The 46,354-nt window shown below is 39.5% G+C and carries 35 protein-coding genes and 1 riboswitch; of the genes, 15 read left to right on the top strand and 20 right to left on the bottom strand.

From position 1 onward, the window contains the following. Window positions 1–75 precede the first annotated feature (75 nt). Both RT138_RS18580 and RT138_RS18575 read right to left on the bottom strand, forming a co-directional pair. Window positions 76–2,238: an alpha-galactosidase gene (locus RT138_RS18580; protein WP_313191857.1), complete on the bottom strand. Its 2,163-nt coding sequence runs from the start codon at window positions 2,236–2,238 to the stop codon at window positions 76–78. A 63-nt stretch (window positions 2,239–2,301) separates the two neighbouring features. Then, complete coding sequence (locus tag RT138_RS18575) at window positions 2,302–4,083, bottom strand: DUF4091 domain-containing protein (protein WP_313191856.1); 1,782 nt, start codon at window positions 4,081–4,083, stop codon at window positions 2,302–2,304. 718 nt (window positions 4,084–4,801) lie between these two features. Here RT138_RS18575 and RT138_RS18570 point away from each other — a divergent pair. Further along, window positions 4,802–7,183 carry a TonB-dependent receptor gene (locus RT138_RS18570; RefSeq protein ID WP_313191855.1) on the top strand — a complete coding sequence of 794 codons (2,382 nt, stop codon included), beginning with the start codon at window positions 4,802–4,804 and terminating at the stop codon, window positions 7,181–7,183. 4 nt (window positions 7,184–7,187) lie between these two features. Then, window positions 7,188–7,889: a DUF4198 domain-containing protein gene (locus RT138_RS18565; protein WP_313191854.1), complete on the top strand. Its 702-nt coding sequence runs from the start codon at window positions 7,188–7,190 to the stop codon at window positions 7,887–7,889. 379 nt (window positions 7,890–8,268) lie between these two features. On the opposite strand, the gene RT138_RS18560 is transcribed toward RT138_RS18565, so the two are convergent. Continuing rightward, window positions 8,269–8,514, bottom strand: a complete 246-nt coding sequence (locus tag RT138_RS18560) for a hypothetical protein (protein WP_313191853.1) — start codon at window positions 8,512–8,514, stop codon at window positions 8,269–8,271. Between the two features lie 61 nt (window positions 8,515–8,575). On the opposite strand from RT138_RS18560, the gene RT138_RS18555 reads away from it, so the two are divergent. Beyond that, on the top strand, window positions 8,576–10,204 hold the full coding sequence (locus RT138_RS18555; protein ID WP_313191852.1) for a PepSY-associated TM helix domain-containing protein: 1,629 nt from the start codon (window positions 8,576–8,578) through the stop codon (window positions 10,202–10,204). Window positions 10,205–10,210: 6 nt separating this feature from the next. Here RT138_RS18555 and RT138_RS18550 read toward each other — a convergent pair whose 3' ends face one another. From RT138_RS18550 to RT138_RS18540, 3 genes are all read right to left on the bottom strand, one after another. After that, entirely contained in the window at window positions 10,211–11,008 is a 798-nt protein-coding gene (locus RT138_RS18550) for a sulfite exporter TauE/SafE family protein (protein ID WP_313191851.1), read from the bottom strand. A gap of 387 nt (window positions 11,009–11,395) precedes the next feature. After that, complete coding sequence (locus RT138_RS18545) at window positions 11,396–11,614, bottom strand: hypothetical protein (RefSeq protein WP_313191850.1); 219 nt, start codon at window positions 11,612–11,614, stop codon at window positions 11,396–11,398. A gap of 125 nt (window positions 11,615–11,739) precedes the next feature. After that, the gene (locus RT138_RS18540; protein WP_313191849.1) at window positions 11,740–12,999 is read right to left on the bottom strand and encodes an ammonium transporter; all 1,260 of its coding nucleotides are present in this window, start codon (window positions 12,997–12,999) and stop codon (window positions 11,740–11,742) included. Between the two features lie 427 nt (window positions 13,000–13,426). Between RT138_RS18540 and RT138_RS18535 the strand changes: the two genes are divergently transcribed. The 5 genes from RT138_RS18535 to RT138_RS18515 all read left to right on the top strand — a co-directional run bounded on the left by RT138_RS18535 (window position 13,427) and on the right by RT138_RS18515 (window position 18,023). After that, window positions 13,427–14,257, top strand: a complete 831-nt coding sequence (locus RT138_RS18535) for a helix-turn-helix transcriptional regulator (RefSeq protein WP_313191848.1) — start codon at window positions 13,427–13,429, stop codon at window positions 14,255–14,257. A 93-nt stretch (window positions 14,258–14,350) separates the two neighbouring features. Next, entirely contained in the window at window positions 14,351–15,235 is an 885-nt protein-coding gene (gene ygiD / locus RT138_RS18530) for a 4,5-DOPA dioxygenase extradiol (RefSeq protein ID WP_313191847.1), read from the top strand. A gap of 246 nt (window positions 15,236–15,481) precedes the next feature. Continuing rightward, a complete protein-coding gene (locus RT138_RS18525) occupies window positions 15,482–15,919 on the top strand; it encodes a nuclear transport factor 2 family protein (RefSeq protein WP_313191846.1) in 438 nt (145 codons plus the stop codon). Window positions 15,920–16,100: 181 nt separating this feature from the next. Further along, window positions 16,101–17,060, top strand: coding sequence for a glycoside hydrolase family 43 protein (locus RT138_RS18520; RefSeq protein ID WP_313191845.1), 960 nt, complete (start codon window positions 16,101–16,103; stop codon window positions 17,058–17,060). Window positions 17,061–17,150: 90 nt separating this feature from the next. Continuing rightward, a complete protein-coding gene (locus RT138_RS18515; protein WP_313191844.1) occupies window positions 17,151–18,023 on the top strand; it encodes a DUF72 domain-containing protein in 873 nt (290 codons plus the stop codon). Window positions 18,024–18,044: 21 nt separating this feature from the next. Here the strand turns inward: RT138_RS18515 and RT138_RS18510 are convergent, their stop codons facing one another. The 6 genes from RT138_RS18510 to RT138_RS18485 form a co-directional block, all read right to left on the bottom strand. Further along, complete coding sequence (locus RT138_RS18510; RefSeq protein ID WP_313191843.1) at window positions 18,045–19,706, bottom strand: PNGase F N-terminal domain-containing protein; 1,662 nt, start codon at window positions 19,704–19,706, stop codon at window positions 18,045–18,047. Between the two features lie 9 nt (window positions 19,707–19,715). Next, window positions 19,716–20,759, bottom strand: coding sequence for a ferredoxin--NADP reductase (locus tag RT138_RS18505; RefSeq protein WP_313191842.1), 1,044 nt, complete (start codon window positions 20,757–20,759; stop codon window positions 19,716–19,718). A 209-nt stretch (window positions 20,760–20,968) separates the two neighbouring features. Continuing rightward, window positions 20,969–24,052 carry a translation initiation factor IF-2 gene (gene infB, locus RT138_RS18500; protein WP_313191841.1) on the bottom strand — a complete coding sequence of 1,028 codons (3,084 nt, stop codon included), beginning with the start codon at window positions 24,050–24,052 and terminating at the stop codon, window positions 20,969–20,971. Between the two features lie 102 nt (window positions 24,053–24,154). Then, window positions 24,155–25,393, bottom strand: coding sequence for a transcription termination factor NusA (gene nusA, locus RT138_RS18495; protein WP_185213717.1), 1,239 nt, complete (start codon window positions 25,391–25,393; stop codon window positions 24,155–24,157). A 2-nt stretch (window positions 25,394–25,395) separates the two neighbouring features. Continuing rightward, window positions 25,396–25,860, bottom strand: coding sequence for a ribosome assembly cofactor RimP (gene rimP / locus RT138_RS18490; protein WP_313191840.1), 465 nt, complete (start codon window positions 25,858–25,860; stop codon window positions 25,396–25,398). Window positions 25,861–25,964: 104 nt separating this feature from the next. Continuing rightward, complete coding sequence (locus RT138_RS18485; RefSeq protein ID WP_313191839.1) at window positions 25,965–26,738, bottom strand: LexA family transcriptional regulator; 774 nt, start codon at window positions 26,736–26,738, stop codon at window positions 25,965–25,967. Between the two features lie 111 nt (window positions 26,739–26,849). Between RT138_RS18485 and RT138_RS18480 the strand changes: the two genes are divergently transcribed. Next, window positions 26,850–27,173: a hypothetical protein gene (locus RT138_RS18480; RefSeq protein WP_185218375.1), complete on the top strand. Its 324-nt coding sequence runs from the start codon at window positions 26,850–26,852 to the stop codon at window positions 27,171–27,173. 75 nt (window positions 27,174–27,248) lie between these two features. Here RT138_RS18480 and RT138_RS18475 read toward each other — a convergent pair whose 3' ends face one another. Further along, entirely contained in the window at window positions 27,249–30,371 is a 3,123-nt protein-coding gene (locus tag RT138_RS18475) for a peptidase MA family metallohydrolase (RefSeq protein ID WP_313191838.1), read from the bottom strand. 49 nt (window positions 30,372–30,420) lie between these two features. After that, window positions 30,421–32,754, bottom strand: coding sequence for a transglycosylase domain-containing protein (locus tag RT138_RS18470; protein ID WP_313191837.1), 2,334 nt, complete (start codon window positions 32,752–32,754; stop codon window positions 30,421–30,423). 227 nt (window positions 32,755–32,981) lie between these two features. Here RT138_RS18470 and rpoN point away from each other — a divergent pair, with 227 nt between their 5' ends. Both rpoN and RT138_RS18460 read left to right on the top strand, forming a co-directional pair. After that, window positions 32,982–34,445, top strand: a complete 1,464-nt coding sequence (rpoN, locus tag RT138_RS18465) for an RNA polymerase factor sigma-54 (RefSeq protein ID WP_185213712.1) — start codon at window positions 32,982–32,984, stop codon at window positions 34,443–34,445. A gap of 47 nt (window positions 34,446–34,492) precedes the next feature. Beyond that, window positions 34,493–34,587, top strand: a riboswitch (SAM-I-IV-variant riboswitch). 61 nt (window positions 34,588–34,648) lie between these two features. Then, on the top strand, window positions 34,649–34,912 hold the full coding sequence (locus RT138_RS18460; RefSeq protein ID WP_093097909.1) for a hypothetical protein: 264 nt from the start codon (window positions 34,649–34,651) through the stop codon (window positions 34,910–34,912). 128 nt (window positions 34,913–35,040) lie between these two features. Here RT138_RS18460 and RT138_RS18455 read toward each other — a convergent pair whose 3' ends face one another. Then, on the bottom strand, window positions 35,041–36,138 hold the full coding sequence (locus RT138_RS18455; protein ID WP_313191836.1) for a DUF2891 domain-containing protein: 1,098 nt from the start codon (window positions 36,136–36,138) through the stop codon (window positions 35,041–35,043). A 66-nt stretch (window positions 36,139–36,204) separates the two neighbouring features. Between RT138_RS18455 and RT138_RS18450 the strand changes: the two genes are divergently transcribed. The 3 genes from RT138_RS18450 to idi all read left to right on the top strand — a co-directional run bounded on the left by RT138_RS18450 (window position 36,205) and on the right by idi (window position 38,586). Continuing rightward, entirely contained in the window at window positions 36,205–36,882 is a 678-nt protein-coding gene (locus tag RT138_RS18450) for a DUF937 domain-containing protein (RefSeq protein ID WP_313191835.1), read from the top strand. A gap of 94 nt (window positions 36,883–36,976) precedes the next feature. Next, window positions 36,977–38,011, top strand: coding sequence for an aminotransferase class V-fold PLP-dependent enzyme (locus RT138_RS18445; RefSeq protein WP_313191834.1), 1,035 nt, complete (start codon window positions 36,977–36,979; stop codon window positions 38,009–38,011). A gap of 50 nt (window positions 38,012–38,061) precedes the next feature. Continuing rightward, complete coding sequence (gene idi / locus RT138_RS18440) at window positions 38,062–38,586, top strand: isopentenyl-diphosphate Delta-isomerase (protein ID WP_313191833.1); 525 nt, start codon at window positions 38,062–38,064, stop codon at window positions 38,584–38,586. 170 nt (window positions 38,587–38,756) lie between these two features. Here the strand turns inward: idi and RT138_RS18435 are convergent, their stop codons facing one another. From RT138_RS18435 to RT138_RS18415, 5 genes are all read right to left on the bottom strand, one after another. Further along, a complete protein-coding gene (locus tag RT138_RS18435; RefSeq protein ID WP_313191832.1) occupies window positions 38,757–39,332 on the bottom strand; it encodes a hypothetical protein in 576 nt (191 codons plus the stop codon). Window positions 39,333–39,335: 3 nt separating this feature from the next. Then, complete coding sequence (locus RT138_RS18430; protein ID WP_313191831.1) at window positions 39,336–40,016, bottom strand: hypothetical protein; 681 nt, start codon at window positions 40,014–40,016, stop codon at window positions 39,336–39,338. Between the two features lie 18 nt (window positions 40,017–40,034). Beyond that, complete coding sequence (locus RT138_RS18425; RefSeq protein ID WP_313191830.1) at window positions 40,035–40,832, bottom strand: DUF695 domain-containing protein; 798 nt, start codon at window positions 40,830–40,832, stop codon at window positions 40,035–40,037. Between the two features lie 122 nt (window positions 40,833–40,954). Further along, the gene (locus tag RT138_RS18420) at window positions 40,955–42,604 is read right to left on the bottom strand and encodes a helix-turn-helix domain-containing protein (RefSeq protein ID WP_313191829.1); all 1,650 of its coding nucleotides are present in this window, start codon (window positions 42,602–42,604) and stop codon (window positions 40,955–40,957) included. Between the two features lie 294 nt (window positions 42,605–42,898). Continuing rightward, window positions 42,899–45,499, bottom strand: coding sequence for a phosphatidylglycerol lysyltransferase domain-containing protein (locus RT138_RS18415; protein ID WP_313191828.1), 2,601 nt, complete (start codon window positions 45,497–45,499; stop codon window positions 42,899–42,901). A gap of 166 nt (window positions 45,500–45,665) precedes the next feature. Here RT138_RS18415 and RT138_RS18410 point away from each other — a divergent pair, with 166 nt between their 5' ends. Continuing rightward, the gene (locus RT138_RS18410) at window positions 45,666–46,061 is read left to right on the top strand and encodes a (deoxy)nucleoside triphosphate pyrophosphohydrolase (RefSeq protein ID WP_313191827.1); all 396 of its coding nucleotides are present in this window, start codon (window positions 45,666–45,668) and stop codon (window positions 46,059–46,061) included. Window positions 46,062–46,354 lie beyond the last annotated feature (293 nt).

Here is a 46,354-nt window from a genome sequence, read left to right as displayed (position 1 = left end):
CTCCTAGAAAAAACTTAATTTTGTTAATCCGTCCAACTTTTTGGGGTCATGTCAAATCGAATCACCCTTTTTCTTCTACTTAACGGTAAACCAAGTATAACCCTTTGCAGGAATCTTGACCGGTAAATTCACTTTATAATCTCTTGCTAACTGATACTTTTTCGGGTTCTCTCCTTCAAAGGCAATCTGTACATCCTTGTCCAAACCAGTATAGTAAAGTGGCAGGTCTATATGAATAACCATTTCGCGATCAGTTGGGTTATACAACATTCCCAATCCTTTCTCTTTTCCATTTGGATCAACATGCAATATCCCATCCCAATTTCTACCATCTGCGCGTCGCAAATGGATGATATCTGCATTCAAGATATCCCTATATTTTTTGTACCAATCAATGACCTCAATGACCGCAGCTTTCGTCCTTTCGGTGTCATATAGGCGGGGGCCTCTGTAACAGGCTTGAACCCCGGCTCCATAATATTGCATCATCAATTGTTTATAATCCTCCAAATGATCATTTAAGGGTTCTAAAACGGCATCAGCGCCGCCACCATGATAGGCTGTCAAGGGCACAAAACCCCAACCCATCGAAGGTGTTTTTTCCCAGGTTCCATCATAGATGTTTTGTCTGTTTAAAATCTTCTGTTGGTCGCGTGACAATGAAAAATTCACCTCCCGATAGCCCAGCGCTATTTTATTGGTCCCATCTAGAAAATACCAGTCCGGTGCATTGATATAAACACCCATCTGATTCAATTCGTGGAAGATCGATTTCTGGATCTCCATCTGTGCAAATTGGGAATCTTCCAAACCATGGTGACCTGGGTGATCATGGGACGCACAGACATCTCCTGGGTATGGGCCATCCATTTCTAGAATACTGAAACCTGTATTCCTGAAAAAGTCTTTAATGGCTTGCGCGTAATCTAACCCCCATTGACTGCCAAAACAGGGTGCATTCCCAAAAAATGCCCCACCTGGCTTTCCTGTTTTCGGATTGATCACATCCGTTTCAGCATCAATTGTCCTGGAACTGAACAAGGTATAACCTCCCAATTTTACGCCTTTTGATTTCGCATAATCCGCCAGTTCTCGCCATTCTTTATGGTTCTCTGGGGTATTTAACTCCATTTTCAGATGGCTGCCAAAACTCAGGATAACAGCCTCATAACCTGTTGCAGCACATTGATCGATAGCTGTGATCACCTCCTCCCTATTTTTACTGACTAAATGCATAAAGATTGGGTTAGCATTGGTCCAAGGTGTTAATCGACGGTACATTTGCCGTACAGCAAGCCCTCTACGCTCCTGATCGTGGCTATCATGCAACAATTCAAAAGTCTTGACCGAGGTAAACTTCTGTTTCGGTAAAACATCAATCTTTGATACATCCTTCGGATAGATCAAGGCTTTTGCCGGAGTGGTCAGGTCATAATTAACTTGAGAAGTATAGCTGCTATCCCGCTCCCAATCCAATGTCTGTTCAGATAGTCGATACTTCATGGCATTGTTAAAAGCATAATTGGTTTCAAAATAGATACCCGATTGCTTTTTCATATCCTCAGTACTTCCTACGACCGCTGATTCCTCTTCTACCAAGGAGAGGATTTCATTGACTAAGCGGTTTACCTGAATTTTCGTTTGACTCTCATTTCGCACCTCTACCCATTTTCGAAGGACTGGCATTCCATCATAGATTTCATAATGTACATCCACGGAAACCCCAGCTAATTCAGGATGCTGAAATTCTAAAACTAAACCTATCCCCTTTGCCTTTTCAGAATTTGAAGACCAAAAAGGACTATTGCTGTTCAAAGCATGTTCTAGTGGACTTTCCTTGGCAGACTTAAATACAAAAGCATCTGGATTCGCTTTTAAGGAAGGAAACCATTCTGTCAGGAAATAAGCCTTCTCTTTCTGTCCCTTCAAGCCACCAATCTCATAGTCCTTCCCATTAATATTGACGATTGCCTCTGGTTCTATCGCACGTATCAATTGCTGACCATTGCTCAGGTTGCTAAAATCATAACAAGCTAGGTTGGCAGCTTTCTTAAAGGCTCTTCTGATAAGTCCATTTTCAAGGACGATCTCATCCTTATTGTTAACAATTTTCGATTGAAAACCTGTTGATTGGATTAACCAATCTTTGTGTGCGGGTTGTGTTTTCTGCCCTTCTGCATTTTGTACAGTTGAAACTGCCAATAAGGCTATCAGGATTAGATTAGTGTTGATTCTCATAATTCAAAAAAGAGGCAGTAGCTAAAAGATACTACTGCCTGATGCATAATTAATTTTTATGGTCTAAAGACTTCTTGACAGATCGTTCAATAAGGTCTTAGCATTGTTCAATTCCTCATTCCATCCATCAAATCGCTGATTTGCCTCCATTTTATTGATTGCGGTCTGAAAGGTATCTATGGCTTTTTGATCCTTCTTGTCCTTCAGTGCTTGCAGCACAATTCTTGCTTTTTCATAATCTTGGATACCCTCCAACATCCTTTCGTATCGAATTGATGAACGTCCTTTTGGATAGACGATATAGGTATCACCAGCAGGCCAGGTCCTGAACCTTGAATCTGTCAATGGATTCTCCACCCATGAGTTGTATGCCCACCTTAACATACCATCAAAACCTGTTGCCAAGGCATACCAACCCAAGTAGGTCGATTCCGCAGGCTCTGAAAAGGTAAACTGATTCGGGAAACCATCCGAACAACAGATATAAAAAGTGCTGTTTAATCCTCTTTTTTGGCGGTCCATGATATCGGACTTAGAAAAAGGATGCCCAACTGAAATACTGATATCTTCCGAATTTGGAAATCTTTGATAGGTTTTTTGATTATCAGCATATGAAATACCAATTTCCGGTGCTACCTTCTCCAATAAAGCAAATGCAGCATCCATTTGTTCCCTTTCTCGTTCATCCATGGCGATATTGGTTTTATCCAACCAGCCTTTTGCTTCTAGATGTTTAACGAAATCCTTCAAAAATGGCGTCCAAAGTTCTTCAAAAATAGCTGTACCCGGCTTTGTAACCACATTGACCAACTCTCCTTTAGTGGCATCCTTATAATGGATTTCATTGTTCCAAGGAATAATGGAATAGCAGTTTATCATGTCATCAACACCCAGATCCATCATAAATTGCACCCAACGGTCAAATACGGTATAATCATAAGTCCATGTTCCATTGCTATTTTTGGTCCATGTGATCATATCAGCATAAGGATCATAGGTCTGAACATTCCATGGGTCTTTGTTCAATGTGGTGGTAATTACTTTTTGGCCAGCATCAGCAAGCATTTGCATTACAGGTTTCATCGCTTCAAAATGGGCATCACTCCACATTTCCAAACCCTCAACACGCGCTACGGCTGATGGATGCTGCCATTGGTCTAGGTGATAGCTCCATTCCGTTGCTTTCGGCAAGGTTTGATTGATCACATCCAGCTCCAAGGCCAATTTTTGTGCAGGTTGACCTTTGGCAGAAATAGTGACAATTGCATTGTATAAACCTGCCTGCGCATTTTCAGGAATCTTTACACTAACCCACACAGGTCTAGCTGTTTTCTTAGGAATATCGAAGGACTTTAAATTATCCAACATATCTGGTGCTAAGGATGAGGCGAAATCCTCAGGTTTCCGGTATCCACATCCACCTGCAAACTCATCCGTCATGACATAGCGGACAAACCGTGCATCCGTCGCTGTTTGGGGAATCACCGCCTTATTTTTAGATACTAAATCTGAAATATCTACCTGAACATCAGCAATATCGGAATTGGTCCATAAAAGGATCTGAGCAGATAGCTTCTCCCCTTTCCAGCCCTCAATTTTCACCCTATTTTGCTTGGCGATTTCTGGCGCTAAGGATTTGGCAAATCGCCTATCGATTGTTACAAAAGAACTGTGCAAACCGGGAGCTACCTTTGACCAATCTGAATTGACATCGGCAGTAGGATCTGCTAATTCGATAAATGTTTCTGAAAGCGCAGTTTTACTTTGGGCATTTGCATCTTCAACGGTCAAGAATGCTAGGCCTAAACTCAGTAGAACCACCCATTTAGGAGTGTTGATTTTCATTTATTAAAAGTTTAGTTGATTAGACTGCAGCAATTTTACCGCAAGAATATTGTATACAATATACAGGATTTTAATTAAACGAGACCTTTATTAAGCCAGTGTAAGCAAAATTTTATCAAACCAATCCAAACGAGACGACTATCAAATCTAAGCCTACTTAACTGAACTTCAATTAATTTATTAATTATATAAAAATTGTTGCAAACAAACATTTTCATTCTATATTTGTACTTGTTTTTAATCAGTCTAAATAAACTAACCTCTATCTGTTAGTTTCGTTTATATTTTAGCACTATAATTCTTCATGTTTGTGGGGGGGACGGTTTAAAGGACTGCATTTAAAACAAAATAGCGCCATGCTAAAGACGGCAATCTCTGCATGACGCCAAAAATCTAATATCAGCTGTAACTGCTATTAGTTGATTGACTCAATGAATCAATCACCTTTAACACACTGTAAGTATGAAAGGACCTGCAAGATAAAAAAAATCGGGCGCTCTCCCTATTTATTTATCCCAAGGTTCTTTCATAAACAGTTAATGGAATTTTTAACACTATACATTAACATTTATGATTTACAACCTTTTTTCTAATCACTCCCCTACGAGTAAAACTAGTTTTTTTACAAATCTTTTCTTTTCAGGGACTTGCAATGTACTTTTTCAGACCCTCATGTTTATTCTTTTTCCCTCTATTCTAAAATCGATCCAGTCCTATAATGAAAACTAACCTCTTAACCACTCTATTTATATTATTCTTTATAACGTCATCATACGCCCAAAATGGCGTTATCAAAGGGACCATTCTGACTCAGAAAGGAAATCCAGCCAAAAATGTGGTTGTCAAACTGAATGGTTCACAAGAGATGGAAGTCGATTCTCTAGGAAATTACCAGTTCATTCATCTACCGGCCAAGACCTATGAGGTTAGGGCAAAACATATTGGCTTTACCTCCCAGGTAAGCACCATTGTTTTAAAGGAAAATGAAACCCGCGTTTTGGATTTTACCCTTGAAGAAGGGACCAATACTTTGCAAGAAGTTGTGGTTTCCGCCAAGAAACCTATAGTGGACCATGAGCTATCTAACTCCCTTCGGGTACAAACCCCAATTTTGGAACTATCTCAAAATGTTCAGACCATAAATGCTGAAGTCCTGTCAAAACAACAAGCTTTCAATTTGGCAGACGGCCCTTTCAGAAATATATCTGGTGTGAGCCGACAAACCCATTGGAATGACATGTACGTCAATATCCATATGCGTGGATCACAGATACAGGCTTTCCGAAACGGGATGAATATTGTCAGTTCCTATTGGAGTCCATTATCTGAAGACATGGCAACCGTTGAAAAAATTGAATTCGTAAAAGGACCAGCCGGATTTATGATGTCCAGTGGCGACCCAGCAGGGATCTATAATGTGGTTACCAAAAAGCCTTCCGGTCAAAAAAATGCCGAGGTAACCTTTAGCCTAGGAAGTTTTGAAAATTACAGAACCACCCTAGATTTGGATGGCAAGGTCTCAAAAGATGGTAGGTTATTATATCGATTGAATATCGCTGGTTCTTCAAAAGCTTCATTCCGCCCGAATGAAGACAATAAAAGGCTCGTAATTGCACCAGTATTATCCTATAAAATCAATGATAAAACAACCGCAACATTCGAATACACCTATCAGAAAGCAATCATGACTGATGTTGGATCCGGTTATTTGATGTCACCGTTTGGCTATAAGACTCTGCCTAGGGAAACCTCATTCTTGCAAAAGGGAACAGAACCTATGGATATCGATGAACACTCCGCATACATCAATATCGAGCATAAATTAAATGCAAATTGGAAATTAACTGCTCAGGGTGCCTATTTTAATTACAACCAAATCGGCGCAAGCAGTTGGCCAAAAGATATTCTTCCTAATGGCAAGGTCATCAGGAAATCAGATATCTGGGATGCACAAAGTACCATGTTATTAGGCCAAGCATTCTTAAATGGGTCATTTAACACGGGACAAGTCAAACATCAAATATTGGCAGGTATTGATCTAGGTAGTAAATCCTATTTGGCAGACTGGAATCAAAGTATTGTTCTGGATAGTTTGAATGGTGGTGAGTTTGATCCTAAGAATCCTGTTTATGGATTCGACTTTGGACTTCAGAATTTTGACCGATCACATTCCTTGGCTCAACGCGCAGCTGTAGGCGGTGGTAGTATGTCCACGGATTACACCTCAGCCTATGTGCAAGATCAAATGAGCTTTTTTGATAATGCTTTACGTTTAACTTTGGCTGCTCGCTATACCTCCATGTCTATCAGTACCTGGGGTGGAGCACCAGTTAAAAGCGAAAAAGTCACACCGAGAATAGGTCTATCCTACTCCATTGACAAAAACACAGCTGTTTATGCATTACTTGACCAAGCTTTTCTACCGCAACAGGGAATTCTGTTTGACGGTTCTAAAATAAAACCAATCACAGGTAACAATTATGAACTTGGTATCAAAAGAGATTGGTTCAAAGGAAAATGGAATAGTACAATCGCGATATACCAAATCACCAAGAACCATGAAATAACATCCTATGGACCAAGACCTGAGATGTCAGTCGAAGTTGGGCAAAAAAGAATCCGCGGGCTCGAAGTCGATATCCGTGGTGAGATATTAAGGGGATTGAACCTGATTGCGAACTATGCATATACCGACGGACAAGTAACCAAAATCAATGAAGGTGTTGATGCCTTTTTTGTTGGACAAAGACTTGATGGAGCTGATGTTCATATCGCCAATCTTTGGTTGGACTATGAGTTGACGCGAGGAAAGGCAAAAGGTTTGGCCTTCCAATTTGGAGGGATGTCAAATATCCAACGTGCCATGGAATTCTATTCCAAGGATGAACCCGAAAAAAATATTGAAGACTATTTCCGCTTTGATGCCGGAATGGGCTACCGCATCGACAAATTCAGTGTCAATCTAAATGTACAGAACCTTTTTGATAAATACTTGATTGAGGGCGGTAGCTATTACACTAACTACTTCAATACCCCTGCTTACTCTTGGCAAGCCGGTGCACCAAGAAACTATCGATTAACATTTGCATATAAATTCTAAAACCATGAACACAAAAACATTATTGACAATTTTAATAAGCCTTGTAAGCCTTCAATTTGCAAGTGCCCATGCCCTTTGGATCGAAACACAATCGAATGGTAAATTGAACCAAAAACATACGGTCAAAGTATTTTACGGCGAATATGCCGAAGGTTTGGTAGACCCAATTGACAAATGGTATTCTGATGTTAAGGATTTCGACCTGATTTTGATTGCACCTGATGGCAGCAAAAAAACATTAGAGAAAACTGCTGCAACGGACCATTTCGAAGCATCTTTTCTACCTACTGAAAATGGATCCTATGTCCTTTCTGTGGTAAAAGCTGCAAAGGAAGCCTACGAAACCATGAAATTCGAATTTTCTTCTACAGCCTTCGTTCAGGTTGGAAACGGATCCAATAAAATAAATACACTTCCTTTCCACATCGAATCCACAGTCCAAAACCCTAAAGTGGGTTCAAACCTGGAAGTTCAGGTGCTGGAAAATGGGCAGGCAGAAAATGAAAGAGAAGTGATTGTCATGGGGCCAGAAGGCTGGACCAAAACCCTACATACCGATAAACAAGGAAAAGCATCTTTTAAACCGTTGGTGAAAGGAAAGTACATAATCGAAGCTTCTAGAACTGACGAGAAAGTTGAAGATTGGCATGGCCAAAAGATTGAGAAAATCTGGAAAGGCAGCACTTATTCAATTCAAGTAAATTAATCTTAGGCCTAATAAAATGCTTGCCGGCATTTTATTAGGCTAATTTTTTTCTCAAATATCATGTACAGCCTGATCATATTTTTCGTTTTCACCGGTTCCTACTTCCTTTATTGTAGCAGCAAAAAAATGAAGAGCATCCATCAAGTGGAATTCAGTGTTTTCAAATCATTTCAACCCAAACAACTGAAACTCGCAGGATTTATCCTGTTGGCAATTGCCGCTATCTTAACTGTTTGGAAACAAGGCCTAGAAGCGGGAGGCTTTGCGTTTAGCGTTTATTTAATGACTTTCCTAAGTCTTTTGAATTTACTTTTCCCCTATAAGTCCATGAACTGGAAACATATCCTTCTTCTTTTTTCCATATCACTGACAATTGAAATTATTTTTTTCTAAATCCATCTCTATCCATGCCCGCAAATAAGAAATACCTAAGCTCCCCTTTCCAACGGTTTTTAAAAATAACCGCAGGCTTCTTTGCAGGATATATGCTCATGCTAGCCTTCCACAATTTCTTGACCCTATTCTTTGAAAGGAAAAACATTGTTATCCTGTCTGGTTTCTCTGGATATATCATTTGGGCAATCCTGCTCCTATTGGCTTTTTTATCGAAAAATGGTTGGTACATCTGGGGAATTTACCTTTGCCTAACCTTCCTTTTATCAATCCCTTTCATCTTTTAATTCATAATGAATACCAGAAACTATAACATCTACTTTAATACCCATACCATCAGTGGGATTATCATCTGTGGAATCCTGTATGTCATTTTCTTTGCTGGATCATTTTCATTTTTCAGAAATGAAATTGCTGCTTGGCAACAAGGGGATTCCTTCTCAAAAATGAGCACTGCTGAGGTAGACTGCGATTATGTATTAGATTCCCTCGGACAGGCCATGGAAATCAAAGGAAGAGATATTACCTTTTCCTTTTATCATAAGAATGCTCGATCCTACATGAGCTATACCGAGTCCAAGGACAGCTTACAACATGAGAAAAATCTAGCAAAAATCAATGAAAAGATAGCCAACAAAGCGGATTGGACTACTACAGATTCAAAATACTTCGGATATAACTTTATCAACAAGAAGTCTGGCAATTATAGTGAAAACTATGATCTTGCTGAATTTTTATATAGACTGCATTTTTTGGCTCAATTGAATGAAGTCCCCATCAATATAGGCATTGGACCATTCGGTTATGTGCTGGCTGGATTTACCTCCTTTATTTTTCTCTTTGCCCTGATTACAGGTATATTGCTCCATTGGGACAAAATCGTTTCCAATTTTTTTATTTACCGTCCCTTTTCCAAATGCAAGACGGTCTGGACCGACATGCACACAGCCTTAGGAGTTGTGGGTTTTCCTTTTCAATTTGTCTATGCCGTAACCGGAATCTTTTTGATCCTAAACTCCGTCCTAGCCATCCCATTTGAGAAGATAATCTACAAAGGAGATTCGGAAACCATGTATACAGACCTGGCCTTTAACCATTCAGTCAACCTGCCTTACAGCAATACAGCATTGGTTCAAACCATAACGGTCAATCCGTTTTTGGATTCAGTAAAGAAAAAATGGCCGGATAGTCGTATTTTCCGTCTCAGCATAAAGAACTATGGCGACCAAAACATGCAATTCATTGCAGAAATTAGCCCAACCTATGCTAAGCACATGGCGGGATATGGAATCTATAATGTAAGGGCAGTGGATGGGAAAATACTGGAGGAAAAAACTCCCATGTACAATTCCACTTTTGTAGACCATGTCAAGAGTCTCTTGTATAGGTTACATTTTGGAGATTATGCCGGATACCCTCTTAAATACCTTTCCTTTATCATGGGGATTATGGGTTGTTTAGTCATTTCATCGGGAATCATGATCTGGTTGGTCGCAAGAGACAAGAACAATGTACCAAAGCATAAAAGAAAATTCAATTTCTGGTTGGCGAATATATACCTAGCCATCTGTTTATCCATGTTCCCAACGACAGCAATTACCTTCATAGCGGTAAAATTAACTGCAAATGTAAATCAGGATTTTCTATATCGGGTTTATTTTTGGACTTGGCTCCTATTTAGTACTTATTATATAATCCGTAGAAATATCAATAGGACCAATAGGGAAACCTTATTGATCGGAAGTATCCTCGCCTTTATGGTACCCATCGTCAATGGGCTCTTTGAAAGAAATTGGGTATGGAATAGTTTGATTGAAGGGAATATAGATCTGTTCAGTATCGATTTTCTTTGGATCTGTATTGGTCTGGTCGGCATATTTATCTATAGAAAAATCAATAAGCAGAATAAAACCATAGCATAAGGATAATTACCTCAATAAAGTCTCTTTAATTAAGATATATAGACCTACAATAAGGATCATATATCCAAAGCCCTTTTTGAGGTTTTTGTTGCTTATCTTTTCTGAAAGGTAAAAACCAATGAAAATACCGATCACGGTTCCACCGGTATAGCCAAGTAGTAATTTCCAATCAAAGAGTTCAAACTTCTCCAGATCACCCATTACTCCAAAGAAGGAATTAATACTGATAATGATCAAGGAGGTAGCCACTGCCTTCCGCATGGGCAAATGATAAAAATTGACCAAGGCAGGAATAATCAAGAATCCACCCCCAGCACCGACCAACCCTGTCACCAACCCAACCAATGCTCCCTGAAATACAATAACCTCAATGGGCGTTTTCACATATTCCGGAGGGACTTCAGGGTTATATTTCGCAGAGCGGATCATACTCAAGGAAGAAGCTACCATAACAAAGGAAAACAAGATCATCAACAGTACATTTTGATGAAAGCTATATCCTGCAATCTGGATGACCTCTGGAACCAAAGGAAGAATAAAGGAACGCGTAATAAACACAACAATCAGAGAAGGAACACCAAAGGTCAAGACTTTTGGAAGGTCTGCTTCCTTTTTTATGATCCCCCGCACGGCACCGATCAATGAGGTGATACCAATGGCAAAAAGCGAATAGGTCGTGGAAAGTGTTGGTTCGACTGCCATTATGTAGACCAGGATCGGAACAGTCAATATGGTACCACCACTGCCAATTAACCCTAAAGTTATTCCGACCAAAATTGCTAATACACAGCCAAGGATTATCATATAATCAATAGATTGGTTAAAATATTATTATTCTTCCCACTCATAAAAGTAAAGGAAATTAATTAAAATAAACCATTTCCAAATCTTTTTCCCGAAAGCTGATAAATTTTATTCTTTTCCTTTAAATTGCATTTAATCTATACTGCCCTGATCTAAATTTCCCGGAAAATTCGCAGCTCATCCGAAATTTATTGGCCAACAAAGGGGACTTGTTTTGGACACATTGCTAACCACAGCAATATCTCTCGAATATGCCTCGAATAAGGCTAGGCTAATTCCCGAAAAAATCGTCCAAAAGGATACTGTTCAACCCATCAGTTTGGTCAGAAAAAAAGCCTGAAATTGGAAAAATCAGGCTTTGACTAACAAAAATATAAAAGAATGTGATTATTGGGCAGTATCTTGAACTGTAGAATCGACCTCCGTTGAATCTAAATTGATAACTTCAGCATCCGGAGCGTTGATATTATAGCGTTCTGCATCTCCCCCCTGTTCAGGGTCTGGAAGAACTTCAGTTTCTGTTTCTGATTTTTCGCTATTGTTACAGCTGATCATAGTAAAGAATCCCATGGCAAATATTCCTATTACTAATTTTAACTTATTCATATGCTTGTCATGTTGATTTGTTAATAAAACCATCCACAAGAAGAAATGTTTTAATGACGATAAAAAAAACCTGACCTTCAAGTAGAAAGCCAGGTATCATTCAGGTTATTTTTAGTTAATAAAGGTCATAACTTTTCACCGTGTTGGGAGATATCCAGACCAACCTCTTCATCGGCATCAGATACCCGCAATGGCGTAATCAAATCGGTAAGCTTCAATAGAATGAACGCCATTAAAAGGATAAATACCGCGGCCAAAACCAGTCCTAGCATATGGGCTGTAAACAACTTCCACTCGCCATAAAACAATCCATTATCTGGTATAGCGGGGTTAATGGCATTCGTGGCAAATACGCCGGTCAAGATCATACCTACCATACCACCCACGCCATGGCTTGGGAATACATCTAAGGTATCATCGATCCTGGAGCGTGTCCTCCAGGCAATCACTACCCTGCTGATCACGGCGGCAACAGCCCCAATAACCAGGGAATGTCCAAAAGTGACGAAACCGGCCGCTGGAGTAATGGCTACCAAACCAACAACAGCGCCGATGCACACTCCCATGGCAGAGGGTTTGATTCCCTTGGCCGCATCAAAAAATATATAGGTCAGGGCAGCCGCTCCAGATGCGGTAGAAGTGGTAATCAATGCTGTCGCTGCTAACTCTGAAGCCGAAAATGCCGAACCAGCATTGAAACCTATCCAACCAAACCATAGTAACCCAGTACCCAATAGCACATAGGTGATACGTGCAGGGCTGTGACTATGCATATCTTTTCCTTTTCTCAAATATATTGCCGATGCCAAAGCTGTTAATCCTGCAGACATATGGACCACAGTTCCGCCAGCAAAGTCCAATACACCTAGCTTGAACAGGAAACCTTCGGGATGCCAGGTAGCATGGGCCAATGGCGCATAGATAAAAACAAAGAACAAACAGATAAAGAGCACATAGGAAGTAAATCGGATCCGTTCTGCAAATGCACCGGTAATCAGTGCCGGCGTAATAATGGCAAATTTTAACTGATAGATGGCAAAGAGAGCAAAAGGGATAGTCGGTGCTGCATCCCAGGGCCCGCGCTCCAATACATTATTGAACATAAAAAATGTGAAGGGATTGCCAATTACCCCGCCTATTGACTCGCCGAAGACCAAACTGAATCCAAAGATTACCCAAATCACGGCAACCACGGCCATACAGATAAAACTTTGCAACATGGTGGAAATAACGTTCTTTTTTTTGACCATACCGCCATAAAAGTAGGCCAAACCGGGTGTCATGATCAAAACTAGAGCCGTAGAGGTCAACATCCATGCGATATCGGCATAATTATACTCGGAATTTGAATGGATTTGAGGTGTTTTTGAAAAAACAAGCGACATTAACACTAAAACACCCATAAAAACGAGAGGGACATAAGATTTTTTACCAGACAACACCATAATTATTAAATTTTGTTCAACAAAAATACGTTTTTATTGATTTTATCAAAATTTATTTTGATTTTTTATGAAAATAAATCAATTATTTAGTGTAAATTTTGAATAAACACCAAAAATAAACTAAACAAAACCAACAAATAACAGCAAACAGCAAGAATTAATTATGATTTTCGAAGCTGAAAATTGATAATTATTAAAATATTGTAAAAACCTAACTGATTTTAAGCAAAGACTAGAAAATACTAGGGGATTTTCAATTACTAGCCTATTTTTCCAATTCTAATTGAGTTAAAAAGCTGAAATTTTGATTTTGGAACAAACAATTCGACAAAAAATTGAGATATTTAATAGAAACATTGGCTGATACATGGAAGATCTTTTCAAAATATATAAGGTAGACAATAAAGAGGCACTATACATACAAGGTCAGAGCAACGAGCCCCATAATCATCACTTTGAGGAACTCATCATTGGAATGAAAGGGAAAATCGAGCATTTCATAGATTTCAAAAATGAGACCTATACAGCTCCATTTGTTTGTTTTGTAAGTCGAGGGAAAATCCATCGGATAGTGCCGATGTTGGAAAATGGAGTATGTGATTTTTGGGTATTGCGATTTAAAAGTGAATTTATTCCTGAAACCACCTTTAACCTATATGGTTATTTCCACGATAATGCGAACCTGGCTTTCCCTACGGGACGGTGTTTTGAACGGCTGGAGCAAATCTGCAAAATGATTTACGATGAAATGCAGCAAGAAAAGCCAGAACTTGCCATTGTAAGGGAATTACTGAACAGCTTATTTACCATGATCGAGGCAGAAAGGAAAAAGCAACAACCCGACCACTTGAACCTCTTTAAAAATCAAGATATTACGTTCAAGAACTTCCTTAATATATTGGAAGAGAATTTTCGCAGGCCTGAAGGCGTGAATTATTATGCGGAGAAGCTCTTTATGAGTCCCCGGAACCTAAACAGCATTACCCAGAATATTCTCCAACAGAGTGTTTCCGAAATTATTGAGACCCGAAAGCTCATTGAAGCCAAAAACCTCTTGATCAGCAGCAATAAAACTATTTCAGAAATTGGTTTTGAATTGGGTTATTCCGACAAGGCCTATTTTACCAGTGTTTTCAAAAAGAAGTCCGGACAGACCCCCACGGAATTCAGGGAAGAAATGAACCGGTTGATTTCCTAATTCTTATATCTTTCTTCCAAATTCTCATACCACTGAGCAACATATCCTAGCGATATTTGTAAATACATTGGAAAGGAATTTATAATGGAAGATATGACAAGAAAACAATTTTTAGCTGCAGCAGCATCCTTGCCTTTGGCAGGTGCTGCAGTAAAGTTGAAAAGTCTCAATAAATTTATAGATGGATTGAACAGCAGCAGCAATATGCCGGTGCTGTTTTTGGGCCATGGCAGTCCGATGAACGCTATTGAAGACAATGAGTTTGTTCAAGGGTTCAAAAATATAGGTAAGGAAATCGAAAAACCAACGGCTATCCTCGTTATCTCGGCTCACTGGGAAACCAAGGGAACCTATGTAACGGCGATGGAGATGCCGAGCACCATCCATGATTTTGGTGGATTCCCGCAAGCATTGTTCGATGTACAATACCCAGCTCCCGGTTCACCAGAACTGGCAGAAGCTGTAAAGGAAATCGTTGTGGGCAAGGACGTGCAATTGGATGATAAATGGGGCTTGGACCATGGATCTTGGTCAGTAGTAAAACACCTCTACCCCAATGCCGATGTTCCCATTATACAAATGAGCATCGACTATAGCATGCCTGCCTCCCATCATTATGCATTAGCTAAAGAATTGGCAGCCCTACGCAAGAAAGGTGTATTGATCATCGGGTCAGGAAACAATGTCCATAACCTGAGAATGGTGTCATGGAAACATCTCAACACGGTAGGTTTTGCTTTTGATTGGGCACAAGAGGCAAACGAAAAAATGAAGGAATATATTTTGGACGGCAATCATCAGCCTCTGATAGACTTCGAAAAGCAAGGTTCAGCCTTCCAAATGGCAATTCCTACACCGGAGCATTACTTGCCGATGATCTATGCATTGGCCCTGCAAGAGAAAAATGAAGATCTACAGATATTCAATGATGCAGCAGTAGCTGGTGCATTGACCATGACATCCTTTAAAATAGGTTAATACCAGATATTTAGAAGGTTAATTGTTAAGAAGCTATCGAAAATTCGATAGCTTCTTTTTTGTTTTCAATCCCTGCCATTCACCGAAATGATTTTTTTGGAGGATTATTTTGCCGAACAATCTTCAAGTTTTACCGAGTTTTCCAAAGGCCTTGCCTATTCCCTCTGTTCGCGTCTCTGTTTTACATATACCTTTGAATCAAACAATTACAAACACCAAAAACTAATAAATTAAAAATTCAAAATCATGAAAACGCTAATCTCACTAATCGCAGCAACAGTATTTACACTTGTCAGTTCATTTGTATTTGCTAACAGTAAACCAGAACCCGTAAAGTTCATTAAGGTAGAATCTATTATCGATCACTACATCGATGCCACCAACAATGGCGAAGTAGCATTGGTAGAACATCTGTTCACTGAAAACTTCAAATATGCAACGCCAAACAACGGTCAACGTGAACTTATTGGAAGAAGCACCTTGGTCAATCATTTGAAAAAACAAAAAGGAGTTAAATTAAGAGCTGAAACATCCTACAGCTTCGTGGAGAAAAACGATGACTGTAGCATCGTAAGAGTCGCTACTAAATTTGAGCATTTCACAAGATATGATTATGTAACCCTATGCAACAACAAAGACGGATGGAAAATAAGCAATGTAACCGTAACGTACCCTGTAAAATAAGTCCTTCTTCGTTTATAAGTAGATTTTTGCCCAAAAGGTGTAACTGAACGTTATACCTTTTTTTATTTATTAGGGCAGCTATTTCTAGGCTTCGCCTAAACCTAATTCTACCCTGCTAGGAGCAATGAATTTGGAATCAAACAAAATTTCTGTATTTTCAAATTCTTAAACCTATTTAAAAATGAAAAACACTATACTTTCACTGGCAGCAGTAAGCCTATTATTTTGCAGCACAAGTCAAGCACAACAAAATCCTGTTTTCGAAGGTTGGTATGCGGATCCCGAAGGCATCATCTATAATAATGAATATTGGATTTTTCCGACCTATTCTGCTCCATACGAAGAACAGATCAAGTTTGACGCCTTCTCTTCCAAAGATTTAGTGAACTGGAAAAAGCATCCGAACATCTTGAACAATACGGAGGTAAAATGGGCCAACAAGGCCATGTGGGCACCTTCTGTGATTGAGAAAGATGGAAAATACTATTTCTTCTTTGGGGCCAACGATGTGCATGAAGGAGAAATCGGTGGAATTGGGGTAGCAGTAGCAGATAAACCTGAAGGTCCATATAAGGATTTAATAGGTAAACCATTGATCAATGAAATCGTTAATGGCGCTCAACCCATAGATCAATTTGTATTCAAGGATAAAGATGGTCAACACTATATGTTTTATGGTGGTTGGGGACATTGTAATGTGGTGAAATTAAGTGATGATTTCAAGAGCCTTGTTCCATTTGAAGATGGAACCATATACAAGGATGTAACTCCAGAAAACTATACCGAAGGTCCATTCATGTTTATCAAGGACAATAAATATTATTTCATGTGGTCAGAAGGCGGATGGACAGGTCCTGATTATAAAGTAGCCTATGCCATTTCAGATACGCCATTTGGTCCATTTGAAAGAATAGGCACGGTGCTTCAGCCTGATCCTAAGATCGCTTATGGGGCTGGTCACCATTCGGTGATCAAGATCCCAAATGAGGACAAATACTATATGGTATACCACCGCCGTCCATTGGATAAAAAAGGAGCCAATGAACGCGAAACCTGTATTGATGAGATGAAATTCGATAAAGACGGGAAGATCCTGCCTGTACAGATGACATTTGAAGGTGTAAAACATGTCCTGAAATAATGGATAAGCAACAAAAAGAAAAGCCATTCCTATTCATGGGAATGGCTTTTCTTTTTTTAACCTTATCTTAGTAGCCTCAAAGTATTTAACATGAAATTCGGAAAAGTAGACGATCCTAGCCATATTGATTTTTCTCTGCCAGTGACTCCCATAGAGACCGTCGAATTGTTGAACAAATATAAAAATGATGATGATTTTGAAATGTTTGTGGGCTATCCGAAATGGTCAAAGGCTGATCTGAAAGGCTTTTATCCACGCGGTACGAAAGATGAATTGAACATCTATTCCCAAAATTTCAATGCAGTGGAATTCAATGGAACATTCTATCGGTCACCGAGCAAGGAACAGGTATTGATCTGGAAGAACAGAACAACGGAAGATTTTAAATTCTGTCCGAAGTTTACCAATAGCATCAGCCATTATTCAAGATTAAACAATACCGATGAAAAGGTTGCGGCCTTTGTGGATTCTACCGTGCTATTTGAGGAAAAATTGGGCATGGCATTTCTGCAAATGCCAGAGAACTTTAGACCAAAGGCATTTGAAAGGCTGGAAGGATTTCTGGAACGATTTCCAAAAGGGTACCCCCTAGCCTTTGAAGTTCGTCATGAAGAATGGTATAATGACAAAGAGGTTTTAGAGAAATATCTGAAACTGCTGACCAGAACCAGGACAACCAACATCATTGTGGATACACCCGGCAGAAGGGATATGCTGAACTTTAGGCTGACCACTCCGGTAGCTTTTATTCGATTTGTGTCATCTACCGAAATACGTGATAAGGAAAGGCTAGCCAATTGGGTCTTGAAGCTTAAAGAGTGGAAAGATGCCGGTTTGAAACAGGCTTATTTCTTTATCCATCAAAAAATTGATCCCGAAACTTCTTTCTTATCGACTGATTTTGTCGAGGAACTTAACAAAGAACTGGACTGTCATATTCCCATAGCAAAAAAGACGCTCTAAAAGCGTCTTTTTGTAATTCTGTTAGGGATAGACCAAAGCTCCCGATACGTTCCAAAAGCTAAAGCTATCGCCTTCGCGTGGTCCTTGTGGAATCTGTACTCGTACAGTATGTTTTCCAGCCTTCAGATCTCCCAAATCTATAAAGACGGGATTGGTAACTGTTCCAGGGCACCAATTGGACCTGCTCAAGTCGGAAGATGACAAACCATCTTCGAAATTTCCACTGACTGGATTATATAGTCGGTAGCTTCCGCAATCTAATCGCCATGGGGTGAACTGTGCCTGCAATTTACCATCCATAAAAATCTTATTGGGTTTAGGGACAAACTCGTCACCATTCCCCCATCCCCCATGTCCGGTAGTAATATATCTAAGCTTTGCACCTTTGATATCCTCTGCTAGGTCAAAGGTCAACTCCAATCCATTTTCATCAGCAAACATGGTCGGATAAATCTGACCGCCCATTTCCATGATATTAGTCGTATTGAACAATGGCATAATCTTCATACCACTTGCATAATTGGATCCACCGGGATGAATGGTCAGCTCTAAACTTACCTTGTGACCACCTTTGTCATAGTTTCCAATGTAAGTTCCGATATAGACTTCCTTGCCTGAAAGTACGGAAAGAAATTCGGAGATATCTTGGCGGTAGATCACGCTATCTTGCCAAGTTTTTCCCTTTAAAACCAATCGATCATTAAAGTGAGAGACTCCAAATGGCGTGAAAAATCGCATGAGCTCAAATACTGGCGAGAATTCGGATGTCCGGACCATACCGGGATAACTGACGCCTGCAGAGTCTGTAATCTTCGGAAGGGTTTCCATTCCATTTTTCATTCCATCCAGAAAACTGATTTTTTGATCTTCAGCAATCAAGAAAACCGAGCCGGTCCTGTCATAGGCATCGCCATTTGATTTTTCGATCAATTGGATAAAGGCTTGGCTATTTTCGTCGACCTGAGGAACCCTTACTTTTTTGAGTATGACGGTACCTTCCGCAAACCTGAAAATAGAATCAGATTTGATTCCCGGTTGAAAACAGATCTGTTCATTTTGGAAAATAGGGATATGTACGAACCTACTCTTCCAAAGCTCGTCCCTATAGGATAGTTCATCTAACAAATCTGACTTATTAATTTCTGGAAGGTCATTTGGCCAGGCCTTAAGCTTCTCAATTGAAGCAGCGACAAGCCCAGAATTGCCATTCCTGCGGTATTCGAGCACCAATCCTAATCCTTGCCCCAAGTCATTTGGAGCTGCATTGATCGATAGATCATTACTGTACAATAATTCAATCTTATTGGAATTGACGGAGGTAACCGCTTTTTTAGTCTTATGCTTTAAGATTTCATTTCCAGCACCTTGTTCTTCGTAGGCATACTTAGTCAAGGTTGTACTATCCACGGTACTGATCTGCTTTGAGGCAGATAAATAGGCAATCCGATAGACCTTTTTATTGGAATAATCAAAACTGGAGACTTCTGCAGGATAACGTGCAGATCCTGAAACCAAACTCTCCTTCGTAGTGAATGATTTTCCTTTTGTGGCGAAAACCACCACTGGATCTTGCTTCATCATGGCACCATCACGAAAATAATGGTAGGTGATCTTATAGGTTTCTTGACCAAAGACCAGGTTGGCCAGTGAAAGAAACATTATGAGTATGAATCCTCTTTTCATGTTAAAGTATTAATAAACTTCGATGGTAGTACCGTTTTCCATGGGATGCGAGGTACAGATCAAGCATCTTCCATTGTCCACCTCCCTGTCTGTCAAAACCTCATTATAATCCATCCTGACAGCCCCTTTGGTAACTTGGGAGATGCAGGTACTGCACATTCCCGACTTGCAGGAATATGGCAATTTGATCTTATGCTCTAATCCGATGTCCAGGATCGTCTTATCGTATGGAATGGTCATTGGATAGTCCTTGCCCTGAAATTTCAGGACAATATCATAGCTGGTCATGTCCACCGGTTCTTCTTCCTTCTCGTCCTCGTCTTCCTCTTCTTCAGGGAAATGGAAAGTTTCCCGTTTGATATCCGCTTCCGGAACTCCCATACCCAATAAGGTAAAGCGAACCAAGTCCATATAAAACAGGGGTCCACAGGTGTAGAAAACAGCTTCTTGGCCATCATTTAAATGCTCACGGATAAGATTCAAGATATAATCCCTGTTCAATCTTGCTGTCAAAAGGTTCTTGCTGTTGGACCAGATAAATTCAACATGCAACCGATCCGGATAGTCAGCTTGCCATTTTAGGAGTTCATCATAAAAGATGGTCTGCTCCTTGGAGCTATTGCTGTATACCAAGACCACTTTAGTGTCAGTTTCGGCTACTAATGCAGTTTTCAGAATGGAAAACAAGGGAGTTACGCCTACTCCAGCACCGAAAAGGAAAATTGTTCTTTTATTGTCCTCCGAAGGAATATAAGTGAATAGTCCCTGTGGATCCATCACTAGGATTTCGTCGCCAACCTGTGTTTTATGGTGAAGCAATCTTGAAATCTCGCCATTATCCACCCGCTTTACGGTAATCTCATAAGGTTCATCAACCACCGGACTGCTCGAAAAGGAATAGGAACGTCTGACCTCGCGCTCGCCAAAAGCAAAAGCCAAGGTTAGAAATTGCCCAGCTTTATATGGGGGATAGTTCCCTGAAATATCTTCAAATCGAATGGATATATTGTGATTGGGTTGTTGAATGATCTCTGAAATCCTGAATGTAAACATGATGTTAAAGATAACAGCTTACAATAGAATTTTCAAATAGAAATAGTCAATAGGACATCAATAAAACATAAGTAGGCAGCATTCTCCTTAAATAATTGGGAAGTGGCGATATTCCATAATATGTTGAAGTTGGTTCAGGGACTTAGGCACAAAAAAAGAGGTTTAACCCCGCGGTTAAACCTCTTGTGTTATTTTGTTGAAGCCTTAGATTAAAGCTTACGTTTTACTTCTACTTGTTCGAATGCTTCTACAATATCTTTCTCTTGGATATCGTTGAATCTTTCAATGCTCAAACCACATTCATAACCTTGTGCAACTTCTTTCACGTCGTCTTTGAAACGTTTCAATGAAGCTAATTTACCGGTATGGATTACTACACCATCCCTGATTATGCGCACATCGTTATTTCTGTTGATCTTACCATCAAGAACCATACATCCGGCGATTGAACCAACTTTGGAGATCTTGAATACCTCACGGATTTCAACCTCAGCAACGATTTTCTCTTCAAGTTTCGGTGCCAACATACCTTCCATCGCTGATTTGATCTCTTCGATCGCATCATAGATGATGGAATAAAGACGGATATCAATCTGTTCGTTCTCTGCCAACTTACGAGCATTTTGAGTAGGACGAACTTGGAAACCGATGATGATCGCATCTGAAGCAGAAGCTAATAATACGTCTGACTCAGAGATAGCACCAACTGATTTGTGAATGATATTAACTTGGATCTCATCGGTAGACAGTTTCAATAATGAATCGGATAATGCTTCGATTGAACCATCCACATCACCTTTTACAATGATGTTAAGTTCTTTAAAGTTACCGATCGCAAGACGTCTTCCGATTTCGTCAAGGGTAATGTGCTTAGTAGCACGCATACCTTGCTCACGTTGTAATTGTAGACGTTTGTTAGCTACCTGACGAGCTTCAGATTCACTTTCCATTACATAAAGTTTATCACCCGCAGTAGGAGCTCCCGACATACCTAAGATCTGTACCGGCATGGATGGTCCTGCTTCCTTCACGCGTTCGCCGCGCTCATTCGTCAAGGCCTTAACTTTACCGGAATAAGATCCCGCTAAGATTGGATCACCAATTTTTAATGTACCTCCCTGTACAAGTACAGTCGTTACAATACCTCTACCTTTATCTAAAGCAGCTTCGATAACCGAACCTACAGCACGTTTTTTAGGATCTGCCGTCAGTTCAAGTAATTCTGCTTCTAATAATACTTTCTCTAATAATAATTCAACATTCTCACCAGTTTTAGCTGAAATCTCTTGAGCTTGGTATTTACCACCCCAATCCTCAACTAAAATATTCATGATGGATAGTTGCTCACGGATCTTATCTGCATTCGCACCAGGTTTATCAACCTTTGTGAAAGCAAATACGATAGGAACGTTTGCAGCCATCGCATGGTTGATCGCTTCTTTTGTTTGAGGCATCACCGCGTCATCCGCCGCAATTACGATAATAACGATATCCGTCACTTGAGCACCACGAGCACGCATCGCCGTAAAGGCTTCGTGACCTGGTGTATCTAAGAATGTGATTTTCTTGCCACCTTCTAATTGTACTGCATATGCACCAATGTGCTGGGTAATACCACCGGCCTCACCTTTGGTTACATTGGCTTTACGGATGTAGTCAAGTAAGGATGTTTTACCGTGGTCAACGTGTCCCATTACCGTAACGATAGGCGCTCTAGGAACCAAACGAGTTTCATCGTTTGCTTCTTCTAGCTCTGTTGTTTCCTCATCTTCAGGTTTGATAAATTCAATTTGGAATCCGAATTCATCAGCTACGATTGCCAATGTTTCAGCGTCCAACCTTTGGTTGATCGAAACGAACATACCCAAGCTCATACAAGTACCGATAACCTGTGTAACAGGAACATCCATTAAGTTTGCCAATTCATTCGCAGTTACGAATTCTGTTACGCGCAATACTTTAGACATTGCTGCTTCTTCCATTGCTGCTTCTTCAGCAGAAAGCGCTATATCATCACGTTTTTGACGACGTAATTTCGCACGTTGGGCAAATTTACCGGATTTACCAGCACCGCTCAAACGAGCAAGTGTTGCTTTGATTTGATCTTGGATTTCCTTTTCAGTAGGTTCTTCCTTCGGTGTATCAGGTTTTCTGTTTCTATCATTACGACCTCTGTTGTTACCATGACGGTCGTTGTTAGGATGATTTCCACGGTTTGGTCTGTTTCCACCTTGGAATGGAGGGCGATTTCCGCCATCTTGCCTGTTGCCATGTTGTTGTCCATGTCCCTGTCCAGGTTGACCTTGGTTTTGACCTTGTTGGCCTTGACCTTGATGCCCTTGACCTTGATGGCCTTGACCACCATGTCCAGTGTTAGGTTTGTTCGTACGCTTGCGCTTACGTTTGTTGTCATGTTGGTTCCCACCAGCATTGTTTGACGATGAAGCAACTGGCTTGTGTGGTTTAGATACAGGCAACTGGATCTTGCCAACTACTTTAGGACCGCTTAAAGTCTCTGAACGCGCACGGATTACATCATCGACAGGTTCAGCTTTAGCAGCAGGTTTTTCTACTTCTTTATTTTTTTTCACCTCTTCAGGTTGTTTTTCTATCTTTTCAGATTTCTGTGGCTGTGCAACCTTCTCAGGCTGTACTGGCTTTTCTGTTTGAACTGGTGCCTCTTCTTTCACAGGTTGAGCAGGTTTTACAGGTTGTTCAACAACCGGTTTCTTCTCTTCAACTTTGGCAACCTCTTCTTTCTTAGGCTCTACTTCCTGTTTCGCAACTGGAGCTTCTTCTTTCTTAACCTCTACTTTCTTCTCTGGTTCAGCAGGTTTTTCTTCTTTAGGCTCAGGTTTAGCAGCTGGCTTACCACGCTTCAAACTATCCAAGTCTATCTTACCTACCACCTTCAGCGCTGATCCTGAATCTTCTTTCTTCGTATCCTCAGCAGGCTGGGCATTCTCCGTAGAAGCATTTTTAATCAGGATTTCCTTCACATCAGCAGGGCTTTCCTTTTCTTCAGTAGATTCAGGGCTAGAGCTAGCAGTGCCTGTGGCTGGACCTTCTTCACGGCGAATCTTGCCGATAACTATTTGTTTAGCCTCGTCTTTAACAATCTTATCACCCTGAAATTCTTTCAAAAGAACGCCATACATCTCAGGGCTCAACTTCGAACTTGGTTTAGAGTCTACATCAAACCCTTTCTTAACCAAATATTCTACAGCCGTGCCTATCCCAATGTTGAGCTCTTTTGCCGCCTTAAGCAAGTTTATACTTTTACCTTCTGTCATCTACTATTTCCTAAATATAATTTCGTACTACAAAAATATGTTTTTTTACAAGGATTTAACAATTTATTATAAATTGTTAAACCCTCAGATTCGAACTTTTTATTATTCGAATTCCGCTTGTAAAATACGTAGGATCTCGCGAATGGTATCTTCTTCTAAATCTGTACGTCTTACAAGTTCTTCTTCGGACAGTGCCAATACAGATCTAGCTGTATCTAAACCAACGCGTTTAAACTCGTCGATAATCCATCCGTCAATTTCATCTGCAAATTCTTCGATGTCCACATCTTCCTCTTCTTCTCCGCTCTCACGGTATACATCGATTTCATAACCAGTTAATTTACCGGCCAATTTAATATTGTGTCCACCACGACCAATTGCTAAAGAAACCTGATCTGGTTTCAAGTAAACAGCCGCAGTTTTGTTTTCTTCATCAATCTTGATTGAAGTAATACGCGCAGGACTTAATGCACGCGTAATATATAAAGAGTGGTTCGTTGTAAAGTTGATTACGTCGATGTTCTCATTACGAAGCTCACGAACGATACCATGGATACGAGATCCTTTCATACCTACACAAGCTCCAACTGGATCGATACGGTCATCATAAGATTCTACAGCTACCTTAGCGCGCTCTCCTGGTTCACGAACGATCTTTTTAATGGTAATCAAACCATCAAAGATCTCAGGAACCTCTAATTCAAACAATCTCTGCAAGAATTCCGGAGCAGTACGTGAGATAATAATCTTAGGATTATTGTTCATCATGTCCACTTTGTCAACAACCGCACGGATGCTATCTCCTTTTTTGAAATAATCCGCAGGAATTTGCTCACTCTTAGGAAGGATCAACTCATTTCCATCCTCATCTAATACTAAGATCTCTTTTTTCCAGATCTGATAAACCTCACCAATCACCAACTCACCTTCACGATCTTTATATTTCTTGAAGACTTCGTCTTTCTCAAGCTCAAGGATCTTAGAGACCAATGTCTGACGAGCTGCTAAAATCGCACGTCTACCAAAGCTCTCTAAAGTAATCTGCTCAATGTAATCATCCCCTACTTCTAAATCTGGGTCATATTTGTGCGCTTCTTCCAATTCAATCTCTAGATCATCATCTTCAGAGAAACCATCTTCCATAACTACACGCGTACGCCAGATCTCTAAGTCACCGTTATCTGGGTTGACAATAACGTCTACATTCTCGTCAGTTCCAAAACGTTTGCGGATCATACTGCGGAACACCTCCTCCAAAACGGTAATTACAGTTGGACGGTCGATGTTCTTAAAGTCTTTAAACTCTTGAAACGAGTCAATCAAGTTTATATTAGTACTCATTCTTATTTAAATGAAATTAACACCTTTGTTTCCTTTATTTGTTCTAAGGGAATTTCAGCCTGTTGCAACACAGCTTTCTTTCCTTTTTCTTTTACTTTCTCTTCTATGCTGATCGACCCGTCATTGATTGCCAACAATTGTCCTTCTCTTTTTGTTCCATCCTGCATCTTAACCTGAACATCTCTACCGATATTCTTTTCGTACTGTCTGTTCAATAACAAAGGGGAATCAATTCCTGGAGAGGAAACCTCCAAGCGATAGGCTTTATCAATTACGTTTTCTTCTTCTAAATGAAAACCAACATGGCGACTCACTTGAACACAATCTTCAATTGCGATCCCATTATCTCCATCCAAAAGAATTTCCAAAACGCCATTCTTTAAAAACCGAACACTTACAATAAATAAATCCGGTCTGTCGGCGATTTTCTCTTCTACTAACTCGATTACTCGATTTTCAACCTGCATATTTTAAAAAATGAATTAAAAAAGGGGGCATACCATGCCCCCTTCCTTTCAGATAGTACAAAGGTACAAAATGTATTTCTTATTTACAAACCATGAACTAGATGTTAATTTTTATCGACTACTGAATTGATCGTTTTCTGCATTTGCGCCATCATGGTAGACAATGCTTCCAAGGTCGGCTCTTGATTAGGCTCAGGCAACTCTGTACTCACAAAACCCTTGGCCTTCCACACCTCTAATATCTCATTTGCAGAAACCCAATATGGCTCGTAGGTCTTGTTGTCTGAAACCAGTTTCAGACCTTTATCTTCTTTAAACTTCTGACCAATCCGTTTATAAACTATCCCCTCGTCTGAAGATACGACCACATAAGTCTGACCAGGTTTGATATCATGCCAATTCTCTACATATTCTGCGATGATCAATGATCCAGAAGCCAATGGCAACATGGAATCACCTTTGATCTCAAAAGCCCTATAGGTACCTTGATTAAACATCGGCAAAGAGAACTTGGGCAACTCACTAACATATTCGGGGTCTGCATAGCCATTCAAATAACCAGCACTCGCCTTAACGGGAACCAACTCAATATTTTCTCTATCATTGGAATCGACGGTCACACTTAGCACCCTCAGATTGGAAGCGTTGCTTTTTGGAGTAGGTTTCCATTTATCATCAATTTCATCATTGGCCAATTCATCCATACTCAAATCATAGAACTCTGCTATCTTTTTTAGCAACTCATATTTAGGCTCCGCCCTATCCTCTTCATACGCGCCTACAGATGCACGCTTAATTTCCATTAAATCAGCAAACTGCTGCTGCGTTAATCCTTTTTTCTTCCGAAGATATTTAAGATTTGATGAGATATTAGCCATAGATTTTTTTTATTTAATTTTTGGAATACTAAATTTATTAGTATTATTGTACCAATAAAATTAGCAAAACGATTGCAAATTACCAAATAATTTAGCTAAAATAAGAATAAAATGAATAAATACTATACTTATATCGCAACAGATTCTAATCGCAAATTCTTACAGGCGGGATTTAGCCAAGATTTAAATTCAGTATATCAGGATTTTCAGAGCACTCAGGAGCCTACGCTTTTTTCCTTTGCCATGTTAAACCGAATAGTTTTAGTGGAAACCCATAACAGTTTGTTTGAAGCTGACAGAAGATTGCAGGAACTAAATTCGATGGGAAGGATCGTAAAAGAAAGATTGATCCGCAAGTCAAATCCTAATTGGCTTAGCTTATGTCCCAACCTTTCAAAATTCGGCGCAAATAAAAAAGCCGTTGTTTATGCATAAGCTATAAACAACGGCCTTAACAACCTTTCCCTACACTAATCTCACTCTGCTCTCGCTCTTTTCTAAATAGTTAGACTACCATCCCGGAGCAAAGTTTAATCCAAAGGTTCCAAATTTCTCCCTTGTAGGATTATTCAACTGAATAGCATAATAAGGCTCTAATATCATAGCCCCAAATAGGTTCACACGAAGTGATATACCAGCACTGAACACTGGCATGGTTACCCTTGGGTCATAACTGCTATAGGTCTGTCCATTGATGTTTTCACTAACTATATCTTCATCTGTCTTCTTCCATTTCACGATACTGTTATTGCTCCAAGCCAAACCGCCATCAATAAAGAAGTTCAGGTCTGAAAACAGCAATCCCGAAGGAATCACGGCCAATTTCTCAGGTCCCGTAAATGGCAATCTCACTTCAAAGTTTCCAACGACCATCTTAGAACCTGACAGATCATTGTAGCCGATCATACTGTTAGGACCAAATGAATTGGACTCAAATCCACGAACCATATAAGGATAACCGATATATATATTGTAAAGCCTGTCAGCATCGGTTCCCATACGCATATAAGAATAAACCCTTGCTGCGATAGTTACCGGTTTAATCCTTTGGTATTTTCTCAGATCGACATTCAGCGCAGTAAAACTATAAGTACCGAAATACTGCTCCGCACCTAGCCTATACCTGAAGCCTTGCAGTGGAGCTGCAATACCGAACACGGCGTTATCACCGACAAAACCAGCATTCACTTGCATGAGGTTAAACGGATCCAGATTAGACACTCCTAAAGCTTTTGCGGCCTCCTCATTAGGGACACGCTCGCGGTTGCCATAATAGTTATAATAGCTTTGGGTAAAACGGTCAACACGGTATGAGTTATAAGAAATGGCTCCACCAGTTTCGAAACGATGGTGCCTGTTAAATGGATAGGCCACGAACGCATCAGCCTGGCTCTGGAAAGACCTCACCAAATACTGATCGATTACCGGCTCTACGCCATTACCTAAATCTCTTTGATCAAAGTTATAAAAGCCAAAGCGGTACGGAATATGTGATAAAGATCCACCCCAATTCCAACGGCTCCTCTGATTGATATAAGCTACCTGTCCACCAAAATCATAGATCTCACCATTGATGTTCAAGGCTGCAAAAATCTGGTTGTAACCTAAGATATCTGAAAACATTCCTTGGATACCAGAGTTTATACCTGCTCCGTACCTAGAACCCACGGACATCCCGACTCCACTATTCGCTAAGTAATCCAGTTTGAATTTTGGTTTATATGGAATGTTCTGAATTTGCGAATTTGAAATCCTTCCATAAGCATTGAAGTTATATAGGTTGGTATTCACCACATCGACTCCTCTGCTCTGCACCGGAGGCAACATGGCTGCCTCAAGGTTCACAACACCCGGATCCACGGATTTGGTTTCAAACTCTGAACTTTTCGCCTTGTAGATCGAGAAGGAATTATTCTTGAAATAAGAATAGATAATATCATCATTGGCAGAAACGCTCATCGCTGGTGAGTATTCTGTAATACCACTGATCCCCGTAAAGAAATCGGTCATTCTCTCCACATGTCCACCGTCTATCACGATTCGGTACATATTTCTAAAGCCATCACTATTCGACAAGAAATAGATCTCTTTCCCTGAAGATGAAAAATGAGGGTTTAGATTGTTTGCTCCTGGAAAGACAGGAATATTTTTTATTTCTTTCGTATTGACATCTACAACAGCCAAGCCCATTGGAATATCAACACTTCTGCTTGAGGATTCCAAGGACATCCTGTCCGTACTGAATACGATATACTTGCCATCCCTTGAAAAACTAGGTTGGAAATCTGAATATTTATCATCAGTTAACTGCTTAAGGTCCTTTGATTCCAGGTCATAGGTATAGATATCACTTCTTCCATTCTTCAAACCTGAGAAAGCCACCAAACTTCCATTTGGCGCCCAAGTAATATTGGTAAACTCTGTGATATCCCCCATTGCCTGCACCGTCAGAGTCCTACCCGTACCAATATCCACGATCATCAACTTATTCTTGCCCTCACTGAAGACAGAGAAAGCAAACTTCTTGCTGTCCGGAGAAAATGTACCGGCAGATTCTATAAAACTAAATTCATCGATATCCTTATTGGTGAGTCGGCTCCCAAGCTTCCTTACAATATTACCCGTTTCGGCATCGGCCAGGAACAGATCGATACTGAACATATCCATCTCAGACAGGAAAACCACATATTTACCATCAGGGGATATTGCAGGAGACACATTCATCCTTCCTGCATTCTTGGTAGACAGCAACAACTTACCAATCGGATTAGAAGTCGTATCCTTACCTATATTTCTATAGGAGTTCTCCATACTGTTCTTCCACAGTGTTGACATGGTCTGGGCATCATATCCAAAAACACGTTTTATTGCATTCTCATATCCGTATTTTGCAGTCTCAATAAACAGAGGCATAATAACGGTATCCCCATAAGTAGATCCTAAATACGACCAGAAAGCCTGTCCATAACGATAAGGGAAATACTTGCTTGACTGTTCTGTCATCTGTCTTAAGCTAGGAAGGTCATTTCTAGCATACGAATCGCGCATCCACATGGATGTAAAAGCATCTTTCTTTCCAATGGAAAAGTACTCAGCCATCCCTTCTACCATCCACAACGGCAGGTTTGCTATATTCTCCAATCGCGTTGAATCCCCTCCTTCGATCAACACCCTATACTGGAAAGCATGGACCAACTCGTGCCCCAATACATGCCTAGTCTGTTGGTTGATCTGCATGATCGGCATCACGACACGCTGTTTAAAAGCTTCCGTAACACCGCCCGTACCTACACTGATCTCTCCCGATATAGCGGTAGTTTGCTGGAATTCAGGATGGTTATTATATAGGATAATTGGGTTTTTTCTCGAAAAGGTATCTTGAAAGACTTGTTGATGCAATTCATACCACACCTCAGACTCCTTTGCAAGCCAATTCATCATGGAATCATTTTGCAAATAGTAATAAATATTGAAATGTGGGGTATCATAAACCTTGAAATCAAGCTTCTTATACCTCATCTTATTCTGCCCGAAATATTGGGCACTAGCTTGTCCTGGCATCAAGGCCATACATACTGCCAAAACAAGATTAATGCATAAAATTCTCGCAAATAGCATATGGTTAAATTTCATAACTGATTATTAGTCAATAAAAATAATAAAATCAATTCACTTCAGTCGATTAATTCGTCTCCTCCTGTTGTTCTTCCTCCGTATTATTTTGATTTAGTAAATCAGGAAGAACAATATTAGGAACCTCCGCATCAGGATTCAAGCCCTCGGTACTGCTACTATCCTGACGAACACGCACTCTAGGTCCTGGACAATTGAATTTCTTGGTAATTTCAACTTTTGATTCCGGAAATTTCCCAAAGGTCACCCCTAATTCGGGGTGTTTATAAAGTTCTTCCATAAAAAGGGCATAGATCGGTAAAGCAGTCTTAGACCCTTCACCAGTTGCAGAACTCTTAAAGTGTATGCTTTGTTCATCACAACCTACCCACACTCCAGCAACCAAATCTTTCGTTACCCCCATGTACCAGCCATCAACATAATCTGAAGAGGTACCTGTCTTACCACCGATTTGATTCTCATCCTGGAAAAGGTCCCATTCCCATAAGGCTTGGGAAGTACCTCCTGACTCTTCGATGGTACCTCTAAGCATATAGCCCATTAACCAGGCATTTTCAGCAGTAATTGCCTCCTTAGTACTGGTTTTGAATTCAGCCAATACCTTTCCATCCTTATCTTCAATCCTGGAAACCAATACAGGTTCGGTACGCTTTCCTTCATTCATAAAGGTGCTATAACCTCTGACCATCTCAAAAACGGAAACATCATTCGAGCCTAATCCAACGGATGGCACCGACTCCAATTTACTATCAATACCACATTTATGAGCCATCTCCACAACCTTATCCCAACCTACTTTCTCTGTGATCTGTGCAGTAACCGTATTTAATGAACGAGCCATGGCATGTCTTAGCGACAAGTCACTGTGAGAAAATGACCAATCCGCATTTTTTGGCTCCCAGATCTCATGTTCACCTTTATTGTTAATGAATTCAATTTTTACTGGTTTATCGGTGAATTTATCACATGGTGCCATACCAGACTCCAAGGCCGCTGCATAAGCAAAAGGCTTAAAGGTAGATCCTGCCTGTCTTTTCGCTTGGTTTACATGGTCAAATTTGTAATAGTTGTGATTGATACCACCAACCCAAACTTTAATATTCCCATTGTATGGGTCCATGACCATCATTCCCGTATTCAACATGGTCAGGTAATGTTTAAGGGAATCCATGGTCGAATAATCCACTTTCTCCATTCCATCCCAAGTAAAGACCTCCATGGATTTTTTCTTGTTCAATTCCTCAAAAACCTTGGCTTCATCATTGTATTTTTTCATTAATGAAGCATAAGCCGGAAGTTTTTTCGCATGGTCTTCCAAAAAATTAGGGATCACATTACCTTCTTTATCTCTCCATGGCAGATCATTTCCCCAAACATTGTCCAGACGCTGTTGCAATTCCTTCATCTTGGTTGAAACAACCGTTTCAGCAATTTTCTGCATCCTGGAATCAATAGTAGTATATATTTTCAGACCACTGGTATAGATATCAATTTCGTTTTCTTCACCCCATTCTTCCAACCATTTTTCGACTGCCGTTCGAAGGTAGGAATCATTGGAATTGCGAACTTCCTGATTATTCAGGTTCAAGCCCAAGGAATCTTTACTCAGGGCTGCAACTTCATCCTTTTTCAGATAACCTTCTTTTCCCATTTGGTTTAAAACGACGTTTCTGCGTTGCAGAGCGTTCTTAGGATTTCTGATTGGATTATAATAAGTAGTACCTTTCAACATACCGACCAAAACAGCAGCTTCATTGACGGTAACTTCACTTGGCAGCTTATCAAAATACCTTACAGATGCCGACTTAATTCCGTAGGCATTGTTGCTAAACGAAACGGTATTCAGGTACATCGTCAGGATTTCTTCTTTGCTGTATTTGCTCTCCAATTTGAAGGCAGTCATCCATTCCTTGTACTTTGTGACCAACAGACCAACTCCCGGTATCTTCCCTAACAGTCCTTGTGCATCTTTGTAGCGAGTTCTATATAAATTCTTTGCAAGTTGCTGGGTAATAGTACTGGCACCACGATCACTTCCACTTAAAGTTGAAAACACTCCACCAAACAAACCAATAAAATCCACCCCATGATGCTTTCTAAAACGAACATCTTCAGTAGCAATTAAGGCATTAACGATATTAGGGGAAATACTATCATAAGGGACAGGATCACGATCTTGCTTGTAATAGCGACCGATCAAAACAGAATCGGCGGTAAACAGTTCAGAAGAAACATTCAGTTCAGGCAACAATATTTCTTTCTTGGTAGGCGATGATCCGAACAAGCCTAGGAAGTTAATTTGTACCGCGCAAGTAAATAAGATAATAAAGTAAATAACAATCAGTGCGATACGCAAAAATTTGTTCCGGACTCGTCTAAACATACGGTAAATATGAACAAAACTTTGGAAAAAATCATATCAATTTGCCCAAAAATGAACCTTGAAATGAAAATTAACGAAATTTAACAAATGAGATTTTTGGTTTTTAACTAGGCTGTTTTTCCGAGACTTATAACAGCAAAAACTGTTCCTAAATTCTCTTTTGTTTACAACATTTTTATCTTATTGAATATTATTCCCTATTTTTACCTGACTTATTTATCGGGGACATGTTAAAGCAAACACTACAACAAAAATTATTACAGAAACTTTCACCGCAACAAATTCAATTCATAAAATTGCTTCAGGTACCTACTGTATCATTAGATGCGCGTATCAAAGAAGAACTTGAAGAGAACCCTGCCTTGGAAGATGGTAGTTTGACCAACATGAACGACCCTGTCGAAGAATACCCCGACAAAGATCCGGATGACGACTTCAACATGGAAGATAACAGCTATGATGACGAATTCAGCGTAGATGAATATATCCAGGAAGACGACTATAAAGATTACGGTGGAGGTTATGACCATGATGATGAGGATGGAAAAAAAGAAATCCCTATCGCGGTCCAAGACTCCTTCTTTGAAAACCTTCAAAATCAACTTGACTTACTTGCTCTTTCTGATAAGGACTATGTACTAGGCCAGCAAATCATCGGTTCCTTGGATGATGATGGTTATCTGCGTCGACCTATCCTTTCACTGATCGACGACCTAGCTTTTTCCCAAAATGTGATTGTTGAAGAAGATGAGGTTGAAGAGATGCTAAAAATTGTACAAACCTTTGACCCAGCGGGAATTGGCGCCAGAAATCTTCAGGAATGCTTAAGCATTCAACTTCGCAAAAAAGATCAGAATAATCCAATAATTCAACAGGCACAATTGGTTGTAGAGAATTACTTGGACGAATTTACCAAAAAACATTACGACAAAATCGAAAAGCAATTAGGAGTAAACTCCGAAGAGCTTAAAGAAATTGTAAACGAAATCTTAAAGCTGAATCCTAAACCAGGTGATTCAGGAGCTGTTGCTGGTAAGCAATTGCAGATTATCCCAGATTTCCATATCTCCAACAACGACGGTGTTCTGCACCTGACCTTAAATGGCAGGAATGCACCTGAGCTTCGTGTGTCCCGCTCCTACCAGGAAATGTTTGAACATTACGAAAAAGCCGAAAAGAACGACAAGAAAATGCGTGAGGCTGTTCAATTTGTTAAACAGAAGCTGGACTCTGCAAAATGGTTTATTGACGCCATCAAACAAAGACAGCAGACCTTATTGAAAACCATGAATGCCATCATGGAATATCAATATGACTATTTCCTAACGGGTGATGATAGAATGCTGAAACCTATGATCCTGAAGGATATTGCCGACAAGATCGAAATGGATATCTCAACGGTTTCCCGTGTGGCGAATTCCAAGTATGTCCAAACCGAATTTGGCACTTTCCTTTTAAAATCATTCTTCTCCGAAGCCATTCAGACCGAGTCTGGTGAAGAGGTTTCCAACAAGGAGGTCAAGAAAATCTTGGAAGAATGTATCGCCAATGAGGATAAGAGAAAACCTCTGGCAGATGAGAAATTAACAGAGATTTTAAAGGAAAAAGGCTATTCCATCGCACGTAGGACAGTTGCTAAATATCGCGAGGCCATGAACATCCCTGTTGCCCGCCTGAGAAAAGAATTATAGAAAATTTTATTTGATACTTGCATATTAAAATATAATCTACTAAGTTTGTAGAGTATTCAGAATTGCAGATGCAATACCAACCGAGTGACAGACACCGCGGTGGTAAATCGATACGGGCGACAAGCCAAAATAAACGAATATTGCAAGGTCTTTTTAGACACCTCTGAATGCAATTATGGTTAAACCCTTTAAACATTAATTGTATGTCGAACACAACAAAACCCTTACACCAGCACCTAGTGGAGAAATTCCACCACTATTCCACCAACGAATTAGTTGTATTGAACAATGATTTGGTAAAATCCAATTGGGGAGCAAACAAAACAGCTTTTAGGACCGCTTTGATTTCCGCATTATCCAATCGCGGAATCGATCTGTCCGCCATCATCAGTACGGAAGACGGCTTTACCCAGATCCAAAGTGTCCCAGTGAAACTATCTGAAAATAAATTAATACCTATTTGTTGATCTGAGATCTGAGATGTGAGATAGTAAGGTTAATATCCCAATACTCATATCTCATATCTCAATACTTTAAAAAATGAGATAGTACGGTTAACATCCCAATACTCACATCTCACATCTCAATACTATCACTAAAACCTCCCTATCGCGTACAGTGCGAACGTTCCTAACCAATGGCTTCCCATATAGTCATCTTCAGCACTTAAGTTAGCAATGGAGAAGTTAAAATGTTCTATAGCATTGCCCTTTAAATGCTTCAAACTTCCATCGATTTTACTGATTCCAGAAAGACATGCTGCTCGGCTATAATTCAAACCATCCAAATGAACCAATTTTCCGTCTGTCCTATCCTTAACTATTGCGGGTTTCAATTCAAAGGAAGGATCAAACAACCCCGACATAAATCCTTTCAACCAAGTTAAGTACTCATTCTTTTCCATCAATTTACTCATCAAATAAGCTTCTTCTAAACATGGGGAAAGAAAATCATATCCACTCGGTTCATAAGCCAGATCACAGTTCTTATCATTTTGGAACAAACGCAATGAGTTTTCTTTTATGGATTTCTTGAAAGCCTCATCCCCTACGGAATTGGCATAGTCCAAAGAAAGCGATAAACTAAATGCCGAATTATCATGTTGTCCCGCCCTTATTGGGTATACCAATTTTGGGAGATATTCGATATATCGCTTGACTAACAGGTCAACCAATGGCTGTAAAGCCACTTTCCAGCGCTGTCCATCCTCATCTTCCCAACTTGCTAGCTCTTCCTGCAATTTGAACAGCCAAGCCCAACCATAAGTCCTTTCAAACCCTAAATTGTTCTTATCATTGAAAAAATCAATTTCAGTCTGCACATTCTCTGGCGTAATATGGGTATTCAGCACTTTTCTCATTTTCCCATCTTTATCTAGTTCAGGAAATTCCTTTAGCAATTTTATTACCGACCAATAACCATGTACAGAGGAATGCCAATCAAAACATCCATAGAAGACTGGTCGAAGGGATTTGGGCGATTTAAGATCAGCATCAGACCCCAAAACCTGTCCTAACTTATTGGGATACTCCACTTCAATACAATGGGTCGGCATGGCATAAATTTGCTGCGCTAGTTCAAGGGATAATTTCACGTCTTCGACTTGTACTCCTTCTTCATTTTTTGAAGGATTATTGCATCCAAAGAACAAAAGAACTGAAAGCGCAAAGATGTTTGAACATATTTTTTTCATACTAGTAAAATTGGCAATATATTTGAGTTATAAAAATAACATTTATAAACAATAACAATCTACAATATGAACATTAGTGACTTAATTTCAGGAAGCATTGGTTCACAAGCTACTGAAGGGATATCAGAAAAATTAGGACTTGATAAAAACCAAACCCAATGGGTGGTTTCTGCAGCTATCCCATTGATGATGTCTGCCTTGAATTACAATGCTCAAAAGGGCCCTGAACAAGCTCAAGGCATACAAAAAGCATTGGACAACCACTCTGGGGGAATATTCGATAACCTAGCGGGCTTATTTAATCAAGGTCCAACGGAAGATGAAGATAAAATTGTAAATCACATCTTTGGTCGCAACACCGATACGGTAAAACAATCACTTTCTGAAAAATCAGGAATTAGCATGGGGAAAATCGGTGGTATTTTAGCGCTATTGGCTCCTTTGGTAATGGGTTATCTAGGTAAAAAGAAACAAGCTGACGCTGGAACTGGCGGCGGAGGTATTGGAGACCTTTTAGGAAGCATCCTTGGAGGTGGCTCGTCCAGTGCCGGTGCTTCAGGAGGCGGAATCGGTGATTTGATCGGAAGCGTATTGGGAGGCGGTGGTTCTAGCCCTGCTAGTTCATCACAACCTAATATTGCCGGCGGTTTAGGTGATTTAGTTGGACAGTTTTTCGACCAGAAAAACGACAATAGTGCTAAAGGCAATATCTTGGATAGCCTTGCAGGAATGTTTGGAAAATAAACGAATAATTATACAACCATAAAGGGATTGGTCAATTTGATCAATCCTTTTTCTATTTTATTCCTTCCGATTGCGAAAACGATTATATTTACACATGCAATCTAAAATAAGCTTCAAAAACGATTATAGTGAGGGCGCTCACCCCAATATCTTAAACCTTCTTTCTCAAACCAACCTTGATCAGGAAGCCGGTTATGGGGAAGACAGCCTCAGCCTAAAAGCAAAATCTTTCATCAAAAAAAGAATCAACAATCCAGATGCTGAGGTCTATTTTGTTTCTGGCGGTACCCAAGCAAATATGCTGGTCATCAGCCATCTCCTTAAACCATATGAATCTGTGGTTGCTGCCGATACCGGACATATTGAGGTCCATGAAACTGGGGCCATTGAAAATACTGGACACAAAATCAATTGTATTCCCAACAAGGATGGTAAAATTTCCATTCAGGGAATCCAAGCTGCCCTAGATTACCATACCGACAACCACATGGTCAAACCTGCCATGGTCTATATTTCGCAGTGCACTGAAATCGGAAGCATCTACAGCAAAGCAGAATTGGAAGAAATCTCCTCATTCTGTAAATCAAATGGCTTGTTATTATTTGTAGACGGCGCTAGGTTGGCTACTGCACTGACCTCAACCTATGCTGACCTGAACATCGAAGATTTAGCAATCCTTGCGGATGTATTCTACATCGGGGCTACAAAAAATGCCGGATTATTAGGTGAAGCTATTGTATTCAAAAACAAAGAACTCGCTCATGGTTTCGATTACTATATCAAGCAAAAAGGAGCGCTAATGGCTAAAGGTCGTATCTTAGGAGCACAATTCTATGCACTATTTGAAGACAACCTATTTTTTGACCTAGGAAAACATGCTAACCAAATGGCCGCTAAAATAGCGGATGCATTCCAATCCAAAGGATTTGAATTCTCTAGCAAACCCGTTAGCAACCAAATCTTCCCTATCCTTCCATATTCCGCTATCAAAGAACTCCATAAGAAATATGATTTCTATGTTTGGCAGAAGTTAGATGATGATAAGGCCTTGGTGCGGATAGTGACCTCCTGGGCAACCGCTGAATCAGTCATTGATCAGTTAATCGCAGATATTCCCCACGCTCTTTAGGTTAAATAGCCATAATTCCTTATTTTAGGAGAATACCCTAAATCTAGACTATGACTGTAGAAGAATTTGTGATATTGGTAGATGAACAGGACAATGCAATTGGCCAAATGGAAAAACAAGAGGCTCATCTTCAAAACCGCAAACACCGTGCTTTCTCTGTATTCCTTTTGGACGATCAAGGTAATCTGATATTACAACAACGTGCGGATTCAAAATACCACAGCCCCGGACTATGGACCAACAGCTGCTGCGGACATCCTCGACCTAATGAAACAACCCTAGAAGCCGCCAAGAGACGGACTTTGGAAGAACTGGGAATCCACATTGATATCAAAGAGGTTTTCCAGCTGAGCTATGAAGAACACCTAGAAAATGGGCTTTGGGAAAATGAATTTGACCATATCTTCATCGGTAATTTCAATGAAGATATCCCAAACCCAAATCCAGAAGAAGTTCAAGCTCTAAAATTTAGCAGTGTCGCTAATATTGAAAAAGATCTCAAGGAAATCCCACAAGACTATACCTTCTGGTTTAAACTGATATTCCCTAAGATTAAACAATTATTAGAGAAATAAGACCATAGACATAAGACCTAAGAAATGTAAACCTTCTATTTTTCTCACGTCCAACTCTGAATAATAGGCAAGATTCTGTCCGATTCTCTTTAATTCATCTATTCAGGCTTTTTGATAAAAAGACATTAGATTACTGAAGCTCTATTGTCTTGTGTCTTAAGTCACCCAACCTACCACCATTCTGCATTTGGCAAATAATAGTGGGCTGTATCCTTGACATTTTGCCAAGGGGCCAATTCAAACAAATAGCCTTTTTGACTGACTTTCCAAGGATAATTGTAATCATATTCTCCCCATAGAAATTCAACCTTATAGGTTTTTCCTTCCGGGCTCGTCAAGGTCCCGAACAGTCTGGGATAAGATGAACCAGAAACACCATTGGTATACATGACCGCCCTATCAAAAACCAACTTGGCATTGGCCTCAATCGAATCGCTCAGTTTGATGACAGGTTCTTCGGCTTGCAACATGGCTGTATAGGACTTCCAAGAAGTTTGATTGGTATCAGACATCGCATAAGGATAATCCTTTTTTGTAGGAGTATGCTCCATAAACAACCGAACGGGTCTATTAGTTAGCAATTCCTTACCCAAAATCTCCTTATATGGCGCTTTTTTACTGATGTTGGTAGACTTGGTCTTAACAGTCTGTATTATTGCAAGAACAAACAGAAAGAAGCCAACTATAATGCAAATAATAAAAATCTTGATCACCTGTTTTGCAGTTATACCCTCTTTTATACCCATAAATTATTTTTTCTCGGTCAAACTAACTTCTAAACTACCGTCCTCAGAAACCAAATCGATTTGATAACTTTCCTGTCCTACTAATTTCATTGGCACAGTCTCCGTGTCAAAATCCGTACTATTCATTTCCATAGAAGTTTTAGCGGTGGTACTTTTTTCCCTTCCTTTAGCTATCAACAAGCTCCCTTCACCTGCATCCATTATTTTAAACCAACCAAAGCCCGAACTTTTTGGAGCACCTGTACCTGGGTCCTTTTCCGTAAACCTGCCAAAATACAAATCTCCGCCATGCATAGCTTCAGACAACTTGGAAACTCGCTCTTGCTGATATGGATTAGGCTTCAAAGTATCATATACTAAATAAGCAAAAAATCCGATAAAAGCTAATATAAAGATATAACCAAAAATCGTTGGCTTCAATCGGAAAGGTGCCGGACGAACATGTGGTTCACATTCCTTAACATAGCTTTTCATCTCATCGGACCATTTCCGCTTTGGTATAAACTTATCGGTTACACGATCATAATAACTAGGAGCTGCATTCTTGGAATAACCAGTATAGATTGCAGTTGAAAAATATGACCTATAGAACACCAAAATCATTTGATTTCCCGGATTTACAGGGTTTTGCAAATGATCCGCTGAATAACTCGCCTCTTCAATTTTCTTTATATAAATAAACATATATGTTGTGTCTAATTTTTATTGATTCTTTGTTCGGATTACCTCAGACTCCCAGCCATTATAGATCCCATTGAAGGACTTTGCTTTCTCCCAAATGGGAAGACATAATTCGTCAATCTGTTCATAGCTCACATAGTCTTGCCTCGATATCCCTAATTTCCATAATTCATCCCGTTTTTCTTTCAAAAAGAGTACAAAGCGTTCGCTTTCCGCAAATTGGAGAAACTCGTCCATATCCTTTTCTTCCCTGAAAGCTAAGTAATGATGGACATTCCTGGACTCCTTAAGGTCATCCCCTGCTTCGGTCAACTGCCTCAGCACAATTCGGTTCTTGATCATTTCCATCTGGAAGGGCAATGGATAAGCCAAATTGAAATAATCACTCCAATTGGGATCATGTCTATGGTCAATTTGATAGGTTAATTTTTCTCCAAAGTCCTTGTCTAACTGTGAAAGAAAGGCTTTGCTGTTTTCCACCTTATGGCAATAATACATCTGTAATCGTTCTGAATTCATGGTTAAGGTTGAGACATGCAACATATTCTCTCCATAACGGACGATCAAATCCGAGATCTTATCTTCCACTTCATTGATTAGCTTATAACTTTCTATGGTCGGCAAGCCTTCCTCATTGGCATAGTCAAATGGAATAATCAGATAAAAAACTTCCGACAAGGAATTGACAGGGGCAATTTCAGCTACATTGATATCTACGATGACCGAAGTAACCTGGTTATTGATCCTAGAGAAATAAACCTGCCAATTTTCATCATGACGAGGTACCTGAATCTTTTTCCTGAATAATGATCTGAACATTCTTTCCTTTAGATAAATCAATCTATGCTGAATTACCCAAAAATAAGCTCCTACTTTTACTTGTCCGAGGGAAGGGTTGTCGAATTTATATAAATGAAACAGATAGATACAGCTGAAAAACGCTATTTATTGGTTTCTTCTTTTAGATAGTCCAAAAATTGGGAAGGAGTAACTCCAGTACTTTTTTTGAATGCTTTACTGAATATGCTATGGGACGAGAATCCACTCACCTCTGCCAAATAGGAAATCTTGTACTGCTCAAATTTAGGTTCGTTCTTTATCCTTTCAATTATATATCGGATCCTCAATCCGTTGATATAATCATTGAAATTCATTTCTTTATAGGTATTGATTATTTTAGAAAGGGTGATGGTATTGGTTTCCAGATAACTCGCTAAAAACGCCAAACTCATTTTGCTGTCTACAAATAGTTCTCCTTCTTCAAAATCTTCTAACTTGTCCAATATTCTGCTAGTTTTTTCATCCATATCCTTGGCCTGGGAGCTAGCATTTGGCTCTTGATCAACGGTTTCCTTTTTCCGGTTGCCAACCTCATCCTTCGTCTTTTTATCTTTATTTAGCTGCTCCAGGTAATCAGAAATCTTTTGTTTGTTCTTCTTGTTTTCCTTCATTTGGTAAACCAAGACAATGGCCAAACCGGCGATTAGAACTGCTAATCCAAAAAGGATATACCTCAACATAAAATTGGTGCTGTCTTTTGCAGATATATCTTTCTGCAATTTGCCAACCTCCAGGTTATTGATAAATGTATTGATGAAATTGGACCTTTTATTATCATTTAGCGCTTGATCTTGCTCCATAAAAAGACCGGAATACATCAGTGATTTCTCTGTATCCCCCAGCTGTTTGCTCGCCAAATAGGCATATCTGTAGGATTCCATTTCATATTTGATGTAATCAGCGACAAGCATGTGGTTTTGGATGGCATCTTCCAAGTAGGTAAGGGAAGTTTGATAATCTTCCAATTGATAATAGATCATGCCCAGAAAGACTTTTGCCATATAGGCATATTCCTTGAAATCCTTTCTTTCATTGATGTCAATCACTTCTTTAAAAAATGGTATGGCCTGATCAAATTCCTTTTTAAAGAAATGGTATTTACCTTTTACCAAGATCTCATGGACAAAGGTAGTAGTGGTATCTCCTTTAAAGTTTTCAGAATAGATATCTTCTACCAACTTCAGGTTCTTTTCAGCATTACTGAAGTCTTCTTTCAGGATATATCCACATGCTAGGTTCACGGAAAGAGTTGCGATTGCATTTAAATGAAAGCTTTGTTCCTCTTCGGGCAAACGGTCATTTTTCAACTTTTGGAGTTCCCCAATCAGTTTTTCCAATTCGTGGTTATATACATCAAAGTTCCCACTCAGATAGTAGAAATAATTGTACTCCGCATTGGCCAGTACGCGTTCGATACCAGGAGGATAATCAGCTATGAATTTTTGGGCCTGCAAAAATGCTTCTTTACTTTTTGCATAATCCGACTTCTTATAGTACACTTCGGCAATTCCCATTTTTGCAACGAATTGATTCACTGGATCTTTTGTTGCAACAGAAATGGAATCAAGCTTATTTAGATATTTTAAGGTCCCATCCAAGTCACCATTCCCGGCCATAAGATAAAAAAACCAAGTATAGACTTCCTTTTGTTGATCGGTAGTCAACTTCTTTTTCTCTAAATATTCTAAATAAACAGTGGAACGGGTTAGGTAAGCTTTATCCAATAATTCATCATGAGAATAATTAACCAAACTATCTGTTTTGTCCTGACCCATTGTAACAAAACCATGAAACATTAAGTTTATAAAAACTATCCAATAAAATATTGAAAATTTCTTTCTCATGCACTGAGCCTCAGTTAAATAATCATAGATATAGATGCCTTGAATTAATTTATTTACGAAGAACAATGGTAACTATTCGGGCATTTACGTAAATATAATTTTTTTTACCAATTATGACGTAGCCTAGCATCAAATAGATGCTATTTTTAAAATTTTAATTAGATGTTTGGACATTTAATTAAAATTCCATTTTTACACTGTTCAGGAACATTGCTTGATGCTCATTACTTTCTTCATGACTGCCGGCAATTGCAATAGATCAAAGTCATGGTCAAAAAGAAGGTATCTTTTCTCCCATTTATTGGAATATTTATCCTTAAAGTCCTTTTGATTCTTGTATTTACGGTATCGTGGAAAGGTATTCGAAACGAAGTGCATGATATGCTCTGCAGCAGTATCTGGCTCCTCAATCCCCACCAAAGGCACCATTCCCAAATTAATATATCGATAATCATGTGACTTGGCATATTCAATAAGCTTGACAATTAGTCCGTCCATACAGGCACTTGGAGCATCCATTTTTTTTCTAAAGAGGTCATAGGTGCATTCGTCCATTGCATAATCTGGAACGATGTTTAAAAAGGAAACCACATTTCCATCTTTATCATGAATGCAGATCATATCTAATGAACGTAAGATCTCATTGTCAAACTGCCCTTGCGAAAAGATAACCTCGCTCCGATTATTTCCTGATAACCATTCATCTGACACTGACCTTAATTCAGCGATAAACTTCTCGCTGTGTGGTGCATGATGTATTAAAGCATGATATCCATTTTTCTCCAAAAAGTTCATTCCATTTCGAAGTGACTTTCTCGTTTTACCATTTAAGGAAAATTGAGAAACCTCTACGATCCCTTCAATTCCAATAAGCAATTTCTTCTTTCGCAGATTTTGGAAATTGAACAAATTATCTTCTGAAACCCGAAAGTAAATGCTCTTTAATCCTTGCTTACGACAGTACTGATCAAATTCCTTGATGACATTTTCCTTATCCGTCCAATGACAGACTGGTTCGTCCAATACTACAGCATATTTATTGGCGACCCGATAAGAAACAAAGCCCAAAGCCAAATCCGAAAAATAAAGTTCCTTCTCCTTGGAGATCTTAAAATAATCCAAGGAAGAATTACCAAACTTATCCAAAAGCATTTTGGCCATCGCTTTCTCATCGTGCCCATGGTCCTTTGCTATATACTTCTTCGATTGAAGGATCGTATAGAAAAACAAGATCCAACATGCAAAACCCAAAACATGGGTGATTTGGAGAAACTCCCGTCCAAAATTAGTCTTAGGTTCCAAGCCAGCATCGGAAAATAATAGGAACCCATTCAACGCATATAGAAAAGATTCTTTCCAGCTAAAGTCTATTCCAAAATGCCTTTTGTCAATAATATAAAAGCTAATGGTCTCGAAAATCAAAACCGCCAAAAAAGAAACCAGAAAGGATAAAATCCCAATCCGGACCCAATAGATATTGGCCTGAATCCGGTATTCTTTTCGATTATAGATCAAAAAGAGCAATGTTATGGCCGCAATAATGGACTCTTCATAGTCAATACCCTTCATCAAGTGACCAAACAACGATAAAATACAGAATATGCTAGCAAACCAATAGGCCGTCATATAGCCCTTTAATAGATAGGTGGAACTCACCAATAAGCCAATTCCAATGATTAAGACGAGCAGCTTAGAAATCGACAAGGTCTCTGCCGGAAAGTAAAATTTTTCTAAATGCAACCTATCCGCAATTGGAGGTAATAAAACCGATATGATATTGAGAATCCCCAACAAGAAAATCATCACCGAAGGACCAATTCGCGTAATCAATTGGGCCCCTTTCATGGAAAAGGAAATAAACCCAAATACGAGCGGCAACCAAAACTCAAATACCCTATACAGCAGGGTAATTCCGAGACCTGCTTCTTGGCTATATCCAAATTTCTTAAAAATTAAAAACATGGAAAGCTCCACTGCTCCTAATCCTCGCAGAAATGGCGATACGATCATCAATAAAGTTGAAATGATATAGCCTAAAATCGCCGCTTCAAAAGATAGTGGCAGCCCTAAGGCCTTCATGGCAATCAAAATATGGAAGATCCCACAAAATTCGACCAATACCGAAAAGAACAAGGATAAAAACAGGTACCTTTTGTCCACTTCACTTGAAAAGAGATTAGAAATCTGAATAACGGTATTCGGAAACCTTCTTTCTAACAATTGAAAAAGCCTCGTTTTATACCTTATGCAATAAAAAACATAAAATGAAACAGCCAGAATTAGAGCCAATATGAGGAATGGTATCAACAAATTGCCTACCTGATCACTCTTCCATAGGCTATATAACAAAATTGGAATAGCCAATAAAAAGACCGAAAACAAGGCTAGATACCCATAAAGTATGCTGGTCTGATGGATTTGGGTCTTATTGAGGTTCATCCTTCTCAATTGAGTGGTGTTATAAGCCAAGGAAGAAATCCCTCCTGCTGGCAAAAAAACACTCAACAGGTTCCTTTTCAGGAAAAGTTCCAAGGCCACTTTGATACTGATCTTGAGGCTCATCGCTCTAAAACTGGCCACATACATATAGCCTTCCATCAGTATAAAAAATAAAGTCAGTAAAACGCCGGCTATCACCCAATAGATATTGCAGTTTTGCAATAGCGGCATGATCTGTTCTATTTCCTTCCGCTGATCCCGAAAGAAAACAAAGGCCAATAAAATAATGAGAATTCCCAAAAGCTCCTTCCAGTATCGTAGGGGACTTATATTCTTAAGATTTACAACTATTCTTTTTGGCATACTATAAAAAAACAATGCGATAATTTCTATAAATCTAATCAGCTCATGTTTACAATTAGTTAATATTTTATAATCTAATTATAAACTGTTCTTTTCTTTAAAATTCTTTAAAGGACTTTCCCTAAAATATGTATGCTTTCCGTCTCATTTTAGTATATTTACTCTAATGATACATGTTGCTTGTGCCTTAATAGAAAAAGATCAACAGATATTGATCTGTCAGCGATCCGCAAAAATGAAACTGCCTCTAAAATGGGAGTTTCCAGGAGGAAAATTGGAAGAAGGTGAAACCCTGGAAGAATGCCTGGTTAGGGAAGTTTTAGAAGAGATCAATCTGAACATTCAGATCAACGAACCCCTCACAAAAGTAGAATACCATTACCCTGACTTCTCTTTGACCCTTTACCCTTTTATTTGTTCCATTAAAAGTGGCAAACTAAACGCCAATGAACATGAACAGGTAATCTGGGTAGATAGAACTGAATTGTTCCGTTTCGATTGGGCAAATGCTGACCTTCCTATTATTGAAGAATATATCAGGACACGAAGGGAAGAAGTGTAAACCCCAAAGACAACTACCCAGAATAAAGTTTTAATAAATCAATAAGGATGGCATAGTCGTACAGCTCCTTCAGCTTCGGTTTCCCCCTTCCTGTAGTCCTGACGAAGAAAAAATTTGAACTAAATTTATTGGAAGGTAATGACAGGAAAGGGGAAGGCAAAAAATTGTTTTTTTAATTTTAGAGATATTACCCCTTTTGGGGTTCCATTATTTTAGCTGGCATGGCACGTTAGCCTGAAAGTCGCGCAAAAACGATGTTCGATTAATCGAACATCGTTTTTGCATTAACCCTA

The organism is Sphingobacterium sp. (assembly GCF_032065005.1).
Classification (GTDB): Bacteria; Bacteroidota; Bacteroidia; order Sphingobacteriales; family Sphingobacteriaceae; genus Sphingobacterium.
The sequence above is the reverse complement of the archived record's forward strand: the minus strand, read 5'-3'. Positions and strand labels throughout refer to the sequence as shown.

Coding starts and splice junctions, on each gene's coding strand:
- RT138_RS18580 (WP_313191857.1), bottom strand. CDS start 2,238: ATGAGAATCAACACTAATCTAATCCTGATAGCCTTATTGGCAGTTTCA.
- RT138_RS18575 (WP_313191856.1), bottom strand. CDS start 4,083: ATGAAAATCAACACTCCTAAATGGGTGGTTCTACTGAGTTTAGGCCTA.
- RT138_RS18570 (WP_313191855.1), top strand. CDS start 4,802: ATGAAAACTAACCTCTTAACCACTCTATTTATATTATTCTTTATAACG.
- RT138_RS18565 (WP_313191854.1), top strand. CDS start 7,188: ATGAACACAAAAACATTATTGACAATTTTAATAAGCCTTGTAAGCCTT.
- RT138_RS18560 (WP_313191853.1), bottom strand. CDS start 8,514: ATGTACCAACCATTTTTCGATAAAAAAGCCAATAGGAGCAGGATTGCC.
- RT138_RS18555 (WP_313191852.1), top strand. CDS start 8,576: ATGAATACCAGAAACTATAACATCTACTTTAATACCCATACCATCAGT.
- RT138_RS18550 (WP_313191851.1), bottom strand. CDS start 11,008: ATGATAATCCTTGGCTGTGTATTAGCAATTTTGGTCGGAATAACTTTA.
- RT138_RS18545 (WP_313191850.1), bottom strand. CDS start 11,614: ATGAATAAGTTAAAATTAGTAATAGGAATATTTGCCATGGGATTCTTT.
- RT138_RS18540 (WP_313191849.1), bottom strand. CDS start 12,999: ATGTCGCTTGTTTTTTCAAAAACACCTCAAATCCATTCAAATTCCGAG.
- RT138_RS18535 (WP_313191848.1), top strand. CDS start 13,427: ATGGAAGATCTTTTCAAAATATATAAGGTAGACAATAAAGAGGCACTA.
- ygiD (WP_313191847.1), top strand. CDS start 14,351: ATGACAAGAAAACAATTTTTAGCTGCAGCAGCATCCTTGCCTTTGGCA.
- RT138_RS18525 (WP_313191846.1), top strand. CDS start 15,482: ATGAAAACGCTAATCTCACTAATCGCAGCAACAGTATTTACACTTGTC.
- RT138_RS18520 (WP_313191845.1), top strand. CDS start 16,101: ATGAAAAACACTATACTTTCACTGGCAGCAGTAAGCCTATTATTTTGC.
- RT138_RS18515 (WP_313191844.1), top strand. CDS start 17,151: ATGAAATTCGGAAAAGTAGACGATCCTAGCCATATTGATTTTTCTCTG.
- RT138_RS18510 (WP_313191843.1), bottom strand. CDS start 19,706: ATGAAAAGAGGATTCATACTCATAATGTTTCTTTCACTGGCCAACCTG.
- RT138_RS18505 (WP_313191842.1), bottom strand. CDS start 20,759: ATGTTTACATTCAGGATTTCAGAGATCATTCAACAACCCAATCACAAT.
- infB (WP_313191841.1), bottom strand. CDS start 24,052: ATGACAGAAGGTAAAAGTATAAACTTGCTTAAGGCGGCAAAAGAGCTC.
- nusA (WP_185213717.1), bottom strand. CDS start 25,393: ATGAGTACTAATATAAACTTGATTGACTCGTTTCAAGAGTTTAAAGAC.
- rimP (WP_313191840.1), bottom strand. CDS start 25,860: ATGCAGGTTGAAAATCGAGTAATCGAGTTAGTAGAAGAGAAAATCGCC.
- RT138_RS18485 (WP_313191839.1), bottom strand. CDS start 26,738: ATGGCTAATATCTCATCAAATCTTAAATATCTTCGGAAGAAAAAAGGA.
- RT138_RS18480 (WP_185218375.1), top strand. CDS start 26,850: ATGAATAAATACTATACTTATATCGCAACAGATTCTAATCGCAAATTC.
- RT138_RS18475 (WP_313191838.1), bottom strand. CDS start 30,371: ATGAAATTTAACCATATGCTATTTGCGAGAATTTTATGCATTAATCTT.
- RT138_RS18470 (WP_313191837.1), bottom strand. CDS start 32,754: ATGTTTAGACGAGTCCGGAACAAATTTTTGCGTATCGCACTGATTGTT.
- rpoN (WP_185213712.1), top strand. CDS start 32,982: ATGTTAAAGCAAACACTACAACAAAAATTATTACAGAAACTTTCACCG.
- RT138_RS18460 (WP_093097909.1), top strand. CDS start 34,649: ATGTCGAACACAACAAAACCCTTACACCAGCACCTAGTGGAGAAATTC.
- RT138_RS18455 (WP_313191836.1), bottom strand. CDS start 36,138: ATGAAAAAAATATGTTCAAACATCTTTGCGCTTTCAGTTCTTTTGTTC.
- RT138_RS18450 (WP_313191835.1), top strand. CDS start 36,205: ATGAACATTAGTGACTTAATTTCAGGAAGCATTGGTTCACAAGCTACT.
- RT138_RS18445 (WP_313191834.1), top strand. CDS start 36,977: ATGCAATCTAAAATAAGCTTCAAAAACGATTATAGTGAGGGCGCTCAC.
- idi (WP_313191833.1), top strand. CDS start 38,062: ATGACTGTAGAAGAATTTGTGATATTGGTAGATGAACAGGACAATGCA.
- RT138_RS18435 (WP_313191832.1), bottom strand. CDS start 39,332: ATGGGTATAAAAGAGGGTATAACTGCAAAACAGGTGATCAAGATTTTT.
- RT138_RS18430 (WP_313191831.1), bottom strand. CDS start 40,016: ATGTTTATTTATATAAAGAAAATTGAAGAGGCGAGTTATTCAGCGGAT.
- RT138_RS18425 (WP_313191830.1), bottom strand. CDS start 40,832: ATGTTCAGATCATTATTCAGGAAAAAGATTCAGGTACCTCGTCATGAT.
- RT138_RS18415 (WP_313191828.1), bottom strand. CDS start 45,499: ATGCCAAAAAGAATAGTTGTAAATCTTAAGAATATAAGTCCCCTACGA.
- RT138_RS18410 (WP_313191827.1), top strand. CDS start 45,666: ATGATACATGTTGCTTGTGCCTTAATAGAAAAAGATCAACAGATATTG.